The sequence below is a fragment of the Mycobacterium szulgai genome (assembly GCF_002116635.1).
Taxonomy (GTDB): domain Bacteria; phylum Actinomycetota; class Actinomycetes; order Mycobacteriales; family Mycobacteriaceae; genus Mycobacterium; species Mycobacterium szulgai.
The window spans coordinates 56239-113909 of the sequence record NZ_LQPW01000086.1; the positions used below are offsets into that span (position 1 = coordinate 56239).

General features: G+C 64.9%; 54 protein-coding genes and 2 pseudogenes (1 of these 56 running past the window's edge). 28 read left to right on the forward strand and 28 right to left on the reverse strand.

The annotated features are described in order from the left end of the window. Positions 1–96: 96 nt before the first annotated feature. Complete coding sequence (locus tag AWC27_RS13680; RefSeq protein ID WP_245847063.1) at positions 97–543, reverse strand: hypothetical protein; 447 nt, start codon at positions 541–543, stop codon at positions 97–99. Positions 544–712: 169 nt separating this feature from the next. Further along, positions 713–1120 (reverse strand): hypothetical protein, encoded by a 408-nt coding sequence (locus AWC27_RS13685; RefSeq protein WP_085670976.1) that lies wholly within the window; start codon positions 1118–1120, stop codon positions 713–715. A gap of 154 nt (positions 1121–1274) precedes the next feature. Between AWC27_RS13685 and AWC27_RS13690 the strand changes: the two genes are divergently transcribed. Next, the gene (locus tag AWC27_RS13690) at positions 1275–2261 is read left to right on the forward strand and encodes an alpha/beta fold hydrolase (RefSeq protein WP_085670977.1); all 987 of its coding nucleotides are present in this window, start codon (positions 1275–1277) and stop codon (positions 2259–2261) included. On the opposite strand, the gene efeB is transcribed toward AWC27_RS13690, so the two are convergent. The 5 genes from efeB to AWC27_RS13715 all read right to left on the reverse strand — a co-directional run bounded on the left by efeB (position 2243) and on the right by AWC27_RS13715 (position 8504). Continuing rightward, positions 2243–3523: an iron uptake transporter deferrochelatase/peroxidase subunit gene (efeB, locus tag AWC27_RS13695; RefSeq protein WP_085670978.1), complete on the reverse strand. Its 1281-nt coding sequence runs from the start codon at positions 3521–3523 to the stop codon at positions 2243–2245. The genes AWC27_RS13690 and efeB overlap by 19 nt on opposite strands. After that, on the reverse strand, positions 3523–4677 hold the full coding sequence (gene efeO, locus AWC27_RS13700; RefSeq protein ID WP_372516869.1) for an iron uptake system protein EfeO: 1155 nt from the start codon (positions 4675–4677) through the stop codon (positions 3523–3525). The genes efeB and efeO overlap by 1 nt, the downstream gene beginning before the upstream one ends. Before the next feature lie 19 nt (positions 4678–4696). After that, positions 4697–6247, reverse strand: coding sequence for an iron uptake transporter permease EfeU (efeU, locus tag AWC27_RS13705; protein ID WP_085671059.1), 1551 nt, complete (start codon positions 6245–6247; stop codon positions 4697–4699). 77 nt (positions 6248–6324) lie between these two features. Next, entirely contained in the window at positions 6325–7512 is a 1188-nt protein-coding gene (locus tag AWC27_RS13710; protein ID WP_085670979.1) for a cytochrome P450, read from the reverse strand. Continuing rightward, positions 7509–8504 (reverse strand): LLM class flavin-dependent oxidoreductase, encoded by a 996-nt coding sequence (locus AWC27_RS13715; protein ID WP_085670980.1) that lies wholly within the window; start codon positions 8502–8504, stop codon positions 7509–7511. The genes AWC27_RS13710 and AWC27_RS13715 overlap by 4 nt, the downstream gene beginning before the upstream one ends. A gap of 162 nt (positions 8505–8666) precedes the next feature. Here AWC27_RS13715 and AWC27_RS13720 point away from each other — a divergent pair, with 162 nt between their 5' ends. The 4 genes from AWC27_RS13720 to AWC27_RS13735 all read left to right on the forward strand — a co-directional run bounded on the left by AWC27_RS13720 (position 8667) and on the right by AWC27_RS13735 (position 12782). Continuing rightward, a complete protein-coding gene (locus AWC27_RS13720) occupies positions 8667–9512 on the forward strand; it encodes an SDR family oxidoreductase (protein WP_085670981.1) in 846 nt (281 codons plus the stop codon). A gap of 47 nt (positions 9513–9559) precedes the next feature. Continuing rightward, positions 9560–10654, forward strand: a complete 1095-nt coding sequence (locus AWC27_RS13725) for an NAD(P)H-dependent amine dehydrogenase family protein (protein WP_085670982.1) — start codon at positions 9560–9562, stop codon at positions 10652–10654. A gap of 18 nt (positions 10655–10672) precedes the next feature. Beyond that, positions 10673–11872: a MalY/PatB family protein gene (locus tag AWC27_RS13730; RefSeq protein WP_085670983.1), complete on the forward strand. Its 1200-nt coding sequence runs from the start codon at positions 10673–10675 to the stop codon at positions 11870–11872. A 103-nt stretch (positions 11873–11975) separates the two neighbouring features. After that, complete coding sequence (locus tag AWC27_RS13735; protein WP_085670984.1) at positions 11976–12782, forward strand: DUF3159 domain-containing protein; 807 nt, start codon at positions 11976–11978, stop codon at positions 12780–12782. Here AWC27_RS13735 and AWC27_RS13740 read toward each other — a convergent pair. From AWC27_RS13740 to AWC27_RS13755, 4 genes are all read right to left on the reverse strand, one after another. Continuing rightward, positions 12779–13873 carry a pyridoxal phosphate-dependent aminotransferase gene (locus AWC27_RS13740; RefSeq protein WP_169726783.1) on the reverse strand — a complete coding sequence of 365 codons (1095 nt, stop codon included), beginning with the start codon at positions 13871–13873 and terminating at the stop codon, positions 12779–12781. The genes AWC27_RS13735 and AWC27_RS13740 overlap by 4 nt on opposite strands. Positions 13874–13895: 22 nt before the next feature. Continuing rightward, entirely contained in the window at positions 13896–15287 is a 1392-nt protein-coding gene (locus tag AWC27_RS13745; RefSeq protein ID WP_169726784.1) for an MFS transporter, read from the reverse strand. 41 nt (positions 15288–15328) lie between these two features. Next, complete coding sequence (locus tag AWC27_RS13750) at positions 15329–16573, reverse strand: hypothetical protein (RefSeq protein WP_139836984.1); 1245 nt, start codon at positions 16571–16573, stop codon at positions 15329–15331. A gap of 188 nt (positions 16574–16761) precedes the next feature. Next, the gene (locus AWC27_RS13755; protein ID WP_085670988.1) at positions 16762–17505 is read right to left on the reverse strand and encodes a 3'(2'),5'-bisphosphate nucleotidase CysQ; all 744 of its coding nucleotides are present in this window, start codon (positions 17503–17505) and stop codon (positions 16762–16764) included. A 52-nt stretch (positions 17506–17557) separates the two neighbouring features. Here AWC27_RS13755 and AWC27_RS13760 point away from each other — a divergent pair, with 52 nt between their 5' ends. Next, positions 17558–18178, forward strand: coding sequence for a class I SAM-dependent DNA methyltransferase (locus tag AWC27_RS13760; RefSeq protein WP_245847071.1), 621 nt, complete (start codon positions 17558–17560; stop codon positions 18176–18178). Here AWC27_RS13760 and AWC27_RS13765 read toward each other — a convergent pair. From AWC27_RS13765 to AWC27_RS13775, 3 genes are all read right to left on the reverse strand, one after another. Next, on the reverse strand, positions 18153–19316 hold the full coding sequence (locus AWC27_RS13765) for an acyl-CoA dehydrogenase family protein (protein WP_085670990.1): 1164 nt from the start codon (positions 19314–19316) through the stop codon (positions 18153–18155). The genes AWC27_RS13760 and AWC27_RS13765 overlap by 26 nt on opposite strands. A gap of 96 nt (positions 19317–19412) precedes the next feature. Continuing rightward, on the reverse strand, positions 19413–20198 hold the full coding sequence (locus tag AWC27_RS13770) for an SDR family NAD(P)-dependent oxidoreductase (protein ID WP_085670991.1): 786 nt from the start codon (positions 20196–20198) through the stop codon (positions 19413–19415). Then, entirely contained in the window at positions 20188–20640 is a 453-nt protein-coding gene (locus AWC27_RS13775; RefSeq protein WP_085670992.1) for an SRPBCC family protein, read from the reverse strand. The genes AWC27_RS13770 and AWC27_RS13775 overlap by 11 nt, the downstream gene beginning before the upstream one ends. A 70-nt stretch (positions 20641–20710) precedes the next feature. On the opposite strand from AWC27_RS13775, the gene AWC27_RS13780 reads away from it, so the two are divergent. Next, positions 20711–21250: a CbrC family protein gene (locus tag AWC27_RS13780; RefSeq protein WP_245847074.1), complete on the forward strand. Its 540-nt coding sequence runs from the start codon at positions 20711–20713 to the stop codon at positions 21248–21250. A 96-nt stretch (positions 21251–21346) separates the two neighbouring features. Here AWC27_RS13780 and AWC27_RS13785 read toward each other — a convergent pair whose 3' ends face one another. Next, positions 21347–21601 carry a hypothetical protein gene (locus AWC27_RS13785; protein WP_085670994.1) on the reverse strand — a complete coding sequence of 85 codons (255 nt, stop codon included), beginning with the start codon at positions 21599–21601 and terminating at the stop codon, positions 21347–21349. Positions 21602–21780: 179 nt separating this feature from the next. Between AWC27_RS13785 and AWC27_RS13790 the strand changes: the two genes are divergently transcribed. Continuing rightward, positions 21781–22239, forward strand: a complete 459-nt coding sequence (locus AWC27_RS13790) for a hypothetical protein (protein WP_083112777.1) — start codon at positions 21781–21783, stop codon at positions 22237–22239. A 16-nt stretch (positions 22240–22255) separates the two neighbouring features. After that, positions 22256–22648 carry a DoxX family protein gene (locus AWC27_RS13795; RefSeq protein ID WP_085670995.1) on the forward strand — a complete coding sequence of 131 codons (393 nt, stop codon included), beginning with the start codon at positions 22256–22258 and terminating at the stop codon, positions 22646–22648. Here AWC27_RS13795 and AWC27_RS13800 read toward each other — a convergent pair. Continuing rightward, the gene (locus AWC27_RS13800; protein WP_211281626.1) at positions 22645–23001 is read right to left on the reverse strand and encodes a bleomycin resistance protein; all 357 of its coding nucleotides are present in this window, start codon (positions 22999–23001) and stop codon (positions 22645–22647) included. The genes AWC27_RS13795 and AWC27_RS13800 overlap by 4 nt on opposite strands. 54 nt (positions 23002–23055) lie before the next feature. On the opposite strand from AWC27_RS13800, the pseudogene AWC27_RS13805 reads away from it, so the two are divergent. The 4 genes and pseudogenes from AWC27_RS13805 (at position 23056) to AWC27_RS13820 (ending at position 27030) form a co-directional block, all read left to right on the forward strand. Then, positions 23056–23843 (forward strand): annotated as a pseudogene (locus AWC27_RS13805) (nucleotidyl cyclase domain-containing protein). 87 nt (positions 23844–23930) lie between these two features. Further along, positions 23931–25862: a methyltransferase domain-containing protein gene (locus AWC27_RS13810; RefSeq protein WP_085670997.1), complete on the forward strand. Its 1932-nt coding sequence runs from the start codon at positions 23931–23933 to the stop codon at positions 25860–25862. Next, positions 25859–26656 carry a glutamate racemase gene (locus AWC27_RS13815; protein WP_085670998.1) on the forward strand — a complete coding sequence of 266 codons (798 nt, stop codon included), beginning with the start codon at positions 25859–25861 and terminating at the stop codon, positions 26654–26656. The genes AWC27_RS13810 and AWC27_RS13815 overlap by 4 nt, the downstream gene beginning before the upstream one ends. 23 nt (positions 26657–26679) lie before the next feature. Continuing rightward, entirely contained in the window at positions 26680–27030 is a 351-nt protein-coding gene (locus AWC27_RS13820) for a nuclear transport factor 2 family protein (protein WP_085671060.1), read from the forward strand. 33 nt (positions 27031–27063) lie between these two features. On the opposite strand, the gene AWC27_RS13825 is transcribed toward AWC27_RS13820, so the two are convergent. After that, the gene (locus AWC27_RS13825; RefSeq protein ID WP_085670999.1) at positions 27064–30258 is read right to left on the reverse strand and encodes an ATP-binding protein; all 3195 of its coding nucleotides are present in this window, start codon (positions 30256–30258) and stop codon (positions 27064–27066) included. Between the two features lie 176 nt (positions 30259–30434). Between AWC27_RS13825 and AWC27_RS13830 the strand changes: the two genes are divergently transcribed. Continuing rightward, positions 30435–30872, forward strand: a complete 438-nt coding sequence (locus AWC27_RS13830; RefSeq protein WP_085671000.1) for a hypothetical protein — start codon at positions 30435–30437, stop codon at positions 30870–30872. Positions 30873–30877: 5 nt separating this feature from the next. Here the strand turns inward: AWC27_RS13830 and AWC27_RS13835 are convergent, their stop codons facing one another. Further along, complete coding sequence (locus AWC27_RS13835; protein ID WP_085671001.1) at positions 30878–31663, reverse strand: SDR family NAD(P)-dependent oxidoreductase; 786 nt, start codon at positions 31661–31663, stop codon at positions 30878–30880. A gap of 66 nt (positions 31664–31729) precedes the next feature. Continuing rightward, on the reverse strand, positions 31730–32515 hold the full coding sequence (locus tag AWC27_RS13840; protein WP_085671002.1) for an SDR family oxidoreductase: 786 nt from the start codon (positions 32513–32515) through the stop codon (positions 31730–31732). A 143-nt stretch (positions 32516–32658) separates the two neighbouring features. Between AWC27_RS13840 and AWC27_RS13845 the strand changes: the two genes are divergently transcribed. Further along, positions 32659–33261, forward strand: a complete 603-nt coding sequence (locus AWC27_RS13845) for a PAS and ANTAR domain-containing protein (protein WP_085671003.1) — start codon at positions 32659–32661, stop codon at positions 33259–33261. Between the two features lie 21 nt (positions 33262–33282). Here the strand turns inward: AWC27_RS13845 and AWC27_RS13850 are convergent, their stop codons facing one another. Continuing rightward, the gene (locus AWC27_RS13850) at positions 33283–33843 is read right to left on the reverse strand and encodes a hemerythrin domain-containing protein (RefSeq protein WP_085671004.1); all 561 of its coding nucleotides are present in this window, start codon (positions 33841–33843) and stop codon (positions 33283–33285) included. A gap of 172 nt (positions 33844–34015) precedes the next feature. On the opposite strand from AWC27_RS13850, the gene AWC27_RS13855 reads away from it, so the two are divergent. Beyond that, positions 34016–34327, forward strand: coding sequence for a hypothetical protein (locus tag AWC27_RS13855; RefSeq protein WP_085671005.1), 312 nt, complete (start codon positions 34016–34018; stop codon positions 34325–34327). On the opposite strand, the gene AWC27_RS13860 is transcribed toward AWC27_RS13855, so the two are convergent. Further along, on the reverse strand, positions 34328–34699 hold the full coding sequence (locus tag AWC27_RS13860; RefSeq protein ID WP_245847080.1) for an STAS domain-containing protein: 372 nt from the start codon (positions 34697–34699) through the stop codon (positions 34328–34330). 204 nt (positions 34700–34903) lie between these two features. Between AWC27_RS13860 and AWC27_RS13865 the strand changes: the two genes are divergently transcribed. Further along, positions 34904–35872 carry an aldo/keto reductase gene (locus AWC27_RS13865; protein WP_085671062.1) on the forward strand — a complete coding sequence of 323 codons (969 nt, stop codon included), beginning with the start codon at positions 34904–34906 and terminating at the stop codon, positions 35870–35872. A 40-nt stretch (positions 35873–35912) separates the two neighbouring features. Here the strand turns inward: AWC27_RS13865 and AWC27_RS13870 are convergent. The 3 genes and pseudogenes from AWC27_RS13870 to AWC27_RS13880 all read right to left on the reverse strand — a co-directional run. Next, positions 35913–36107: pseudogene (locus tag AWC27_RS13870) on the reverse strand (hypothetical protein); the annotation flags it as partial. Between the two features lie 71 nt (positions 36108–36178). Continuing rightward, entirely contained in the window at positions 36179–38119 is a 1941-nt protein-coding gene (htpG, locus tag AWC27_RS13875) for a molecular chaperone HtpG (protein WP_085671006.1), read from the reverse strand. Positions 38120–38226: 107 nt separating this feature from the next. Further along, positions 38227–39519, reverse strand: a complete 1293-nt coding sequence (locus AWC27_RS13880) for a glycosyltransferase (RefSeq protein ID WP_085671007.1) — start codon at positions 39517–39519, stop codon at positions 38227–38229. A gap of 145 nt (positions 39520–39664) precedes the next feature. Between AWC27_RS13880 and AWC27_RS13885 the strand changes: the two genes are divergently transcribed. The 3 genes from AWC27_RS13885 (at position 39665) to AWC27_RS32730 (ending at position 42851) form a co-directional block, all read left to right on the forward strand. Next, complete coding sequence (locus AWC27_RS13885; protein WP_169726785.1) at positions 39665–40237, forward strand: TetR/AcrR family transcriptional regulator; 573 nt, start codon at positions 39665–39667, stop codon at positions 40235–40237. A 223-nt stretch (positions 40238–40460) separates the two neighbouring features. Next, positions 40461–41276, forward strand: a complete 816-nt coding sequence (locus AWC27_RS13890) for an MEDS domain-containing protein (RefSeq protein WP_169726786.1) — start codon at positions 40461–40463, stop codon at positions 41274–41276. A gap of 189 nt (positions 41277–41465) precedes the next feature. Continuing rightward, on the forward strand, positions 41466–42851 hold the full coding sequence (locus tag AWC27_RS32730; RefSeq protein WP_085671010.1) for a PE family protein: 1386 nt from the start codon (positions 41466–41468) through the stop codon (positions 42849–42851). Between the two features lie 30 nt (positions 42852–42881). On the opposite strand, the gene AWC27_RS13900 is transcribed toward AWC27_RS32730, so the two are convergent. Beyond that, entirely contained in the window at positions 42882–43313 is a 432-nt protein-coding gene (locus tag AWC27_RS13900) for a nitroreductase family deazaflavin-dependent oxidoreductase (RefSeq protein WP_085671011.1), read from the reverse strand. A gap of 158 nt (positions 43314–43471) precedes the next feature. Here AWC27_RS13900 and AWC27_RS33175 point away from each other — a divergent pair, with 158 nt between their 5' ends. From AWC27_RS33175 to AWC27_RS13915, 3 genes are all read left to right on the forward strand, one after another. Next, entirely contained in the window at positions 43472–45352 is a 1881-nt protein-coding gene (locus AWC27_RS33175; RefSeq protein WP_085671012.1) for a serine/threonine-protein kinase, read from the forward strand. A gap of 6 nt (positions 45353–45358) precedes the next feature. Further along, positions 45359–47170 (forward strand): serine/threonine-protein kinase, encoded by a 1812-nt coding sequence (locus AWC27_RS33180; protein WP_085671013.1) that lies wholly within the window; start codon positions 45359–45361, stop codon positions 47168–47170. A 66-nt stretch (positions 47171–47236) separates the two neighbouring features. Beyond that, positions 47237–49111: a serine/threonine-protein kinase gene (locus AWC27_RS13915; RefSeq protein WP_085671014.1), complete on the forward strand. Its 1875-nt coding sequence runs from the start codon at positions 47237–47239 to the stop codon at positions 49109–49111. Between the two features lie 12 nt (positions 49112–49123). On the opposite strand, the gene AWC27_RS13920 is transcribed toward AWC27_RS13915, so the two are convergent. Together AWC27_RS13920 and AWC27_RS13925 are read right to left on the reverse strand one after the other, a co-directional pair. Then, positions 49124–50263 (reverse strand): BTAD domain-containing putative transcriptional regulator, encoded by a 1140-nt coding sequence (locus tag AWC27_RS13920; RefSeq protein ID WP_085671015.1) that lies wholly within the window; start codon positions 50261–50263, stop codon positions 49124–49126. After that, on the reverse strand, positions 50257–51624 hold the full coding sequence (locus AWC27_RS13925; protein WP_085671016.1) for a serine/threonine-protein kinase: 1368 nt from the start codon (positions 51622–51624) through the stop codon (positions 50257–50259). The genes AWC27_RS13920 and AWC27_RS13925 overlap by 7 nt, the downstream gene beginning before the upstream one ends. 138 nt (positions 51625–51762) lie before the next feature. On the opposite strand from AWC27_RS13925, the gene AWC27_RS13930 reads away from it, so the two are divergent. From AWC27_RS13930 to AWC27_RS13950, 5 genes are all read left to right on the forward strand, one after another. Next, positions 51763–52230 (forward strand): hypothetical protein, encoded by a 468-nt coding sequence (locus AWC27_RS13930; RefSeq protein ID WP_085671017.1) that lies wholly within the window; start codon positions 51763–51765, stop codon positions 52228–52230. An 11-nt stretch (positions 52231–52241) separates the two neighbouring features. Next, a complete protein-coding gene (locus tag AWC27_RS13935) occupies positions 52242–53129 on the forward strand; it encodes an NHL repeat-containing protein (RefSeq protein ID WP_085671018.1) in 888 nt (295 codons plus the stop codon). A 1-nt stretch (position 53130) separates the two neighbouring features. Next, positions 53131–53862 (forward strand): esterase, encoded by a 732-nt coding sequence (locus tag AWC27_RS13940; protein ID WP_169726787.1) that lies wholly within the window; start codon positions 53131–53133, stop codon positions 53860–53862. 28 nt (positions 53863–53890) lie between these two features. Continuing rightward, complete coding sequence (locus AWC27_RS13945) at positions 53891–55156, forward strand: hypothetical protein (protein ID WP_085671020.1); 1266 nt, start codon at positions 53891–53893, stop codon at positions 55154–55156. Positions 55157–55294: 138 nt separating this feature from the next. Continuing rightward, a complete protein-coding gene (locus AWC27_RS13950; RefSeq protein WP_085671021.1) occupies positions 55295–56917 on the forward strand; it encodes a PPE family protein in 1623 nt (540 codons plus the stop codon). Positions 56918–56921: 4 nt separating this feature from the next. Here AWC27_RS13950 and AWC27_RS13955 read toward each other — a convergent pair whose 3' ends face one another. Then, positions 56922–57671 carry the 3' portion of an acyl-CoA thioesterase domain-containing protein gene (locus AWC27_RS13955; RefSeq protein ID WP_085671022.1) on the reverse strand. Its footprint extends 72 nt past the window's final position, so only the last 750 of its 822 coding nucleotides appear in the window; its start codon lies beyond the right edge, outside the window — the gene reads right to left on this strand; the stop codon is at positions 56922–56924.

Consider the following 57671-nt stretch of genomic DNA (forward strand, 5'->3'; position numbering starts at 1 on the left):
ATTTTCGCGCGACACGGCGAGGGAATGGAGATTCGTTATCGCTTCTTTTGACTAGCGATTGCTTGTCGTTATCCGATTGCCGCACAACCGGGCAACTCAGAGCCGTTCGATTACCAGCTGGGCGAAGGCGTGATTGGTTGAAGTGGTTCCGTCGGGCTTTCGGACGTTGGGATCGTATAGCTGGAGACTTATCCCGTTGACATTTTCGCCGTTCTGGTGGCCGAAGTAGTACTGCGTCTTCTTGGTGACCTTGAGCACCCCATTGATGATGCTGGGTTGCGAATCCATTGGATCCTGTAAAGAGGCCAGCATCTCCATGTCGTTCTTCTCGATATTCCAGAGAAAGGCATAACCGGGAGCCGAATACTCCGCGGCCCGCTGCTCGGGGGTCAACTTCCAGCCGAAGGTTGTCAACGACCAGCCGTCGATTCGATAGGTACCGGGTTCCAGGGTGAAGTATCCGGTGTTCTTGTCGTATTTGACGTACTGCTGGTCATCGAGGGTGAAGTCGTTGAAAACCCGAACGTTGAGGCCGGGCTTCATTGGGACATTGTTTAATCCACGTTCCATGAAGGCACCCCAGACGCGCGGCTGGTTGGCACTGCTCCCGCCGCTGCTGGCGCAGCCCGCCAACGCCAGCCCGACGGCGATGATGAATGGCAATAGTCGATATTTCACGATTTCCTCCGGTAGCACTGTGCGACAAGCGGTTTCAGAGCAGCGGGCGCAGCTCGATCGCCGCAGACAGCTTCTGGGACATCCAATAGGTAAGGGCCATGGTTCTTTCGCCGGTCGGGAAGCCGATGCCTTCGAATATGACTTCACCGGCCAAGGCGGGCAGCCGGACGTTCTCGCGGCGGTGCCGCCAGGTCAGCTGATAGGACTCCCCGACCGTTTCGATGTGCAGGTCCAAGTCGCCGGCCAGCTTGCCGCCGGCGTCGAAGTACTGAACGTGGTAGTCGCCGGGGAAGCCGTTAGAGGTGTCTCCGACGGCCCTTCCGCTGCCCATGGCGCCGGCCGAACCGAAAGTGAGATAGCGCGCGGTGATCACGTCGGGTTCCTCGCTGCTGATCTGATACTCAGCGAGCCCTATTACTCGCGTGTTGATCACGATGAGCATGGTAAACCCACACCTAAGCTCACCGCACCAGGCAGATTGCACAAGGAGGAAAGCGGAAACAGTGCGCCCACATCCCAACCCCGAAAGAGCAGCTCCCGTTGCTGCTTGCGATAGTGAACTTCCCTCAGCGCTAAACCCCTGAAAGGCTTGGACCGTGGATATCTTTGCGGAGTGGCAGAGCGGCGGAAACGAGTTGCGCTGGCGGTCGACCACCGCCGCCAACAACGGACGAGAGGTCACGGTATTCAGCCGCCGCTGCGGCACGCCGGGTGCACCCGCGCTGGTGCTTGTCCATGGTTTTCCGACCTCGAGCATCGACTATTTCGGGTTGTCGAATGAATTGAACTCAGAGTTCGACATCTTCACTTTGGACTTCCCGGGCTACGGCTTGTCGGAGAAGCCACCGGAGCCATACGTCTACTCGCTCTACGACGACGCGCGCCTGCTGGTGCACGCAATCACCGAAGTGTGGCAGCTGACCGAATACCGGATGCTGACCCACGACCGCGGCAGCAGTGTGGGCATGATCGCGCTGGACACGTTGGCCACCGAAGGGGCCCTACCGGTCGACGTTTTCCTGACCAACGCGAACATTTATCTACCACTGTCGAATCTGACCACCTTCCAAACGATGATGCTCGACCCAGCAACGGGACGGGCGACGGCGGCAGCGACGACGCCGGACCTGCTGGCGGCCGGCCTGGGCGCAAGCACCTTCCTCCCGCGGCGCACACTTGAAGATCCCGAGATCGCTGCCTTGGCAAAGTGTTTCGCGCACAACGACGGAATCCGCGTGCTGCCGGACACCATTCAGTACCTCAACGAGCGCGCCGCGGGCGAAACCGGTTGGCTGGAAGCACTTTCCAAGCTCCCGATCAACCTGTCGCTGGTGTGGGGTTTACACGACAGCGTGTCGCCGCTACGGGTGCCCAACCACGTCTGGCAGGCGTATCTTCGCGATATGCCCCGGCTAAGCCGCTACTGGGTGGTGCCGAACGCCGATCACTATCTGCAGTGCGATGCCCCAAGGGAATTGGCCGACATCATCCGGGTTACCGCCGCGGGCGCGGACATCGAGCTGGGCACACTCGGCGACCGGCCCGAGGGCGCCATGCTGGTGGATCAGCTGAACAGCGCCTGACCGATGTAGTGGCCCTGGCTGGGCGCGGGCGGAACGGCGAAAATCGCCGATCCGATGTGACGGATGTATTCGTTGAGCAAGTCGTTGGCGCCCAGCCGGTTTTGCAGCCGGATGAAGTTCTGCGGGTTGTTCTGGTAGGAGATGAACAGCAGGCCGGCATTGAGCTGGCCGGTGGCATCCAGTCCGTCGGTGTAGTTATAGGAACGCCGGCGGATCATGATGCCGTCGTTGTTTTCCCTGGCAGCCAAGCCGATGTGCGACAGCGGGTCGATAACGGGTTTGCCGTCAGCGTCTTTCGCACCGAAGTCCGGTGTGTCGAACTCGGCCTTGCCCGATAGCGGTGCTCCTTCCTGCTTGGTGCGGCCGAAAATCTGCTGCTGGTTTCCGACTCGATCGGTATCCCAGGTTTCCAGCAGCATCCGGATCTTGCGGACGACTTGATAGGTTCCGCCGTTCATCCACGCCTGGTCGCTGTTGTCCACCCATACGAATCGGGAGTATTCCGCGTCGCTGGACACGTTGCGTGTTCCGTCCTTGAAGCCCAGCAGGTTTCGTGGCGTGTTCTGACCAGGCCCGGCAGAGGCCCGGCCGAAACCCAGCACTTGCCACAAGGGAGACACGATATTGCGGCCCAGCCGGGTGAGATTGCGGGTGGCGTGGTAGCAGACCTGGGGGTCGTCGGCGCAGGCTTGTACCGACAGATCGCCGCCATGCAGACGCGGGTCGAGGTTGTCGCCGTTGAGTGGGGGCAGATCGGAAAACATTGCCGGCTTGCGTGCGGCGAGTCCGAACCGATCACCGAACACCGAAGGGCCCAGCCCAACGGTCACTGTCAGGCTGGCCGGGCTCAGGCCGAAGGCTTCCCCGGTATCGGCGGGGGGCTGCACCTCGACCGAAGGCTGCACTGCGCCAACGGGATTGCCCTGTTGCAGCACCGCGCCCGCAGCCGACCAGCGGGCCAGCAGTGACTGCAGTTGTGTGCGCCCAGCGCCGGCAGCCAGCGAGAACGACATGAACACGCAGTAGCGCTGCGGCTGCGTGGCGATTCCGCCCTGATGCGCCTGACCGTAGAAGGGATAACTGCGGCGCAGATCGACGGTGTCGTCGTCGCCGGTGTGCTTTGTTTCCGAAGCCGCAGCGTATCCGGCCACCCCGCCGCCGGCCGCACCGACCGCCGCGCCGGCGAGCCCGGCCCACATCGCGCCGCCAAGCATGCGGCGGCGCGACACCTCGGTTTCAGCAGATTCAGGTTTGTCGGTCATCAGTTCGCCGAGACAACTTTTTGCGCCACCAGGGACAGGCTCTGGTGCAGTGGCTGGATCACCGCTGTCAGCTTCGGTGCATCGCGGGCCTGCAGCGACGGGGTGTAGGTCTGGTAGCCGCCCAGTGCCGCGGGGTCACGGTAGTCGTTGAGTGTGTTCAGTACATCGGTGAATTGCTGGTCGATCTGCTTGACGAGATTGGCGTCGATCTTCTCCAGGCCGGGGCGCAGCGAGGCGTAGGCCTGCTGGGCTCCCTCGACGTTGCCGGCGAAGTCCACCAGGTCGATGTGACTGAAGGCTTCTTCCTCGCCGGTTATTTTGGTGTTCTGTACTTCTTCGATGAGGTCGGCAGCGCCATTGGCCAAATCCTCCGGGCGGTACTGCAGGCTGGTCACCGTCGTGTTCAATTTACCTACGTTGCTTACCAATTCGGTGCTCACCACCTTGGTGCCGGCGGTGATAGCACCACCCTGCCACAGGTCGCGTTCGATCGCGTGCATGCCCTTCCAGCCTACCTTCGCGTCGACCGGAGTGGATTCCCGCATGTCGATCAGATAGTCGAGGTTGCCCAAATTGTCCCCAACCGCGAAGCCCGGCAACACGAAACCCTCGACGCTGGCTTCCGCCCGCTCGTAGAACGGGCGGGCCTTGGCGTAGGCCGACTTCGCCGCGTCGACGTTGCCCGATTGCACGGCGGCATCGAGTACCTTGACGGCGTCGTTGAGCTGACCGATTTGCTTGACGATGTAGGCCGCATAATCCTTGGTGCCTTGACTGAGCACTGTGGCGACCGTGCCGGTGAGCGGCGCCGGTGCTCGTCCCGTAACGGTCAGAGTTTGATATTCGGTACCCGCGCCAGGGCAATAGATTTGGTAGGCGCCGCCGTCAAGGGTGACGGTGAACGACACCGGATCCAGTCCGGGTGCCAGGTTTTCTTTCTCACCCAGGATTCGCTGATCTTTGAGCAACTCCAGCTCGCTGATGCCCGGTGCGCTGGCATTGGCGACGGTAAATGTCACCGGGCCGGCCGGCACGCTGGTGGTGTTGAGCACGCAGTTGTCTTTGCCGCCGTCGTTGCTCATGGTCACCTTGACGGCGTTGGTACCGGCGCCTTTGGGCGCGGTGGTATGGCTGCACGCGGTCAGGGCCAACACCGCGACAGCGACCCAGATGCTATGAGACCGGTTGACGGGATTCATCATTGGCCACGTCCCTCCTTTTCCGTCCGGCGACAACGACGCACGTCAGCGCGAAGGCGCTTAATACCAAGGGGAGCCACAGTTTCCACAGCCGCCGTTCGGCGCGCTGCTGGGCATCGGCAGTGATCTGCGCGGCGGTCGATTGGTCGTCAACACCGGCCGTCGTCCAGTCAGACGGCAGACCGCCGACACTGACGGTCTTGGGCGCGGTGAGCCCGCCGCCGCTGAGTACCGCCGTGCGATTGCTGACAGCCTGCGCGCTCAGCAGCGAATTACCCTGGGCGCGAACCGTGTACACGGTGCTGGTAGCCCACTGCGCTTGGAACGGGCCGGGTGTGCGGGCCGCGGACACCCCGACCGGCAAGCGGCCACCGGTCAGGTTCACCAACTCCGTCAGCGTGACCGTCGGCTCGCCGCCGCTGGCGACCGGCACCGTCGCCTGCCACACCCGCACCGGCACGCCCGCGACCGAATCGGCACCGGCCGCACTGAGGGGGATGTCGCTGGTCGACCCGCTTCGACTCAGAGACAGCCCGCCTGGTCCGGACGTCAGCGACACTGTCGCAGTGCGGCCGAGGCGATCCGTCACCGTGCGCGGGTGTGGACCAGGCGAGGAGCCCCCGGCCGGAACGGCGATCACCAGTGTCGCGGCGACGATGAGCAGCGCGGCCGCGGCGCCGCCGAGCGTCCGGCGCCGGATAGCGGGATCCGCGGTTAGCCGAGCCGGCCACAGAAAGACCACTAGCACCGGTACCGCGTACAGCAACCAGCCCAGCACTTCGATGAGGCGGGGATCGGTGGGTATGCCGAACAGCCCGGTGACCAACGCGCCCTGCAATGATCTGCCGGGAATCCAGGCCGAGAGGTTGAACACCTGTTGCTGGCCGATGGCGATCCAGCCGGCCTCGTGGGCGGTGCGTAGCGCACCGAGCACCAAACCGGCCGCGATCAGCACCAGAAAGACGCCGGTGATGCGGAAGAAGCGGCCGAGGTTGAGTTTCAGACCACCGAAGTACAGGCCGACACCGACCGCGATCGACAGCGCGATCCCCGTTGCGCCGCCGAGCACGGCGAACCAGCGGCTGCCGTGTGACGTTTGCGCGGCCGCGAGCAGGAACACCGCCGTTTCGAAGCCCTCCTTGAGGACAGCCAGGAAGGCCATCACAACAAGGGCCAGTGAGCCGCCCCGGCTGATCGCCTCCTGGGCCTCGCGCTCCAGCTCGCCCTTGAGCCGGGAAGCGTTGCGGTTCATCCAGATGATCATGGAGGTCACGAACACCACGGCAATAGCGCCGATGACGGTTTCCATCATTTCCTGCTGCCGCTGCGGCAGGGTCGTCGACAGCAAATCCAGCCCGACGCCGACACCGACACTGATGACCACGGCCAGCGCGACGCCGGCAAACATTGGACGAGTCGACTGTCCATTGCGTTTGAGGAACGCACCGACGATGCTCACGATGAGCGTCGCCTCCAGGCCTTCGCGGAGGCCGATCAGGAAAGTGCCGATGAATGCGCCCTGCACGGCCACTTAGCCTAGCCTAACTAAGCATCTGGATTTGCCATACCCACCTATTAGAGGCCGAAGCGGTCGACGAGGCCTCAGCCAGTGATCACCGGCAACTTCGCCCAGCCGCGCACGCTGCTGGTGTGCGCCTTGCTGGCATTGGCGTAGTCGACTTCCCAATCCGGCCAGCGCTTGATGACCTCCTCCAACGCCACCCGCGCCTGCATGCGCGCCAGCGCCGAGCCCAGACAGAAGTGCAGCCCGTGCCCGAAACTGAGATGACCCCCCACACGACGGATGTCGAACCGCTCGCCGTCGGGAAACCTGCGTTCGTCCCGGTTGGCTGATCCGTTGAGCAACAACATGATCGAGCCTTGGGAGATCATGGTGCCACGGCATTCGACGTCGCGGGCCACGTAGCGCGCCTGTACCGGCGAGGGCGCTTGGTAGCGCAACACCTCCTCGATCGCGTTGGGAATCAGCGAGGGAGAGGCGACGATCTCACGACGCTGGTCGGGGTGCTCGGCAAGAAGTTGGCCGATGAAACCGATCAGGCGGGTGGTCGTCTCGTTGCCCGCGCCGGCGATCATGGTGGTGTACATCAGCACCTCGCTGCGCGTCAGCCGCCGCATCGCACCGTCTTCCTCGATCTCGGCGTTGAGCAGCTGGGTCATCAAGTCATCGGAGGGATGGTCGGTGCGCCAGTCGATGTAGTCGGAGAACACCTCATAGCTTTTCTCGAACAAATCTTCGGTCACGGCCGTGAAAGTGCCTTGCTTCAGGCTGATGGCCCGGCCCCCGCGATCACGGATGGCTTGCTGCCCCTCCTCCGGGATGCCCAGCAGATACCCGATGGTCCGCATCGGGATCATCGCACCAAGATTCTCGATGAAGTCGAACCGGCCGGTACCCACCAACGGATCCAGCGCACGCACACAGAAGTCGCGCGTCAGCGGCTCGATCGCTTCCATCCGCCGCGGCGTGAAAACCCTTGACAACAAACGGCGATGCAGGTCGTGCAGCGGCGGGTCCTCGAAGAGAATGACCCCGGGCGGGATATCGACACCGCTCATGATGATGTCCATCGTGGTGCCGCGGCCGGATCGGTAAGTCTCCCAATTCGTCAGCTCCGGCGCGACATCCTCATACCGGCTCAACGCGTAGAAGTTGTACTTCGCGTTGTAATACAACGGAGCTTCGTCCCGCATCCGCTTCCAGATCGGGTAAGGATCATCGTCGATATCGAAATCGAATGGGTCGTAATAGATCTCAGCTACGGTCATGCGGGCTCCGCGGTGGCTGAGCGCGCGGCTTCGGGCAGCACCATCTCGCCGACCCGCTTGAGATAAGGCCATGCGACTTCGGGCGACAACCCGCCGCAAAGTGGCGACAGGTTGAGAATCTTGCCGGATCGTACTCGCGAAACCGCTTCTGGCACAGAGTAAATGACGTGCGACGCGGCCGCCTCGCGCAGCTCGTCGACGGTTTCAGCGTGTGTGAAGCCCGCCGAGACCTCGTTGCCGGGGTTCCAGGCCGCATAACTGCGGGCATCGTGCAGCAGATGCTCACCGAGTTCCGCCCAGGCCGCGTCCACGTCGTCGGCGACGAAGCTGACCGACGGCGTCTTGCGGTCGGGGAAAAAGGTCCCCCCCGGCGAGTGGCCATGCTTTCGGCAGGCCGCTTCGTAAGCCTCCTGCATGCCCTCGACGTTGGCGTTGGCCAACATGCCCAGGCCGTAGCGGCCGGCCCGCCGGGCCGCCGCCACACTGCCGCCACCCCACATCAACCCGGGCCCACCGGCGGTCCGCGGGGCCGGCGTCACCTTGATCCGCCGGCCCTCATGCGCGACCTCCTCGCCAGTGAGCAATTGCCGCAGCAGCCCAAGCTTCTCGTCAGCAAGCCGGCCGCGACCGGCCATCTCCACACCGAAGTGCTCGTATTCCTCAGGCCGGTACCCCAAAGCCAGGATGTACGAGGCCCTTCCACCGCTGATGATGTCGAGAACCGCCATGTCTTCGGCCAGTCGCACCGGGTCGTAGAAGGGCAGGATCAGGATCAGGCTCAACGCCATACGCTTGGTACGCGCCGCGATCGCGGAGGTCAGCAGCAGCGGGGAGGGCAGGTATCCGTCCTCAGACCCGTGGTGCTCACACGTCACTGCCGCCAGGCCGCCGTGGTCCTCCGCCCATGCGCACATCTCCGGCGCCGCGGCATACAAGGCCGTTGGATCGGCTCCCCATGCGGGTGCGCGCATGTCGAAGCGCAGTGTGAACACAGCGACTCCTATGTGACCTAATATTTGTGCCACGTACGCTACGTGGGACCCGGGAGGGCGGTCAACCACCTCGGCCACGACTAACGCCGACCAGCATTGAAACTAACATCTGGTCCCGATACTGTAACGTCGATCGGTGAACCACCTGGGAAAAGGGGAAAGATGACGACGGCAGCCGAGCTATTGGGTTACGAAGGAAAACGGGTCTTGGTGGTCGGGGGCGCGACTGGAATGGGCGCCGCCGTGGCGCAGATCGCCAAGGACCTCGGCGCACACGTCACGGTGATGGACTACGCGCCGGTCGACTACGAGACCGACCGCGTGATCCAGCTGGACCTCAGTGACCAGGATTCGATTGACCGGGCTGTCGACGCGCTCGACGGACCGGTCGACTCACTGTTCTCAGCGGCCGGTGTCGCCGACGGTCCAAAGTTGATGCAGGTCAACTTCATCGGGCATCGCCACCTGATCGAGCGGTTGTTCGCCAAGGACCTGCTGCCGCGCGGCTCGTCGATCTGCTTCATTTCCTCGGTGGCCGGGATGGGCTGGGAAAACGACCTCGAGCTGGTGCAGGACTTCCTGGCCACGCCGGACTACAAGTCGGCGCACGACTGGTGCCGGGAACGCGAGCCGCAAGGAATCATCCACTACGGGTTCAGCAAGAAGGCCATCAACGGCTACGTCGCGTGGCAGGGCTACCACTTCCAGAAGAAGGGTGTGCGGATCAACGCGGTCTGCCCCGGTCCTACCGACACTCCTCTGGCCCGTGCCAACGCCGATCTGTGGCTGACCTTCGCCCAGGACTACCGCGACGACACCGGAAGCAAAACGCTGACACCCGAGGACATCGGCAAGGCGATGATCATGCTCAACAGCGCCGCCGCGGCATCGATCAACGGGATCACGCTCAACGTCGACCAAGGACACGCCATGGCGTCGATCACCGGATCGTTCGCCCCCGGCAAGCCGATCATGGATCTGATCACCGGCCGGGTCCAATTGGCTTAAGCGTCTTGGCTTTCGGATCAATCACGCCGTAGCAAGAAGGGCCCGCGATGGCACACCGGGTAGTGGTTTGGGCGACGGGTGGGATCGGCTCGATCGCCATCCGGACCATTCAGCGCCGTCCCGAGTTCGATCTGGTCGGCGTGTGGGTGCACTCCGAGGAGAAGGTCGGCAAAGACGCCGGTGAACTCGCCAACGGTGAGCCGATCGGTCTGGCCGCCACCAATGACGCCGATGCGCTGATCGGCCTGAAACCCGACTGCGTGATCTATGCGGCCAGCGGCCCAGAACGCGACGCGCTGGCCATCCCCGACTACGTCAGACTGCTCGAGGCCGGCATCAACGTCGTCACCACCAGCACCACCCGACTGGTCAATCCGCACGCGTACGAACCGGCCGAGTGGCGCGACCAATTGGCCACCGCGGCCAAGCAGGGTCGGGTGTCGTTGTACGCGTCGGGCATCGAGCCGGGATTCGCCGCCGATTACCTACCGCTGGTGCTCACCACCCAGTCGTCAGCGATCGAGAAGATCCACGCATACGAGATCGCACTATACGACGACTACGGGGTTGCCGACATCATGAGCGACGCACTGGGTTTCGGCCGCCCTATGGAATACCAGCCATGGATCGGCTTTCCCGGTGCGATTGCCGGCGAATGGCAGGGCCAGATTCGGCTGATCGCCGATGCGCTCGGCGTCGAGGTGCAGGAAGTACGCGAAACCTTCGACCGCGCAACCACAAACCGGACGCTGGAAGTCGCGATGGGCACCGTCGAGGCGGGCACCTGCGGCGCGCTGCGGATGCGGGCGATCGGTGTGGTCGGCGGCCGCGAAGCCATCGTCATCGAACACGTCACCCGGCTCGCTCACGGCGTCGCACCGGACTGGCCGACCGGAATCGGCGACCTGTCCTATCGCATCGTGATCACGGGAGAGCCCGACATCGACTGCACGCTGACACCCACGCTGCGCGATCCCGGCAAAGCCGGGATCGGCGCAATGACGTCGGGCGCCGGCGCGATGGTGGCCACCGCGATGCGCGTGGTGAACGCCGTGCCGTACGTCGTCGCGGCCGAACCCGGCCTGCTGAGTTCGGTGGACCTCCCGTTGACCATCCCCAGGCACGCGTTCGTCACCGGGTGAATCCGTAGTCTCACACGGGTGACTTTCAATCCCCTCGAGGAGCTCACCCTCGAGCAACTGCGCACCCGCACCAGCATGAAGTGGCGTACCCACCCAGCCGATGTGCTGCCCTTGTGGGTCGCCGAAATGGACACCAAACTCGCGCCGACGGTGGCCGAGGTCATCCACAAGACCGTCGACGCCGGCGATACCGGATATCCCTACGGCACCGCCTATGCGACGGCGGCCGCCGAATTCGCTTCGCGGCGTTGGCAATGGGACGACCTGGCGATCAGCCGCACCCGCGTGGTGCTGGACGTCATGACCGGCGTCGTCGAGATGCTTCGCCTGGTCACCGACCGCGGTGATCCGGTCATCGTCAACCCGCCGGTGTACGCGCCGTTCTGTGCGTTCGTCGCGCATGACGGCCGCCGCGTGCTCGAAGCCCCGCTGGGCGCCGACGGCCGCCTCGACCTGGACGCCCTGGAGGAGGCGTTCGCGCGGGCCACAGCCACTGCCGACAAGGTTGCGTATCTGCTGTGCAATCCGCACAACCCGACTGGCGCGGTACACACCGCCGAAGAACTGGGTGGGGTTGCCGAACTCGCCCGCCGATTCGGGGTCCGGGTGGTTTCCGACGAGATCCACGCGCCGCTGGTGCTCTCGGGGTCGCGCTTCACTCCCTATCTGAGTGTGCCCGGCGCGGAGAACGCATTGGCTCTGCTATCGGCCACCAAGGCGTGGAATCTCGGCGGGCTGAAAGGGGCCCTGGCCATTGCGGGCCCTGAGGCGGCCGCCGATCTGCGCCGGATGCCCGAAGAGGTCGATCACGGTCCGAACCATCTGGGCGTCATTGCGCACGCCGAAGCGTTCAGCACCGGCGGCGACTGGCTCGATGCGCTGCTGGCCGGCCTGGACGCCAACCGCACATTGCTGGGCGAGTTGGTCGACAAGCACCTCCCCGGCGTGCGACTGATGTGGCCGCAAGGCACCTATCTAGCGTGGATGGATTGCCGTGAACTCGGGTTCGACGAAGAGCCCACAGCTGGACTCGCGGTGGTCGCCGACCTGTCCGGGCCCGCGCTCTGGTTCCTCGACCATGCCCGCGTGGCAGTCAGTTCCGGCCACGTTTTCGGCACCGGCGGCGCCGGCCATATCCGGCTGAACTTCGCAACATCGCAGGTCATCCTGACCGAAGCGGTCTCAAAGATGGGTCGGGCGCTGGCCGAACGGGAGTGAGGTCGCCTAGCGCTTATTGACCGTCCACTGTTGACATGTCATTAACGACATGCCAACATCGTCATGTCACTCACGGACCATCGAGAAGAGCCAGGAGCTTCACATGACCCACACCGACCAGCGTCGCGGCCCGGCCCGCGTCATCGACGGGTTCCTCAAGTCGCCGTTCGCCGGAATCGCGCCGTGGGCACTGCTGTCGATCCTGTCCGGGCCGGGGCGGTTCGAGGTAGCGGTGATCGCCGCGTTGGGCCTTTCGATGCTCACCCTGCTCCTCGGCCTCAGCCGCGGGATCAAGGTGCACGCGCTCGAGGTCTTCGGCGCCATGTTTTTCGCCGGCCTGGCTATCGTCGGCCTGTTCGCCACCACCAGCGAGATCCGCTTTCTCGAACTGTGGGCCGGCGAACTGACCAACATTTCGCTGGCAGCATTCGCCTGGGTCACCCTGCTGATCCGCAAACCGTTCACCTTGGCCTACGCCAAAGACACCACGCCGGCCGAGTACTGGGACAGCCCGCTGTTCAAGAAGATCAATGACGTCATCACCGCCGCCTGGGCAGGCGCCTTCACGTTCTCCGCGGCTGCCGGCTTCGTTGGCGCCTTCGTGCTGCACGACGCCGGCAACTTCTGGACCGGCTGGATCCTGCAATTGGCGGCGATCTTCTGCGCCGTCTCGTTCACCGACTTCTACCCCGACTACGCCACCGCCAAGTTCGACCTGGCCAACGGCGAGCCCGCGCATGTGCCCCCGGTCCTGCGGATTCTCGAATGGCTGCCCACCTTCGTCATCGTCACCGGCATCGCGGGTATGGTCACCAACTCCATCGACTACGTCGTCGGTATCCCGCTGATCGTGATCGGCAGCGCGACCGCAACACTGCTGGTCAAGCTCTCCGCCCCGGCCGGGGGCTAGAGCCGGGCCTCTCCCCACCGCTTGATCCGCTCGATACCTTCGACGATCTGATCGGGTGGCTCCGTGAATGACAGGCGCAGCGCGTTTTCGTGGCCGAAGACCGAACCCGGTACCACCGCCACGTGTTCATCCGCGAGCAGGGCCTGGGCGATGGCGTCTCCCGTCCAACGGTCCCCGGCATGATCTGCGACCAGCTCGCACCAGACGAACAGCCCGCCGTCCGGTGCGTTCCAACGCAACCACGGGATCGATTCGGCGAGGGCCGCACACAGCACATCGCGTTGCTTCCTGAGTTGCGCTGTGCGGTCGGTCAATTCAGTCCGTGGAATGGACAGCGCACGAGCCACCAGCGATTGCCCGGGTGTGTTCACGTTCCCGGCGATGTTCGACGCGATGCTGGCACACCGGCTGATCAGGCTCGAGTGGGCGGTGATCCACCCGATGCGATGGCCCATGAGTGCGAACGTCTTGGACGCGCTGGAGATGTGCAGGACACGCGCGGAACCCTCGGCGGGCAAGCGCAGCACCGACGGGGCTGGCCCGTCGTGCTTGTAATACTGGAACTGATATATCTCGTCGGCGATGATCCAGCGGTTTGTTTCTTCCGCCCAAGTGGCCAGCAATGTCAGGTCATCCTGCGACAGCGTGGAACCGGTGGGATTCGACGGACTTGAGTAGATGATCACTCGGGTCTCATCGCTCACCTGATCGATCCACGTCCGGACATCCGGCGTCTCAAACGAATACCGCAGCAACTCCACGCTGAGACCGGTGAGCCCGGCGACGTCCACGTAGCTTGGCCAGTAGGGATTTTGGATCGCGATGCACTCCCCAGCATCGCATAGGGCCAACAGTGCGATCATGATCGCCTGCTTGGCGCCATTGGTGACAAGATGCTGGTCCGGATTCGTTAGCCGACCGAATTCCGTTACGTACCAACCACACAGCGCTTCACGCAGTGCGAGCTCGCCACGGCTGCTGCCATAACCCGATGCCTTCGCCACATCGAATGCCGCAAGAGCGTCGAAGGTCAGGTTCGGCGGTGGCACCGTCGGAGCGCCGGCACCAAACGAGATGACGTGGGTCCCCAACCGCCGAAGCTCGGCGACCTTGTCATTGAGAGCTAGCGTTGGTGACGGGTTCCCGGCTGACCGACGGGAGAATGGCCTGGTGATGATGACCCCCTAGCGGAGTTCTACCGGAATGCGAAGGGAGGCCATTCAATCCGGTGAAGGTTACGGCTGCGGCGGCCACCAGGAGCGCGGCCCACGGTAGCGCGTCTGACAGGTGTGCCGCCTGGGACAAGGAGTAGGCGGCTCCGCACACCGCAATGCCCGTCGCCTGGCCCGCTTGGCGCGCCACGGAGGCAAACGCCCCACTGACGGCGGCATAGTCGGCGGATAATTCGGACATGGTTAAAACGTTGGTCGGGGTGTTAGCCATTCCCATGCCTGCACCGAGGAAGGCCGCGACGAAGCTGACCGCCACGGTGCCGGCGGCAGTGGTGACGAGCAACCCCACCGCCAAACCGGATGCGAGCGTGAGCAATCCGGCGACGGTGATGGCCTGATATGGTCCGAGATTCCTCATTATCAGCGGTGAAATTCGCGCCCCTCCCGCGTATCCAAACGCGAGCGGAACCAGACTTGCGCCGGCGACCAGCGCCGGAAGGTGTCGGCTGCCCTCCAGGAAAGCCGTCGCTAGCAGGAAGATCGCTCCGCCAACGCAGAAATAGTTGCCGACCGCCACCTGCATCGCGGTGCGGAACGTCAGCGATTGCCAAGCCTGGTCAGGGATCGGAAAGAGGCCCACACGCTGGCGCCGCCTGAGCAGGTATGCGACGACGGCAGTCACCACCACCAGCAGGCCGAACGGGATCAGCAACTCCCGCTCACCGATGGCGATGAGCAGGCCGACCAGAGCGAACATTGCGACGCCGAGCAAGACGATGCCCTGCCAGTCGTGTCGCGGCGGAGTGTGGGCGGGAGTCGAGGGAAGCAAGACACGCGACAGCACGGCGAAGCCCGCGGCCAGCACCGCGGTGACCACCGGTATCAACCGCCAACCGACGGTCCCGGAAATGAATCCTGCGGCCAGTGGGCCGGTGGCCATGCCCAGGCCGACGACGACTCCCCACGCACCGGTGAAGCGCTGCAGTTCCTTGTGCGACCGGGCAAGTACGCGCATCATGCCGAGTCCGACCGGCACCAGAATCGACGCGCCGATAGCCGCCAGCACACGCGCTGCGATCAGCGCAATTGCGTTGGGAGCCAACGCGGTAACCACGGATCCGACGATGTAGACAATGAGCCCGGAAACCAGCAGACTGCGCTTGTTGAACCGGTCACCGAGTGCGCCGGCGACAATCACCAGAGCCGCGAGCGTCAGGCTGTATCCGCTGAGAATCCATTGGCCCTGCGCGAAAGTGGCAGGCAATGTGTCGCGTATTTGAGTCAGCGCGACCTGGTATGCGGTGCCGTCGACATTGACAATGAACGTCGACAACGTGCACACACCCACCGCGAGACCTCGTCGGCCAGGTCTCATCATGTGGCGACGGTGGCTGCCGGCGGTAGCTCGACGATTTTCGCCAGCTCAGCAAAACCCATTTGGCGGCGTACTGCTGCCGGGTCGGTGAGCACACCAGATCCGCAACCATCAATGGTTGCCCGGACTTGGTGCGCCAAGCCAAGGTTGTCTGTCAACGTGATCTCCCCATCGGGCGTGACGATGTAGGGGGTGTCCTCCATCCCGGACCGGAGAATGTCGACATTGCTATCGGGCTGAGCCGCATAGCTGGCGAGGCGTTCCAGCGGTCCGGCAAGCCTCCCTTTGTGCCGACCGAACTCGAGCTCTTTGATGTGTGCGCGAGCGTGCTCCGGCAGCACCGCGGCGCCGACGGAAAGCGTCACCCTGCGAGATTGCCTTCCGCATAGGTCGTACTCCAGCGACTTGGCCAGCGAGACAGCGTGGCAGAACTCCTGGTAACTACCTGGAAACGGAAACCGGGGCGAAAACCCGAACAGCAGCGTGATATTGAGCTGCCCTTCGGAACCGAGCCGAATCAGTGGATGCTCCACGGCGAAACGAGTCATGGCGTAGCTGCGGTCCAGCTGAACCCATTCGATTTCGTGCAACAGGTGGAGCCTTCGTCGGGCATCGACGGCCTTACGGTAGACCTTTAATTGCGTATGTGGCGACGTGGTTCCGTAGTGGCTGCCGCCCTTCGTCGAATGAACCTCAAGCGCGGCCTCGCTGTTGCTCTTCGTTGCAACATAGTGACGCACGGCGCGCGCGAACTCCGGGCGCGATGCCGCATCGATGCCGATGTCGGTGCCCTGGCGCTCGAGATCGAGTATCACTTGAAGCTCCGCGGCCGCTTGTTTGGTGACGAAGTGAGCGCCGCCGAGATGTAGCGGCAAGGCGGCCTGACTGATTCTTTCCCACTCACCGTGACGGCGGATCGCTTCCTTTACCTCGACCCCGTTGCGGCTGGCCCCGAAGCTAATGAGCATGCCGGGCATGCGATCCTGGATTTCGTAGCTCAGCGCGGAGTAAAGCGCGTTGGACGTGCTCTGCTCCTGCGTCTGTGGGTTGCGCGCGTGGTAGTGATAGTACCGGACACCGATGTCGAATAGTGCGGTCGCCTCGGCGACGAGCTGCCCGGTGTCGGATTTGATCGTTTGTCCACGTGACACGAGGTCGATGAACGTATCGCCCGTCATCGCGTGATTTCTGGGAGTGAACTTAGCGCCGGTGACCGCAGATCCGAGGACAAGGCCGCGCTGCATACCCGTGCTCCTTCGTTATATGTGTGAACCGTTCCCCATTAATGCGTGAACGCTCCCCCCCGCACGGGTAGCCATAACAGCATTGCGTCGGGGTAGCTACATGTCTGTCACCCGAGTGGTCACCCAGGGGATGAATCCCCTTGTCCCCCAGTCACGGGACGCTATGTCCCCCTGCTAGGGGACGAGCACTATTGCGCGCTCTCGGTCGCCGTGACCGCGAGCACAGCATCGGCCAGCTCGGGCCGGCATACCACCAGGTCAGGCAGCTTTGGATCGGGCTGGTTGTAGGCCAGCACGGAACCGTCGATGCGCGAGGTGTGCAGTCCGGCGGCTCGGGCAACCGCGACCGGCGCGGCCGAGTCCCATTCGAATTGGCCGCCGGCGTGCACGTAGACATCCGACAAACCCTGAACAATCGATGCCACCTTGGCTCCGGCGGAACCCATCTCGACCAAGATGCCGCCCAGCGCGTCGCGGACCGCCAGCGCGATCGCAGGCGGGCGGGTACGCGAGACGACGATGCGTGGCTTGTCCGGGGCCGCGGGCGGTGGATCGACATGAGGAGTCGCCAGGGTGACTCCCTGGGCCGGCAGCGCGACGGCACCGGCGCTGAGCTCGCCGGACACCCAGAGTGCGACATGTACCGCCCAGTCGTTGCGGCCGAGCTCGGAGAATTCCCGGGTGCCGTCGAGCGGGTCGACGATCCAGACGCGATCCGAGCGCAACCGGACGGGGTCGTCGGCGCCCTCTTCGGACAGCACCGCGTCGTCCGGGCGCTCGTTGCCCAGCGCTTCCATCAGAAAATCATGGGATCGCTTGTCTCCGGCTGCCTTTCGCTCGCTCGCGTCGGCCTCGGCGAATTCGCTTCGGACGCCGAGCAGCAACCGGCCCGCCTCGGCGGCCAGGTGTGCGGCCAGTGCGTGGTCATTCATGGGCAGCCTTCACGCTAATGGAACCTACCGCACGCACGATACATTCAAACCCGTGAGATCCGATGCCGACCGGGTGATAGACATCTACGAACGCAACGCCGATGCGTGGTCCCGGGACCGGGGCGACGATGTACCTGAAAAGGATTGGCTGAAAAGGTTTTTGGCGCTGCTCCCCGGCCGGCCGACCGTGCTCGACGTGGGCTGTGGATCCGGCGCGCCGATTGCCCGGCACCTCGCCGAACACGGCTGCCAGCTCACCGGGGTGGATGCCTCGAGTGCGATGATCACAATCAGCGCAAAGCGGCTACCCGAACACCAATGGCATGTCGGCGACATGCGAACCCTGGCTTTGGGCCAGAGATTCGACGGAATTATCGCCTGGGACAGCTTCTTTCACCTCCCCCAAGCCGGCCAGCGCGCGATGTTTCCCATCTTTTCCGCCCATGCCGCACCAGGTGCGGCATTGATGTTCACCAGCGGCCCGTCGGCCGGCGAACAGATCGGCAGCTATCGGGGCGAGCCGCTGTTCCACGCCAGCCTGGATGCGGATGAATACCGGGAGCTTCTGCACGACAACGGATTCGGCGTCATCGCCCATGTTGCCGAAGACGCCAGCTGTGGCTACCACACCATCTGGCTCGCACAGCTCAAAGCCCGAACTGATCCTCGATGATGCCGAGCCAGATCTGCGCCGAATCGATGGCCACCTTCTCACTGATGAACGCGTGCTGCGTCCCGGTGTAGATGTCACGGAAAGCGCGTTCCAGCCGACTGCCCTCACGGATGGAGCTGGTGCCGGCAACCAGATGCGCCCATTCCGCGCAATTGCGGGCGGCATCGGTGGCGTAGACGGCGGCCGCGCGCATGTCTGCCCGCAGAGTCGGGGTCAATTCCGACCCGGCGGCAACGGCGGCTTCAGCGGTGGTGAACGCGTCGAGCACCAACAGACGGGCGGCCCGCCACGCCGACATGTGATGAGCGAGTCCCTTCTGGAAGGTCGGGCGGCTGGCCAGCGCCGCCATGTCGCTCATCCGGTATTTCGTCGCGGCCAGCTCGGTCACGTCGTCGAGCATGCTCTTGGCAACACCGAGCGCCCATGAGGCGTGTCCGGCAGCCGTCACGGGCATCAGTCCCATCCGCGTCGCCGGCGAACTCCCCCGGCGCGGCTCGCGCTCGAACAGTCCGAAGGTCCGGCACTCGGGCACGAACACGTCCTGCGCGCTGTAGTCGTAGGACCCAGTTCCCTTGAGCCCCTGCACATACCAGCCGTCGTTGAAGCTGATCTGTTCACGCGGAATCACGGCCACCCGCATGTCCGGGATACCCTCACTGACCCAGCGCATTTCGCCGTCGTCCATCGGGAAAAACCCGGCCGCAACGTACTGCGAATGACCGGTGCCCGAACCGAAACTCCACGATCCGCTCAGCCGGTAGCCGCCGTCGGCGGCGATGCCTTGTCCGTTGGGAAAGAACTGGCCGCCCATGGTGACGTGGTTGTCGTGTGCGGTGAAGACTTCGGCGAAACCCTCGTCGGAAAGATATGTCGCGGCCGCGAACGACGACGGCAGGTTGGCTATTCCGATCCACCCGAATGAGCCGTCCTGCCAAGCCATTTCGATCCATGTCTCGATCATCTCGGCGAACGACGGTTCCACGCCGCCGGCCGCCTTCGGATTGAAAGCGGTCATCAGCCCGGTGGCCCACATTTCGTCGACGATCGCTCCGGTCAGGGTGCGGATCCGCTCGGATTCGGCGGCCTCGGCGCGCACCAGCTCGCGCATGCCCCGGGCCAAATCGGCTGTCGACGTCATCCGCGCTTCCTCTCGCCAGTGTTCGCCGAGCCTGCAGTTTCGCAGGTGCCTACTCGCATTTTTGCTGCAGATTTGCAGGCTCGGTGAACGCGACCCTCATTTGGGGAGTCCGAACAACTCGACAACGCCGTGGTCGCGCCCGGCCGTGTAGCCGCCGTCGACGGCGATGGCCTGACCGGTCACGAAAGACGCGTCGGGAGAGACCAGAAACGCTGCCATGGCCGCTACTTCCTCCGGCCGGCCCAACCGCTGCAGGGCATGCTCCTTGGTAATCGAGGCACACGGACCTTCCATTCCCGGGATACCGAAGACGCTTTGGGCCATCGGCGTGTCGATGAAACCGGGACAGATCGCGTTGGCGCGGATACCGCTGGGGCCGTAGTCGAGCGCGATGTTCTTGGTCAGCAGAACGACACCACCCTTAGCGGCGTTGTACGAACTCCCGCCCGCGGTGCCTTCCAGGCCCTCGATGCTGGCCAGCGTCACGATCGAACCGCGCTCGCCGTCGACGCGGGGTTGTTCGATCATCTTGATCAGCGCGGCCTTGGCCACCAGGAACGTTGCGGTGAGGTTGACGCCGATGACCCGGTCCCATTCGGTGCGGTCGAGCAAATGGACCGGCCCGCCGCCGGCGACACCGGCGGAATGGACCACCCCGTCGAGCCGCCCGGGTACCGCGGCCATCACCCCGGCCACCGCGCCTTCGTCGGTGACGTCTGCGGCGACGAACTGGAACCGGGGCCCCAGATCCGGCGGCGAGGCCAAATCGACACCGACGACGGTGCCGCCCTCGGCGAGCAGGCGTTGCGCGGTGGCCAGGCCGATGCCCGAGGCCGCACCCGTCACCACGAACGTGCGGGATGCGGCACGGTCAGCGCCCACCGGCAGTCGTCCTTTCCAGTGCCTTGGCGCAACCGTCGAGGATTGCTAGAAAGCTCCAGCGCAGCAGCGGACGGGTCACCGCCTCCAACAGCTTGCCGCCGGCGCGTGCCGGGTGGGTGTATTCGGTCTGCCATTCGACGCGCGTGCCGTCGCCTGACGGGATGAACGTCAGTGTGCCGCCCTGGTGATTGAACGGCGGGAAGGATTCGACGATCAGATAGGAGTAGCTGCGTGGTCGGTCGTAGGCGGTGATGCGTTCGCGGAAGCGGGGTCCGACACACGTCACCTCGCGCACCGCGCCAGCACCCGGCGGCGAGGAATCTTTCGCGTAAGCGGCCTTGAGAACCAGTGGAGCAGCGGTCAGGTTGACCGGATCGACCAGCCAATCGAAGACCTCTTCGACAGGTGCCGCAATCGTTCGCTCCAAGTGAATCTCGACCATGACGACATGCTAGACCGCCCCTCACCGGCACAGCTGGCGAGCGCAGACGGGTCTAGGCAAGATCGTCGGGGTGCAACTGCCCGAATTCCGTTATCACCCCGACCCGCTCGCCACCGGCTCGATAGTGGCAACCGAGGTGAACTGCGTAAGCTGCGAACAACTTCGGCCGTATGTCTACGTCGGTCCCGTCTATGCGACCGAGGATCTCGACGACGTTGTCTGTCCCTGGTGCATCGCGGACGGCACCGCAGCAAGACGGTTCGACGCCGAGTTCACCGACGTCGCATGGACGGTACCCGGCGACGTCCCCGAAGCGGCGACGGACGAAGTGCTGCACCGGACTCCCGGGTTCACGGGTTGGCAGCAAGAGCAATGGCTGCATCACTGCGGCGACGCTGCCGCCTTCCTCGGCCCGGCCGGTAGTACAGAGGTGGCCAACCTGCCAGACGCGTTAGGGGCGCTGCGCCGCGAAGGGCGCAGCCACGGCTGGCCTTCCGAACAGATCGAGGAGTACATCGCGGCCCTGGCGACGGGGGACGCACAGCCGACGGCCTACCTGTTCCGGTGCCTAGTCTGCGAGGTCCACCTGGCCTACTCGGACTTCACCTGAGACTGCCCGGGTTCGGCGTCGACCGTTTCGACGGTGAGTCCCCCGTCGGGCCAGCCGCCGTTGACAAAACTCGACGCTCACCCGCGGACGCAGCCGTCAGCGCTGACTGCCGAATAGTCGTATTCCACCAGCAGAACCCTCCGCTTGGCCCCGCGCACCGACCGAAGCGTCCGGCTCGACCCGAAATTCATTGCCCCGCTTGATGAACGGAATCTCGCCGGGTTCGCCGATCTCCATCTTGGGCGCGCCCAGCGGCTTGGCCATGCACCAGATGCTGACGCCGATCGCGGCCGCGAGCGCGAATAGCTCAACGCGACCGAAGGATTCACGAGCTGAATGTGCGATTGCCATGTCCAGGAAGATAAGCCACGACGCCCACCGCAACGCGCGCCGCCAGCCGGCAACTCGCCTCGGTGGCGGACCCTCGTCGCCGTCGAGATCAAGTGCGTCCTCATCCGGTTCCGTCCGGGAGTAGTAGCGATTGCGGTATTTCCTGGTCGTTAAGCGCCTCAGGTGGAACCATCTGAAGGATGGCAATGGAGATGGCGATGATGGGCCTCGTCGGAACGGTCGTGGGTGCGTCGGCCATGGGCGTCGCGGGCATTGCGAAGTCGGTCGCCGAGACGTACTTCCCCACTCTGGCGGCCGGACGCGACCACAAACATCAGATGAACAGCACCCTGCAAGCGCAGCGCTACGAGGCGGTGCGAGCGTGGCGTGCCGGTCTCTGCGGCGCCAGCTGCGCCTACCGGGAGTGGGCGGCCGGACCTCGCGATGGCGATCCGCCGAACGTAGCCGGCGACGAGTGGTATGAAGGTCTGCGCCCGCATCTGCCGACCACCGGCGAGGGGGCGAAATTCCGCAATGCCCACGAAGTCCATTGCGACAACCCGACTCTCATCATGCTGTCGCTGGAGATCGGCAGAATAGAAAAGGAATGGACGGACGAGGCCAAGGGCGCGCGCCAGCGGCGGCGACAGCGGCGGTGACGGGATACTCACGGCCATGACCATCGCACCCCCAGCACAGCGTGAGCCCGCCCAAACCACTGCCTACCGACTCGCGGCCTTGTTGATCGGGGTGGGCACCACCCACTTCGTCGCGCCCAAGCCGTTCGACGACATCATCCCCGCCGAGCTGCCCGGAAGCCCCCGGTTCTATACGTATGCCTCGGGAGTCGCCGAGTTGGTGGTCGCGATGCTGCTGGTGTCGCGCCGCACCCGCCGGTTGGGCGCCGGGTCGGCAGCGGCGCTGTTCATCGGGGTCTATCCGGGGAACCTGAACATGGTCCGGCTGTGGTGGGGCAAACCCTGGCCGATGCGGGTGATCGCCCTGGCCCGGCTGCCGTTACAGATTCCGATGATCACCGCCGCGCTGCGGGTCTACCGCAACAGCTAAAGCGGCGAGCCGATGCGGTGCAGGGTGCCGTCAGGATCGACGTAGGCGAATTCGCGCAAGCCGTACGGCGTGTCGTGCGGTGGGTGCAAACAACCGCCGAGCTTCTCCAGCGCCTTCCACTCGTCATAGAGAGCGTCGGCGTCACTGACGTAGAGGTAGACGCTGGATGCGGTAGTGAGTGGGTCGTGTTCGGCCCACTCGGTGAGGTGCATCTGGACGGGTCCCCGGTCGACAAAGCCGTAACGCTCCGGGCCCTCATAGCCGCGGGCCTCGAAGCCGAGCCGGCGGTAGCGCTGCAGGGCGGCGTCGAGATTTCGGACGGGAAGGATCGGCGCTATCGAGGTGAAGTCGATTTCTGACACGACAGGAGTCTGTCAGGCGGGCGTTTGCTGTGGCATTCTGCGTGGGTGGACGCTGATCCGACGGGTCCGCAATCGGGGATCGTGACGTTCCTGTTTACCGACGTCGAGGGCTCGACACGTCGATGGGAAACCGACGCCGACGGGATGCGGGCCGCCCTGGCGTGCACGATCAGGTGTTGCGCCAAGCGATCGAATCGCGTCGGGGCTGGTTGTTCAAACACACCGGAGACGGCGTTTGTGCCGCGTTCGTCTCGCCGCGCTGTGCCGTGGATGTCGCCGAGGGCTTGACAGAAGCCGCCGAGGCGACCCGCAACCCCGCGATGCTCTGCTATGCGCTGCTCGCCGTCGGCTACGCATTTCGCGATACCGACCCTGCGCGTGCTCTAGCAGCGATGCGCCGCGGACTGGCAATCGCCCAAGAAACCGGAAACCGCAACGTGGAGTCGCATCTGGCGGCCGTTCTGTGTCGCGTCGAGGCGAAGTACGGTGAACCGCTGGCCGCGCTCGGTTACTTCGGGTTAGCCATCCACAATCACCATGAGTCGGGCAACACCACCATGATCAGCACGCCGCTGGCTATCCTGGCGGCATTCTTCGACCGGCTGGAACGCTTTGAAGCGGCGGCCACCATTGCCGGTTTCGCGTTCGGTCCCGTCACCGCAACGTCCTTCCCCGAGCTGACCAGCGCGATCGCGCACCTGCGCGATGTGCTGGGCAACGACACCTACGTATCGCTGTCCAATGCAGGGGCCAATTTGACCGCCACCGCCATGGCAAACTACGCGTTCGACCAAATCGACCGATTCCGAACGGAACTCGAACAAGCCAGGTAACTCTCGGAGCGTTCGAATTTCGTCTCGGCCGGGTCACGCAAGGATCACGCAAGAAACACGCAAGCCGTCGGCGACAACCTTGCGTTCATGAACATCACACGCCGCCCGTCGCGGGACGGGCTCACAGACGTCGCCTCGCTTTTCGACGCCTTGGCTGCCGTTGCCGTCCGCGGCGAGGTCCCCGGGGCCGAGTTGCTCGCGCGCGTCGCGGCGGCCCGGCCGATGCTTAACGCACTGGCACTCGAACCCAATGACGGCGAGCCGTATTCGCGGTCAGTCCTGCGCGTCGACGACAACGTCGAGATCATGCTGGCACGCTGGCGTCCGGGATACAGCTGCGCGCCGCATGACCACGGCGGCTCAGGCGGCTTCGTGGTCGCGGTAGAGGGCACCTTCACAGAGCGGCGGTTCGATTGGCACGGCGCAGATCTGGTCGTCACCGAGACGGCCAGCAGGTCAATGGACACAGCGATTCAAATCACCAGTGACGTGATTCATGACATGACGGCTGAAGCGGGCGGGCTGAGCCTGCACCTCTACAGCCCGCCACCGGCCGGCATGCGGGTGTTCGACTTGCAAAAGGCCGAGGCGATGGAGCTGGTCGGCGATTACGGCGCCTGGATCCCGCAGGACGAACACACGCGGATCCCCTTCGCCGACATCGCACCCAAAACACAACGACGGCCCGTGATTTGGGTGGCCCACACCACCCAGTACCGCGGCGGATCGGCCGAGTTCGCGGTGGCCGCCGCAACCATGAGCCGCGAGCTGGCCGCAGCGCATCCCGGCGCCGAGGTCACCGTGTCCGGGCTGCATCACAAGGCCGACTTCACCGCCGAATTGGCTTGGCTGGCCGAGTCGGGTCAGGAACTCCTTGAGCTGCACCTGATCAGCCATGCCGGGATGTACGGGCCCATGTTCGGCTCGACGCAATGGCCTGAGCAGTTTTCGCCGCACGAATGGCAGGCCATGAGGATTCCGTTCGCCGCGAATGGGCGGGCGTACTTCCACGCCTGCCGGACCGCGCGCTGGTTCGCGCCCTTCTTCGCCGACGTCTTCGGGGTTCCCACGTTCGGCAACCAGAACTACACCACCGTCTCGGCCCGCAAAGACCACTTCGCGTGGGCGGGCCGTCGGTCCCTGGCCCGCCCAAAGCTCTACCTGATCGCCACTCCCGGCAAGAAATCCCACGGATGGCGGGGCTCGGTCCGCAAATACAGCGGCTGTGCCGCGGAGCCAATGGTGGAAAGCCTTCCCGCCGAACTTGACCAGGCACATCCGGACCGGTCCTACGATCGGGTCGCCGAACTGTACGACCGCGCCTACGCCGACATCCACGTTCGCCATGCCGAGTGGCGCTGGATAGCCGACCGATGCGCCCGCGCCCGCGCCGAACTCGGCCGACCATTGCGTGTACTCGAAATCGGTTGCGGTAATGGCGCTTTGCTGCGCGCCCTGGACGAACAGGGCGATATCGACTTCGCCGTCGGCGCGGACAGCTCGGCTGGGATGCTCGCACGGGCAGCCGAACGTAGCCACGACCGCGCCCGGCTGCGATTCATCAAGGTCAACGGCCCGGCGCTGGATATTCCCGACGCCCACGTCGATGTGGTGATTTCGTTCCTGTCCTTCCGCTACCTGGACTGGGACCCGGTCATGGCCGAGATCCGCCGGGTCCTGGCGCCGGGCGGACGGCTCTGGGTGGTCGACATGGTCGAGCGACCGGCGCGGATACGTGAGTTGCCGGTGCTCGCCCGGTCGGCGATCGCACACCTGCGAACACGGCTGGTGCGACGACAGTTCGCCAAGGATTTGACCGCATTGACGACACATCCCGACTGGCTGAATATGCTGAAGCACAATCCGATCCGTGCCGAGCACGAGTACCGCTGGTACTTCGGCAGTCGCTTCCCCGCCGCCGAACTGGAGACCTTGACGGCGACCGCGTCAGCGCGGGTGCTCGCATTCGATTCGGGTCCGCTGCCCAAGGGGCAGACCCCCGTCCTCTCCTTCCCATGAATCCCTGTCTGGGCATCGTCGACTGGGGCATCGGGGGCATCGGCCTGCTGAACGCTCTGGATCGGTTGGCACCTGGCCTGCCGGTGCTGTACTGGTCGGACGCCGGGGCCACTCCCTATGGCCGGATGAGCGTCGATGAGCTGACCGATCGCCTGCTGACGGTGGTCACGGCGCTCGCCGAGCGTGGAGCGACAGAGGTGGCGCTGGCATGCAATGCCGCCAGCACCGTGGTGGGACGGCTCGGCGCGGCGGGGGCGCCAGTGGAGGGAATCATCGGCCACGGAGTCGCCTCCGTGCCCGACGACATCACCGGTCCCATTGGTGTGGTGGGCGGACAGCGCACGATTGCCGCGGGTCACTATCGGCGGGCGCTGGCCAGGCCAGGGCGAGTGGTGTTATCCCGGGTGGCACAGCCATTGTCGGCACACATCGAGGCAGGCCGTACCGGGTCACCGCAGTTCCGCGCCGATCTGGCCAAAATTGTTGCGCCGCTGCAGCGAGTGGAAGCCTTGGTGCTGGCCTGCACTCACTACCCGGCCGCCAATCCCTGGTTCGCGGCGGCGCTGCCGCACGCCGTGCTGATCGACCCATCCGAACGGATGGCTACCGCGATCGCCGAGCGCCATCCACACGCCCGATCCGCCGCGGGCCCGTCCGCGCGGGTCTTTCTCACCACCGGCGATCCGAAGGCCATGCGACTGGGTGCGGCCCGGGCCTGGAGCGCTGCATTGACGGCCACGGCCGTCCGGACCGGCGCCGGCCCAGGCCGTCGGTACCGGCGGTCAGCTGCGTAGTCATGTCTGGCTATCCTGACTCGATGTCCGACCCAACGAGATCCAAGGTGGACACGGTCCTAGCGATGTTCGACAGTTTTGTACGCCAGGACCGCGACTTGGCGGAGCGGCTGATCGCCGCTGACTTCGTCTTCACCAGCCCCCAAGACGATCACATCGACCGCACGGAATTCTTTGAGCGCTGCTTCCCTACCGCGAATCGTTTTGTGCGACAAGATATTTTGCACGTGGTGCCTACGGATGGCAACGATGTTTTCGTCATGTACGAGTACGAGCTAAGAACCGGTGAACGCCACCGCAACGTTGAACTGCTCACAGTCCATGGCGATCAGATCACCGAGGCACAGGTGTTCTTCGGCGGGCGCTATCCCTGAACGCCTCCGGCCTGGGCGCGCGCCGGGCTGTGATTACTCCCGCGGCGCTGCTCTAGCTGCAAGTGGTTCGAAGCCGACCTCAATGGCTCTGGCACGAAACCGCGCCATGAACTCGTCGTGGCCGGCCGTGTCGCCCTGCGCCCGCGCGACCAATCCACGCAGCCGCAACAGGGGCAATTCGTGGAGCAGGAAGCCTTCGTCGGTCGGCACCGCCGCGAGTCGGTCGATGGAGGCCAGCGCTTCCTGTAGGTCGGCGTCCGTGCCGTGTGCGACCAATGCTTCCACCAAGGCCGTGACCGCCAGCCAGCGCCAGATCATCTCGCCCGACGAATAGCTTCGGTCGACGACGCTGCGCGCCAGCTCGATGGCGCCGTCAAGATCTCCGTTTCTGGCTTTCTCTCTTGCCAATTCGGGCTCGATGATTTGCAAGGCCATTCCGACAAAGCGCTGTCTGGCCACGGAATCGCGAGCTTGGGTCAAAAGCGCTATGCCTTTTTCCCGGTGACCGTCACCGTGGTGCAGTTGCGCGAAACCATGCGCAAGTCGGGCGAATCCCAGCACGAATTCGTCGCCGGTCTGCTCTGCGATCCACAGTGCGTCGGCGGTGGTTTGCAGTGCGGTGGCATCAGAAGCCATGGCACCGAACGGGATGGCCAGCACGTACTTCCACATGATCGTCATGACGTGGACCGTGTGATCGATCGGAGCGGCCAGTGTGATGGCAGCGTCCGCGTCGGCCTGCCACCCCGCCATTCCCAGGCACATCTTGCAGAAGCCCGTGATTCCCATCGCTATAGCGAGCGGTGAACCGAAAACAAGGTTGCCTTTCCTGGGATCCCCGTCGGCCAATTCGATGGCACGCCGCGCCCACCGCATCCCGTCTCGCAGCGCGCCACCCTCCATTTTGGCGTAGGTGCCCGCGTAGAAAAGGCCGACTGTAAGGGTCGGATCTCCGATTGAATCGACGAGTTCACTGAATTCGCCCGCCAGTTCGGCCGCTTCGCGGGTGCGGCCACTTGTCGCGAGCGCCATGACGACGCCGGACATGCCCATGGCCAGCGACACCCGATCCTCGGCCAACGCGCACAACTCGCGCAGTTCCGCAAAGTCGGTATCGCTGGGACAATGACCGGCCAGAAACGCAGTCGCGCACAACAGCGTTCGAGCCTGGAGCTGCATCCGGGTGCGGGCCGCATGATCGTCTGGCAGGCGGTCTGCGACCTGACCGGCACGTTGCCAGCTTGTTCGCGCCGACACCAGGTCACGGTGATGCGACCACGCTCCGGCGCGCATGTGCCAACCAAAGGCCACGTCCAAATCTCCTGCTGCTTCGCGATGCTCGGCGATCAGGGCGGCGTTCTGGTCAGCTGACTCGGGATTACGCTGCTCGATCACGGTGGCCAGCCGCCGGTGCTTTTCCGCCCGCTCTGTTTTCAACTGCGACTGGTAAGCGACGGTTCGGACCATTGGATGCCGGAACGCATATTCGGGGCGCGGGGTGAACCGGACCTGATCGATCAGCTCGAGACGCAACAGGTCTTCAAGTGCTGCGGCCAAGCCGTCGGTGCCGCCGACAACGGCGTCGAGCACGTCGGAAGTGAAGCGGGCGCCGATGATCGCTCCGGCATACAACGTTTGCTTGACGCCGATTTCCAGGCGGTCGATGCGTGCTGCGATAGTGGCCTGCAGTGTGCTCGGCAGCGTGATGGTGGCGGTTGCCTCCCGGCAGGCGTAGCGGCCCGGCTCACCGTGCAGTACGCCCCGCCCCGCGAGGTCCCGAGTGATCTCTTCGGCGAAAAACGGGTTTCCCAAGGCTTGTTCGGTGATCTGTGAGGTCAGGCCGGCCACCGAGGCGTGGTCGCCCAATAACTCACCGACGAGAGCGCTGGTGTGCGCGGTGCTTAACGGTGCCAGAGCAATGGTGTGGCCGCCGGGTGAGCGTGACAGTGCACCCTGGTATTCCGGCCGATAAGTAATCAGGACCAAAGACGGAGTTTGGGGAACCACTGTCACGAATTCGGCGAGCATGGCTTCGCTGGCCTCGTCGATCCAGTGCGCGTCCTCGATCACATAGACCGCTGGGCGGGTGCGCGCCAGGGCTGCAGCGTTCAGCAGTGCCGCCAGCCGACGACGCCGGGCGTCCGGAGTGATACTGGGCAAAGCAGCTGCGGTGTCACCGATTCCGAGCAGATCGTCGAGCAGCAGCAGATCATCTGGATTCGCACCGGGAATGCGTACCCGCACCGCCATTCGAGCCGCATCGTGCGCGACATCGCTGATACCGAAGACGGTTCGCAGCAGCCGGACCACGACATGAAAAGGGACATCACAGGTATGGGATTCGCAGTAGGTGCTGAATACCTCGACGCCGCGACCGGTTGCCAACCGCACGGCCTCCGCGACTGTGCGACTCTTGCCGATACCGGGCGGCCCGACCACCCCCGCCACACAGCCGGCGCCACCGATCGACTGCTCGAGAATGCCGCCCAGGCTGGTGAGCTCCCAACTGCGACCCACCAGTGTCGACTCCCTGCGCTGAGTACGCCCGCCACCCAATGCCAGCAGCCGTCGCGCCGGGACCGGACCAGTTGCGCCCTTGATCTGCACCAGCTCGGAATCGCCGAGGTCGGCGGCATGCTCGACGAGCAGCGCGGTGGATTCGCTGATCATCACTCCACCCGGTGGTGCCGCGGATTCCATGCGCTGCGCCATTCCGACCTGCTCGCCGATCGCGGTGTAACCCGATGGGCCCGAACCGATTTCACCTGCGATCACCTGACCCGAATTGAGTCCGATCCGCAGTCGCAATTCGACGTCGTCGTGGCGCTCGACCTCCTCAGCAAAGTGATGGATTTTATTTTGGATGCCCAATGCAGCCAGACAGGCGCGCAACGCATGGTCTTCGAGCGCGACCGGCGCCCCGAACACCGCCATGATCCCATCACCGGTGAACTTGTCGACCGTGCCGCCGTAGCGCTGGACTTCGCTTGCTGAACGGTCGAATATCTCCGTCATGAGCTCGCGTAACCGCTCCGGGCCCAGCTTCGCTGCTAGTTGCATGGAGCCCACCACGTCCGCGAACAACACGGTCACCTGTTTGTATTCGGCCGGCGCGGGCGTGCTGCTTGTCGGCGACCCACAGCCATCGCAGAACCGGGCACCCTCGCGCAGCGACAGACCGCATGCCCTACAAGTCGAAGCCGTTAGAGATCTGGGATCGCTTGTCAAGGCATCTCCTCGACCGAGCGCAGGTGGCCCTCGAAGTCCCGCGTCGCCGTGCGCACGTGGTAGCGCTCGGCAGAAGTGCCATCGAGAGGCGTCACTGCTTCAAGACCGCTCCGATCCACTTTCGTATCGTGGCATTGGTCGAGGCAGTTCGGAAGAAACATGAGGAAAGGACGCTAATGTCGAAGGCCCTTCGGTTGCTGGGCACCATCGCGGTCGGATCGGTCAGCATTACCGCGTGTGCGACCACCCATGCCAGCCCGACCACTTCGCCCACCAGCACCGCACCGTGCGTCGGACTGTCCAGTTGTCCGCCTCCGCCGCCGGACGCCGAGGGCAATCCGGCGTGCTATTACGCCGACGGCTGGCAAGCCACCTCATCGGGCAAGGGCATCGAAGTGTGGTATTTCCACGAACCGCAGAATATGTCGCGGGCCGAAAGTGTCACCGCAGTAGTTCGCAAGAAAGACGGCACCACCGAATCCCAGGACGCCAATATCGAAGCGGGCCAGCAGGTACATCGCTTCGAGTTTGCGGCCATCGCTAAATCGGCGGTGTCGGAGGTGTTCTTTGATAGCAGCGGTGCCCGCTGCTTCGTGATCGGTCCGGGTACCTGACCCGTCTAACCGATCAGATCCTGCATCAGCTGGTGCCCGCCGAGCACTATCGCGGCCCGGTCCGGTCCGCTTCCGCGCCGAACCGCGGCCGCGTTGTCGCCCGCGATGAACACCGGGCCGTTCGCCAGGTTCGCCAGTCCCTCGTCGGCCACCGCCGCGGGATCGGAGACGGATATCCCCGGCACGTCGAAGTTGAGTCCGGCGCGCTCCATGGCCGGCGTGCGGATCACGCCTAGTACAAGCTCCAGGACGTCCACGCCGTGATCGCGCAGCTCGAGCCACAGGCTCTCGGCGAACAGCCGGCTGAATGCCTTGACGCCGGTGTATGCGGCTTGACGCATCGAACCGTACGTGGCGGCAATCGAGCCGACCAGCAGGATGCCGCCCCGGCCGCGAGCACGCATCGGCCGGCCGAAGTGGTGTACGAGTTCTAGCATGCGGGTCACATTGAGGTCGATCACCTGACCGACATCGGCGAGCTCGGCATCGAGGTACTGGGCACGGCAGGTGTTGGCGCCGGCGTTGTAGATCAGCAGGCCGACCTCCAGGTCGCCGGTTTCGGCGCTGATGCGCGAAACCGATTCGGGCGCAACGAGGTTGACCTCAATTGTGCGAACCTGAGCGCCGAGCCGGCGACATTGCTCAGCCGTGTCGTGCAACGGCCCCGGTTTGCGCGCGATCAAAACCAGGTTGATGCCGTCGCGCGCCAGGCGCTTGGCGAATTCGGCACCGACTCCCTCCGAACCGCCGGCGATCACGGCCCACGGCCCGTACCTAGTGGTGTCGATCATGACGATCCATCCGACGGTCGCCGAACGTGTGCTGAGCGCGAAAATTCGGCGAGATCTTGACAGTGGTTACACGCTGGGCGCAGCGCCGGCGGCGTCGAAGACTCGCGCGGCCGACGGCGCGCCTCGGGCGATCACCACCGGCATCGAAGTCGCCGCGTGGGTGCTCAAGATCGTGTGCACCACCTCGACGAGGTCCTCGACGGGCATCAGCTTGCCGGGCATGCAGCCGCGTGACACCCACAGCGGGTAGGCCTTCATAGCCAGCTCGCGGTCCCAGCCGACGTTCATCCCGGTGGCGGCATCACCTTCGCCGCCCGCGCACTCCCCCACAATCAGGCAGGTGAAGCCGATATCGGGGTGCTCGGTTCGCCAGGCTTCGACAAGCCGCTCCAGCGCCGCCTTGCTGACACCATATGCACCCAGCCCCGGCCACGGCGGCCCGAAGCTGCCGGCGTCGGAAGACAGGTAAACCACCTTGCCCCCGGCACTCAGGTGCGGCAGTGCGGCCGCCGTCACCAGAGAGGCCCCGATGACGTTGGTATCGAAGACGCGTCGCCAGGTCTCCGCGTCGGTGTCGGCCAGGGCAACCAGTGGACTTATCGCGGGCGCGTAGACGACGTTGTCGATGCCGCCCAGAGCATCGGCAGCGGCATTGATGGCTGAGCGGCACGACGCCTCGTCTGTGACGTCACACGCGATGGCGACGGCTCCGGGTCCCGCTTCCTGCGCTGCCGCCTCGGTGCGTTCCTGCCGGCGGGCCAGCATGGCGACCTGAGCGCCGCGCCGCGCCAGGCCGATACCGATACAGCGGCCCAGCCCGCTTGATGCGCCGACGACTACCGTTTTCGACATATCCGCCCTCCAGCCGAACGCAAAGTGTGCCCGGGGTCGAGGCTACGCGGCGCGTTTTACCGCCGTGGCGGCTGCTTGTCCGGTTTGCGAATTAATGGGCCTGGCGGAAGCCCTCGCGGCGAGGTCCGGATACGTTGAGAAACGTGCGCGACAAATCGCAACGTCGACAGCAGTGGTCCCTGGTAGGCGGCTTTCGCTACGTGGCCCGCGATGACCATTGGGAATGGTCAGACGAGGTCGCTCATATGCACGGCTACGAACCGGGCACCGTCACGCCGACCACCGCATTGGTTTTGTCACACAAGCATCCCGACGACAGACCGACAGTGGCCGAATTGATCGAGCAGGTCCGCCGGTACGGGGTGCCGTTCAGCGGCCGGCACCGGATTATCGACACCGGCGGCGACGAGCACGTCGTGATCGTGGTGGGTGACTTGTTCTACGACGATGACGGCCTGCCCGCCGGCACCTCCGGCTTTTACGTCGACATCACCAAACAGCTCAATACCGATGTCCAGCAACGGCTTTCCGAGGCGATGACGGCGGTCGCGGCGCGGCGCGCGGTGATCGACCAGGCTCTCGGCATGGTGATGCTGCGATTTCACGTCGACGCCGGTGACGCCTTCCAACTGCTGACCAAGCTCTCGCAAGACTTGAACATCAAGCTGCGCACCATCGCCGAATGTCTGGCCTCCGATATCCCCGACCGTGAGCGCCTGCTCGACATGGTCAGCCGCGACCAGTGAGCAGATCAGCCAAGTAGCTGCTCAGCCCTTGCCGAGGATGGCGTCTCGCGCCCGGTCCATCATCGCCGCGAACGGACCCGCAACCAGGTTCGCCATCTGGGATTCGACTCCGGCGTGTGGCCGGGTGGGCGCGATCACTTCGGCGAGTTTGGCGGCTCGGCCCATCTTTTGGAGTTCATCGCTGCTCAATTGCTCTACCAGCTTGGTGAATTCGTCTTTTTCTTCGTGTTCGGCGTGATCGAGAACCGCGTCGCGAAGTTCCTGCAGTTGGGAGGTGAATTCGGCGCTGTCCACATCGAGCCGTTCCAAATCCTTGAGAACCGTTTTGGCCTCATGCTCTTCCTCGAGCCGCTTTTCGACTACCGCTTTGCCGTCAGCGATCTTTCGCTTGACGCGCGGGTGCACGATCTCCTCTTCCACCGTTTCGTGGACGGCGAGCAGACGTCGAAGTTCCACGAAGGCTTCTTCTCGTTGCTTGCCGGATGCTGACAGCGTCTCTTCGAACAGCGATTTGATCTGCTCGTGTTGGCTGACCAGGAAGTCGACCACATCGTCGGGCGACTGGATGGCGTTGGAAGCCATAGTTGTCCTCCCCATTGACCTTGATTGTTTTTCTTCAAGCGCGCCGGGCTGGTTAATTGCGCGCTGATGGGCGGCTACCCGACCAGTGCGGGTGCCAAACGCGGTGTGCGGCGTTTAGCGCTTCGGCGCGCAGGGTAGGAGTAGGGCTCAAACGTCTATCGCGAGGAGCGACGTGGATCACCTCAAAAGCGACCCGGTCGACCACCACCGCACGACCCGTCAGCATGCCGGCGAATCCCTGATCAACGGCATGAACGCGGGCGGGGTCGCGGGCGTGGCGGTGGGTGTCATCGCACTCATCGTGGGTTTGTTTGCGCTCGCGACTGGCGAGATTGTCGTCGGCGTGGTCGCTCTGATTGTCGCTGTGGCGGCCGGCGGCGCTGGTCTGCTTTGGCTCAGATATGCCCATCGCCGGGTCCGCAAAGCGGAATTACGTTGGCATGAAACCCATTCCGACGAGGCGCCGCCACCGCCTAGCAGCTGATCACGCGGACCTTGTCCGGTGCCGCGGTAGGTGCGGCCGATCGGGTCCAGACAGCACCTGACGGCGGGTGTGAATGTCGTCTTCGATGAGTTGCAGGGCTTCGGGAACCGAATCGACGATGGCCAAGCCGTGATCGGAGATGACGCGCGTCAACCGGCTCAACGCGGGACCGTCCACCACTACGCAATTGAGGCCGAACAAGATTCGAAAGCAAGCAATACCAAGGAAATCGACACAACTCAGGTCGACGATCAGCGGTGTGTCCAGCTGGGAGAAACGCCGAATCGCTTGGGACACTTGGCCGGCATTCGACGAGTCGACCTCGCCGGTGACGCGTAGCAGGATGGCCAGGCTGCGCGCGTGAACTCGCACGCGGGCCCCGGTACAGTCGATCGCACGCCACGGCCGGGCATGTTCTGCGTGGCCGGCTGAGGATTTTTCGTGAGGGTACGTCATGTGATTGCGCCCATCAAAAGTGGTGGTGCTAATGCCAGCTGTGGACTCAACCTGCAGAAAGTGTAGTCCCGCCCACGCTCGCCGGATACCGGAATCGACCACATCAGTACGGTGGTGAACATGAAATTTGTCGAGGTCGACGGAGTTGGAAAAGTCAGCCGCATCGGACTGGGCACCTGGCAGTTCGGTTCCCGCGAGTGGGGCTACGGGGACCGCTACGCTTCGGGTGCCGCGCGAGACATCGTGCAGCGCGCCCTCGCCCTGGGGGTCACGCTGTTCGACACCGCTGAGGTGTACGGCCTGGGCAAAAGCGAGCGGATTCTCGGCGAGGCGCTTGGTGACCGGCGCTCCGAGGTGGCCGTGGCCAGCAAGGTCTTCCCGGTCGCCCCATTTCCGGCGGTGATCAAGCAGCGCGAACGCGCCAGCGCTCGGCGGCTGCAGCTCGACCGCATCCCCCTCTACCAGATCCACCAGTCCAACCCGGTGGTCCCCGATTCGGTGATCATGCCGGGAATGCGCGACCTGCTCGAAAGCGGCGATATCGGCGCGGCCGGCGTCTCGAACTACTCCCTGTCCCGGTGGCAGCTCGCCGATGCCGCACTGGGCCGTCCCGTGGTCAGCAACCAGGTGCATTTCTCACTGGCCCACCCGCAGGCGCTCGACCGTCTGGTTCCGTTCGCTGAGAGCGAGAATCGCATCATCATCGCCTACAGCCCGTTGGCGCAGGGACTGCTGGGCGGTAAATACGACGTCGACAACCGGCCCGGTGGCGTTCGTGCGCTCAATTCGTTGTTCGGTACCGAGAACCTGCGACGCATCGAACCGCTGTTACAGACATTGCGCTCGGTTGCTGCCGAGGTCGACGCGAAACCGGCGCAGGTTGCGCTGGCCTGGCTGATCAGCCTGCCGGGCGTGGTCGCCATTCCCGGGGCGTCCAGCGTCGAGCAGCTCGAGTTCAACGTCGCCGCCGCCGACATCGAGCTCAGTGCCGAATCCCGCGATGCGCTCACCGCCGCGGCGCGCGCGTTTCGGCCGGTATCGACCGGGCGCTTCCTCACCGACATGGTCCGCGAGAAACTGCGCCGCTGACGCGGCCTTGCGCCGGATGCTTCACCGCGTATCGATGGCTACTCCCCGGCGCGGTGAAGCCTCCGGTGTCGTCGAAGAAAGCCCACTCCCCCTCGTCGTTGACCTCCATGCGCCAACCCAACTCGGAATTGGCGCCGACCGACCGGATAAACCAGGCGTACGCGGCCTCCGCATTGTCGAAATTTTTCGTCGCGACAATTTTGCCCTGCGGAGTGATAACTCGAAACTCAGGCATTTCGTCTGATTAGCCAGTCCGCTGGGCTTTCAACCGCGCTTTAGCCGCAGGTGGCGCCTATTTGACGAGCACTAAACCGTGCGTGCCAACCGCTCGGCAAGCAGCTCGGCGAACCGCGCCGGGTCCTCGAGCACCCCGCCTTCGGCGAGAAGCGCTGTCCCGTAGAGCAATTCGGCTGTCTCCGCGACGGCAGGGTCCTCGCTGCGGTCTTGGTGGGCTTGGCGCAAACCGGTGACGAGCCGATGGTTTGGGTTGAGTTCGAGGATCCGCTTGCCGACAGGGACATCCTGGCCGGAAGCCCGGTAGATGCGCGCGAGCGCCGGCGTCATCCCGAAGGCGTCGGTGATCAGGCACGCGGGAGAGTCGGTGAGCCGGGTGGACAACCGCACTTCCTTGACGTGCTCGCTGAGCGTCTCCTTCAGCCAGGCCAGCAGGTCGGCGAACTCTTTCTGCTGCTCCTCGCGCTCGGCCTCGGACTGGTCTTCCTCGGAGTCCAGATCCACCTCGCCCTTGGCCACCGACTGCAGCGGCTTGCCGTCGAATTCGGTCACCGTTCCCACCCAGACCTCGTCGACCGGGTCGGTCAGCAGCAGCACCTCGTAGCCCTTGGCCTTGAACGCCTCCAGGTGCGGCGACTTCACCAGTTGCTGGCGGGTCTCGCCGGTGGCGTAGAAGATCTGCGTCTGGCCCTCCTTCATCCGCTCGACGTACTCGGCCAAGGTGGTGGGTTCTTCTTCGCTGTGGGTGGAGGCGAACGACGAGACCCGAAGCAATGCCTCCTGGTTGTCGATGTCGGACAGCAGGCCCTCCTTGAGGACCTTGCCGAACTGGGTCCAGAATGTGCGGTAATCCTCGGGCCGGTCGGTCTGTATCTCTTTGATCACCGACAGGACCTTCTTGGTGAGGCGACGGCGGATCGCATTGATCTGCCGGTCCTGCTGCAGGATTTCGCGGGAAACGTTGAGCGAGAGGTCCTGTGCGTCGACGACGCCCTTGATGAAGCGCAGGTACTCGGGCATCAGCTGATCGCAATCGCCCATGATGAATACGCGTTTGACATACAGCTGGACGCCGATCTTGGCGTCACGGTTGAACAAGTCGAACGGGGCGTGGGACGGGATGAACAGCAACGCCTGGTATTCGAAGGTGCCCTCGGCCTTCATCGAGATGACCTCGAGCGGGTCGTCCCAGGCGTGCGCGATGTGCTTGTAGAACTCCTTGTACTCCTCTTCGGAGACCTCGTCCTTCGGCCTGGCCCACAGCGCCTTCATCGAGTTGAGGGTCTCGGTCTCGATGGTGACCGTTTCTTCGCCCGGCTCTTCGCCTTCCTCAGGGGCCGGCGGCGGGGTGCGCCGCTCCACATCCATCCGGATGGGCCAGGCAATGAAGTCGGAGTACTGCTTGACCAGGTTTTTGATCTTCCACTCTGAGGTGTAGTCGTGCAGTTCGTCTTCTACGTCTTCGGGCTTGAGGTGCAGGGTTACCGACGTGCCCTGCGGCGCGTTTTCGACTGACTCAATGGTGTAGGTGCCCTCGCCGCTGGATTCCCAGCGGGTGGCCTCGCTCTCACCGGCCTTATGGGTAAGCAGTTCGACCTTGTCGGCCACCATGAAGGCCGAGTAGAAGCCGATACCGAACTGACCGATCAATTCCTCGGAGGCGCCGTCGCCCTTGGCTTCGCGCAGCTGCTGGCGCAGCTCGGCGGTACCCGACTTGGCCAGGGTGCCGATCAGGTCGACGACCTCGTCGCGCGTCATGCCGATGCCGTTGTCGCGAATGGTGAGAGTTCTTGCTTCTTTGTCGACGTCGATCTGGACGTGCAGATCGGAGGTGTCGACATTGAGCTCTTTGTTGCGCAGGGCTTCCAGCCGCAGCTTGTCCAGGGCATCGGATGCGTTGGAAATCAACTCCCGCAGAAAAGAATCCTTATTCGAGTAGACCGAATGGACCATCAAATCCAACAGCTGACGGGCCTCGGCCTGGAACTCCAACTGCTCGACATGCGTGTTCATAACGCAAGAATTTAGCGAGGCGGGATTCGGCCGTTGCGGCAGGGATGGTCTTCGGGCAACCACGCGGTGTTATCGGCACGCCACCCAGGAATCGACCACCAAGATCCTCACGCGTCTTGCCGGGCGCAATCAGCGCTACCGGCCAGCTCGTCCACTATTTCCGCCAGACAAGCAAAGCCGGGCGCCGCCGCCACTTCCGCGGCAATGCGTCGGCTCGCTTCGCGGTAACGGGGTTGACTCAGCACGGCAAGGATGTCTCTGCGCAGGGCGCTGGACGTGGGTCGCTCGGTTCGCAGCCGACGTCCCACGCCCGACCATGCCACCCGGGCGCCCACCTCGGGTTTGTCCTCTTTGCCACCGGTGGCGACGATCGGAACGCCATAGCGCAATGCGTACTGCACCCCGCCGTATCCACCGTTGGTGACGTACACGTCGGTGCGAGGCAGCAGCTCGCCGTACGGCAGATACATCGCCGCTCGGGCATTTTCGGGCAATGGTGGCAGGGTATCGAGTGGACGGCCACCGGTACTGACCACGATGAGAACATTCTCATTGGCGAGGGCTTGCAAGGTGGGGGCGATGACTTGCCGGTAGTCGACATTGGCGACAGTGCCCTGGGTGACATGCACGACGGGCCGGGTGCCGTCGAGGTCAGACCACCAGTCCGGTAGCTCGGCCTGCGAGTCGGTGATGAGCGGCCCGGCGAAGTGCAGCGTGGCCGGCGCATCGGAGCGGGGATACTCGAAACCCCGCACTGTGAACTGCACGATCGCTTCGGCGCGAGTGGGCCAGTCGAAGAGCGAACATGGCAGTTGCTTGCCATGCGCCTGGCGATGCATCTGATCGCCAATAGCGTTGGGTTTCTTCAGCATCCGCCGGCTGACTGCGGCAAGTGCGGCGTTGCGTGGTCTGTTGGCCCATCGCGCGGGCAATAGTCCCATGCCGAACGGCGCGGTGTCGACGCTGGAGATAGGCAGTGGCACAACGCCGCACACGACGACCGGCGGACGCGCGCGCCGCTCGTGTCCGAGAAGTATCGCGCCGCCCATCGAAGCCGGTTCGAGCAGCAACACATCGGCCGGCCGGGCCGCGTGGGCCGCCATCATGGTCTCGTACTGGGATTTAGCCGGGCCAACGAAGATGTGCTCGATGTCGAACGCGGCCGCCTTGGTTCCCTTCAACTTGGCTCGCTCGGGAAATTGCCGAAGCAGCGCCTCGTCGTAATCCGCGTCGGCCGGCAGCGGTAGGTGCGATGCGCCCGTCGCGGCGACCCTATCGGCGAAGCGAGCGCCAGTGATGAACCGGACGTGGTCGCCGCGCTCGACAAGACCTCGCGCGATGGTCAATAGCGGCGTGACGTGGCCATGGGCGGGGATGCTGGCCATGAGGATCGATGCCATGTCGCGCCCCTAGGGTCACATTACATACTGTCCTGTAGTATTCATTATTATGCCACGGCAGTCAATATCGGAACAGCCTTCTCGTCGTGCCCGCACCTACCGCTCAGAACTGCGGCAACTGCAGGCAGAGCAAACACGGTCCCGAGTGATCACCGCCGCGGCTGAGCTATTTGCCGAATACGGCTACGCGCGAACCACTTTCGCAAAGATCGCCGGTAAAGCCGGTGTCTCTCCGGAGACAGTGCAGGGAAATGGCCCCAAGGCCGCCCTACTGATCGCTGCGGCCGAGTACGCCGCGTTCGGCGTGACTGGCGAGCAGGACATTCTCCATCTCGAGGCTGGCCGTCGCATCCTCGCAGCCCAGGACCGCGACGAGGCGCTCGACGTTCTCGTCCGCGCCCAGACCGAGGTGCACGAACGGACCGCACGGCTGGCACCGGCGCTTATCGGCGGCGCCTCCGCCGATCCCGAACTGGACGGCTATCTGACTAAGCTGACCGCCAGCATCAACCAACAGATCCGGCGAGTATTTGAGGTTTTCCGCGAGCGCGATTGGCTGCGTGACGATGTCTCGTTCGACGAGCTGGTCGAAACGGCCGCGGTGATTTGCAGCGTCGAAAGCTTCCTGCGAATTACCCATCGCGACGGCTGGAGCGTCGCGCGTTATCGCAGGTGGGTTCGGCGCGTACTGGCCGAAAGCATTTTCAGACATACCTGAGCTTTAGTGCCCGCGAAGGTGTCTTAGTTCTCTATGCTCAGCTCATGACAGGCAGTATTGCCGCGTCGAACGTGCGTCCGGATAGCCAGGTCCGGCAGGGCACTGCCGGTCGTTCCCGATAGCAACGAAGGCCACTCCGATGGAACCTGATTCTCGCGGGCCGCAAAAACGGGCCGGCCCGACCAGATCCTCGGGGATTCTGCAGAGCGCTCACGCGCCCGGTTTGAACGATCACGCTTGCTGGGCGTACTCGTCTCGCGCCGAACGCGATGCCGCTGCCGTGGAGTGGCTGGTAACTGGCGCCCGGATCGGACAACGCCCGTTCATCGTGACGGCTGATGCCGACGGTGGTGCAGCACTCTTGGCTGCCGTCGCCGCCGCCGACACCTTTGTTGCCGAAGAGGTCACATACTTCAGCATCGAGCAGCTCTACGACTTGTCGGTGCCCATCGACCCGCAAGCGCAACTGACGAAATACTCCGCCGAGGTCGCTCGGGCACAGGCCGACGGCCGCAACGGCGTTCGAGTGTTCTGCGACATCACCCGGCTGATCGCCGATCCGGCTCGCCGCGCCGGCCACGCGCACTGGGAGCACTTCGCCGACACCTGGATGGCCGAGGGCAACCCGTTGGCGGCGTTGTGTGCCTACGACATCGGCGTGGTGGGCGACCAGCCCGAGGCGGTGATGGTTCTGCACCCGCTGCGGCACGGCCCCGGCATCTGCTCGACCCCGTTCGGATTGTTCTGCGAATCGTCGAAGACGGTGCTCGACGGCGAAGTCGACGCCTTCGGCACAGCCGCCCTCGCCGGGGCACTGGCGGCGCTGCCCGAAGGTCCGGTCACCCTCGACTTGAGCGGCCTCAGCTACCTGTGCGCGCGGGGCGCGGCCACCCTGGCCGCTGCCGCGAAGCCGGCGACGCCAGACCAGCGACGGCTTCGACTCGTGGGCGCCCGCCCGATCGTGCAACGAATATGGCAGGTTCTCGGCTTGGACGAGCGGATGCTCTCGAGGCAGGAGGCCCACGCCTCCTTGGCTTGAGATGGCTAACGCTCGCCAATGTCGTTACGACACAACAGGATTGAGCGGGAGATCGTACGATCGATGATCGTTACGCCGCTGCCCTAGTGGTGAGCGGTACCGAAATTTCTTTCCGTTGAAATCGCCGAATCCCTCCGATAGATCGCGGTACCGTACCAGCATTGTCCTGACGCGTCGGGAGGTTGAGCTGTGTCGTTCTTGATCACGACGCCAGATCTGGTTGCGGGTGCGGCAGCAGATCTAGCGAATATCGGTTCGGCGCTCAGTACGGCCAATGCGGCCGCGGCCATCCCGACAACAGGCGCGCTGGCCGCCGGAGCAGACGAGATATCGGCAGGCATCGCGGCGCTGTTCGGCGGGCACGCCCGGGCGTATCAGGCCGTCAGTGCACAGGCAGAAGCGCTTCACGACCAGTTCGTGCAGGCCCTGAGCGCGGCGGGCAGTTCGTATGCCAATGCCGAACTCGCGAATGCGCAGGCGAACTTACTGAACGCCATCAACGCACCGACGCAGGCACTGCTGCACCGCCCGCTCATCGGGGATGGCTCCAACGGCGCGCCCGGCAGTGGGGACAACGGCGGCGCTGGCGGGTTGCTGTACGGCAATGGCGGTTCCGGCGGGTCAGGCGGTCCTGGCAAGGCCGGCGGCAACGGCGGGTCGGCCGGGCTGATCGGTAGCGGTGGAGCCGGCGGGCAGGGCGGTCCCGGTATGTCCGGCGGAGCCGGTGGCCGCGGCGGTTGGTTGTGCGGCAACGGCGGCGCCGGCGGCGCCGGCGGCGACGCTACGGCAATCGCTGCCGCCGGCGGTGCCGGCGGGGCCGGCGGGGCCGCCGGGCTGTTCGGCAACGGCGGAGCCGGTGGCCACGGAGGCACCGGCGGACAAGGCGGGGCCGCGGTACCCCCCACCGTCGGAGGCACCGGCGGCGCGGGCGGCGCCGGCGGAGCCAGCGGTGTGTTCGGCAATGGTGGAGCCGGTGGAGCCGGCGGGCAGGGCGGGGGCGCCGCCGCTGTGCCCGGAAGCACCGCCGGCAACGGCGGCCTAGGTGGCGCCGGAGGGTCCGCTGAGCTGTTTGGTGCTGGTGGTGCTGGCGGCGAAGGCGGGCACGGCGGATCGGGCGGTCTTTCGAGTGCCGACACCGGCGGTAACGGCGGCAACGGTGGTGCTGGCGGGATCGGCGGACTGTGGGGTTCCGGTGGGGCCGGCGGTTTGGGCGGGCAGGCAGGTGCCGGCCTGATTGGCAGCGGCGCAAGCGGCAGCGGCGGCGCCGGTGGCGCGGCGAGACTGCTCGGCAATGGCGGGGCCGGCGGAAACGGCGGGGACAGCATCGGCATCGGTGGTCATGCCGGCGCGGGCGGAGCGGGCGGCGCCGGCGGGCAGGTGATCGGCAACGGCGGTGATGGCGGTAACGGGGGCGCTGCGAACGGTCCGGGTACCGGCGCTGTCGGCGGTAACGGCGGCAACGCCGTCTTCATCGGTAATGGCGGTAACGGCGGCAACGGCACGGGTGGCGAGCAGGGCGGCGCCGCAGGCAAGGGCGGCATCTTCGGCCACAACGGCAAGAGCGGGGCGTCCTAGGGGCGTCGTAGCGACGAACCAAGCCGGGTGTCAGGTGGCCATCAACTCGAAGACGGGGATGACCCGGTCGGTGCGCTCCTGGTACTCGCCGAACCCCGGGGCACGCTCGACGACGATCCGGTAAACCGAATCTCTTTCGTCGCGCGGCAATTCGCGAGCCGTGGCCGGCCGTGGATCCTGGGTGCCGATCTCGACGGTCACCCCGGGATGGGCGCGGATATTGTGCACCCACGCGGGGTTGCTCTCCCGGCCGGCCGCCGAGCCGACGATGTAGATCTTGCCGTCGACGTCGAAGTAGGCGACCGGGTTGACCCGCTTGGCGCCGCTCTTGGCGCCGGTCGACGTCAACAGCAGCAACGGAAAGCCCTCGAACTGTCCGCCCACTTTGCCACCGTTGCTGCGGAACTCCTCGATGTTGCGCTCGTTGAATTCGCGCTCTTCGCGCATCACCTCGTCACCCATCGGCCCATCTTGGCATGAAATCCAGCCGGCGAACGGAATTAGCCGAGCGGCGTTGCGCCACAACCGGGTTAGCTTGGCGATGCGCGCGCCGGCAGACTGCCGGCGGTGTGGTCGGCCAATTCCGTTTGACGCGACCGTAAACGGATTACTATCTGCCCATGCCACTTGAGGTTGGCCAGGTGTTCGCCGGATACACCATCCGGCGCGTGCTGGGCGCCGGCGGGATGGGCGCGGTGTACTTGGCTTCGCACCCTCGGTTACCGCGGGAAGACGCACTGAAGGTACTGGCTGCGGATTTGACCGACGATCCGGAGTTTCGGGCGCGGTTTCTGCGCGAGGCCGATCTGGCCGCCAGCCTGTCTCATCCGCACATCGTGCGGATCCAGGACCGCGGTGAGCACGATGGGCAGTTCTGGATTTCGATGGATTTCGTGGCCGGCACCGACACGGCTCGGCTACTGGCCGAACAGTTTCCGGGCGGGATGCCGCTGGAACAGGTGACGCCGATCATCACCGCTGTTGCCTCGGCGCTCGACTTCGCCCACCATCGCGGGTTGTTGCACCGCGACGTCAAACCGGCCAATATTTTGCTGGCCGAATCCGATGGTCAACCGCGGCGGATATTTCTGGCCGACTTCGGCATCGCGCGGCGCATCGACGACCTGACCGGGCTCACCGCGACCAACATCACGCTGGGCACCGCCTCCTACGCCGCGCCCGAACAGTTGAAGGGCGAGCCGCTGGACGGTCGTGCCGATCAGTATGCATTGGCGTGCACAGCCTTTCACTTGCTTACCGGTTCGCCACCCTATGTCGATACAAATCCCATCGTGGTCATCAGCCAGCATGTCACCGCCCCGCCCCCCTCGATCGGCGCCCGCCGCCCCGAATTGGCCGGGCTGGATCCGGTGTTCGCCACCGCGATGGCCAAGAAACCATCCGACCGGTTTGCCAGCTGCCAGGACTTCGCCGCCCACCTGAGCCAGTACCTCAGCGTCGCCGCCTACGACCAGGACACCCAACCCGCGCTCAGTACGACGGCACCCACTGTGCCGCGGCCCGTTGCGCGCAAGCGGCCGGGTGTTTTGATCGGTGCCCTGGCGGGCGTCGGGCTGCTGCTCATCGCCACAGGGATTATTGCCGCCATCAAGCTCACCCAGCACCCCAAGCCGGCCAGGGCCACGGCGTCGGCCGCACCAGCTCCTGCCGCCGCGGGCCCAGCACCCAACACCGGACCTTTCACCGGGGTATACCGGGCCAACTTCCACGCGGCGACCAGTCTCGACGACATGCCGGCTCCGGGCATGACGCCGTCGACCGACACCTACGCCGTTCGCTCGGTGTGCGGCTCCAACGGTTGTGTGGCAACGGCGTCGCACCTCGATGGTGAAACCACCTTCGCACCGAGCCTGATCTTCGACCAGATCGACGGACACTGGGTGTCGGTGGCCATCGGCTCCGACAAGTGCCAGAACGCGCCTGCCGAAATGTGGGAGGTGTTCACGCTGGACCCGGGCCCAGGGGCCAGTTTCACCGGCGTCTTCAGCACGACGACCAGCAACGATTGCTTAGGCAAGCACACCGTCACCTTCACCCGCACCGGAGACGTCGACATCAACACCCTTCCCGACCCGGCCGCCCTGCCGCCCCGGGTGACCTCGCCCGCCCAAGCGCTGCGCGGGCAGTACCACGAGAAGCGCACCTATAAGATCCGCAGCGCACCGCAGGAAAACGACTATGCCGTCACCACCAACTGTCTGCGCACCGGCGAGCGGTGCATGAGTTTCTTCCACGCACCGTCGGGCGCTGTGCAACCGCTGGTATTCGCCGACGGCAATTGGACCCTGGACACCGACACCGACATGCAATGCCCGGGCCACGGGACGCAGATGCATGTGAAAAAGACCGCACAGTATCCGCTGCCCCAACCACCACAGGATCCGATCACCCTGCTCTCCGGGCAGGGTAGGCAGCAACAGACCGGCAGCTGCGAGGTGAACGTGGCCTTCGACGAAACATTTACGCGCACAGGCGATTAGCCAACCATGTCGCTCGAAGTCGGCCAGGTGTTCGCCGGATACACCATTCTGCGCATGCTGGGCTCCGGCGGAATGGGCGCGGTGTATCTGGCCAGGCACCCACGGTTGCCGCGCGAGGATGCGCTCAAGGTATTGCCTGCCGATTTGACCGCAGATCCCGAGTATCGGGCGCGATTCGAGCGTGAGGCCGAACTGGCAGCGGCTCTGTCGCATCCGCACATCGTGCGGATCTTCGACCGCGGCGAATACGACGGCCAGTTCTGGATCTCGATGGACTATGTGGACGGCACCGACGCAGCGGTGTTGCTGAGCAAATTCCATCCGGGCGGGATACCGGCTGATGAGGCATTGGCGATCGTCACCGCGGTGGCCTCGGCACTGGATTACGCACACCATCTCGGGCTGCTGCACCGCGACGTCAAACCGGCCAACGTCCTGCTGACCGAACCCGACGGACAACCACGACGGGTGTTCTTGGCCGACTTCGGCATCGCGCGACGCATCGCCGAGGTGGCACGGCTGACCTCGACCAACATGGCGGTCGGGACCGCTGCCTACGCCGCACCCGAGCAGTTGATGGGTGCGGCTCTCGACGGACGTGCCGATCAATATGCGTTGGCCTGCACCGCATTTCACCTGCTTTGCGGCGCACGGCCCTACGACAGCGCCAACCTCGCTGTGGTGATCAGCCAGCAAATCACCGCCGAGCCACCGTCGATCGGTGCGCGCCGCCCCGACTTGGCCGCCCTGGATCCGGTGTTCGCCACCGCGATGGCCAAGAAACCATCCGACCGGTTTGACAGCTGCCAGGAGTTCGCGCACCAGCTCAGCCAGTGCCTCAGCGGCGCCGCCCCCTACACCTTCGCCACCCGGCCCGCGCCCGCCGTGCAGGTGCGGCGTTCCCGTGTTCGCATCGGGGTGCTGGCGGCGGCCGTGGTGCTGCTGCTTGCCGCCGCTGCGGTTTTCGGCGGCCTGCAGCTCACTGCGCAACACCATCCTGGTGTCGCAGCCGGTCCTTTGTCCGGCGTCTACCGCGCCGACTTCGGGCCGATCACCGGCCTCGACGACGTTGCCGACACCGCAGCTGCACCGGAGCTGGTGAGCAGCTACGGACTTCGTTCGGTGTGCGGAACCACCGGCTGCGTGGCGACCGCGACACGGTTGAGCGGCGCGCCGGTAGGCGCAACCACGATGGTCTTCGACCAGATCGATGGTCGTTGGGTGGCCGTCGCGCTCGGCTCGGACCTGTGCCGAAGCATGCCCAGCGAATTCTGGCAGGTGTTCACCCTGCAGCCGGGTCCCGGCGGCAGTCTCACCGGGGAATACTCGACGACGGCAGGCAATGGCTGCGCCGAGAAGCGAACCGTGACCTTCACCCGCACCGACGACCCCGACGACAACCGCCTGCCCGACCCGGCCGGCCAACCCAAGCGGGTGTCCTCACCGGCCGAAGCTCTGCACGGCCGCTACCGGCTGGCCCGAACCTTCACCAGCGGGATGGCGCCGCAACGCACCGAGGCCGCCGTCAGGACCGACTGCCTGCGCACCGGCCAGCGGTGCATCAGTTACTTCCACGGCCCATCGGCAGAATTCCCGCTGGTATTCGACGGCACGAACTGGACGTCGGACATCGAGCAGGACACCCAGTGCCCGGGGACGCGAGCCACTACACACGTGAAAACCACCGAGCAGTATTCGCTGCCCGCACCGCCGCAGAATCCGATCACCCTGCTGAGCGGGCAGGGACACCAAGTACAAAGCGAGCCGTGCGCACTCGACAGTGACTTCGGCGAAACATTCACGCGCACCGGCGATTAGCCGCAACGACCCAAAGTATTCGGCTAAGACCCGCCTATCCCCGGCGCGGCAGCTTACGATTTGCCAATGGTGCTCGAGGTTGGGCAGGTGTTCGCCGGATACACGATCCTACGAGTGCTGGGTGCGGGCGGAATGGGCACGGTGTATCTGGCGTCTCATCCGCGGTTGCCGCGCCAGGACGCACTGAAGGTGCTGCCGGCCGACGTCACCGGCGATCCGGAGTTCCGGGCACGATTTCTGCGGGAGGCCGACCTGGCGGCCAGCCTGTCTCATCCGCACATCGTGGGGATTCACGACCGCGGCGAACACGATGGCCAGTTCTGGATTTCGATGGACTATGTGGCCGGCACCGACGCGGACCAACTGGTGAGCGAGCAGTTCCCCAGCGGCATGCCCGTCGATCAAGTGGTCACCATCATTACCGCGGTCGCCTCGGCCCTGGACTACGCCCACCATCGTGGGCTATTGCACCGCGACATCAAGCCGGCCAACATCTTGTTGACCCAGCCGGACGGGCAGCCGGCCCGGGTTTTTCTGGCCGACTTCGGCCTCGCGCGCCGCATCGACGACGCGTCGGGACTGACCGCAACCAACTTCACCGTCGGCACAGCCGCCTACGCCGCGCCCGAGCAGCTGACGGGCGACCCGATGGACGGACGCGCCGACCAATATGCCTTGGCCTGCACGGCTTTTCATCTATTGACCGGCGTCGCGCCGTATGGCAAATCCAATCTGGGGCTGGTGATCAGTCAACACATCACGGCCCCACCACCCTCGCTCGCCGCCCACCGGCCCGAGCTGGCCGGGCTGGATCCGGTGTTCGCCACCGCGATGGCCAAGCGGCCGGCCGATCGGTTCGGCAGCTGCCAGGAGTTCGCCCAGCAGCTGGCCGAGCGCCTCACCGTCGTCAGCTACCCGCACGATGCCACCGCGCTGGACGCGACGATGCCGGCCGCACTACCTCAGCTCGGCGAACCGCCGGGGCGGCGTCGCCGGGTGCTGATCGGCGCGCTGGCGGCGATAGTGTTGCTGGTCGTCGCCGTCGGGGTCGTCGCGGCCGTGAAGCTCACCGGACAGCGGCAATCCGGTACCACCGCGGCCCCGCCGACGGCCACGGCAGGCAGCCCGGAACGCGAAGCCGGTCCGTTCACCGGCATGTTCCGGGCCAACTTCGGCGCCGGGACCAATCTCGACAATGCCCCCACGCCGGGTGCGACACCGACGACGGCCATCTACGCCGTCCGCTCGTCGTGCACACCCGCCGGATGCGTGGCCACCGCGTCGCGGGTGAGCGGCGAACTGCGCCTCGCTTCGACGATGGTGTTCGACAAGGTGGATGGCCGCTGGGTGGCGGTGGCCCTCGGCTCCGACAGATGTCGCGGCACCGCCTCTGAATTCTGGCAGGTGTTCTCCCTGCAGCCAGGCCCCGAGGGCACTCTGACCGGCGAATACCGCGCTGCGGCCCGCAACGCCTGCAATCAGAAACGCAGCGTGACGTTCACCCGAACCGGCGATGTCGACATCAACAGCCTGCCCGACCCAGACAAGCAACCGAGGCGGATGGTATCGCCGGCCGAGGCGCTGCACGGCAGCTACCACGTCACTCGAACCTTCTCCAGGGCGATCGCGAAACAAGAGATGGACTACGCGGTCATCACGGATTGCCTGCGCAGCGCCGATCGGTGCATGAGCTACTTTCACTCGCCGTCAAACGACACGCCATTGGTATTCGATGGCGCCAGTTGGGTTCTGGACGTCGCACACGATGAGAGCGTCGCGGGCTGCACCGCATTGATGGTGAAAACCACCGGCGACTACCCGTTGCCGCAACCCCCCGAAAATCCCATCGCGCAGCTCACCGGGCACGGTACCCATCAACAGACCGGCACATGCGCCGTTAATGTGGAGTTCGACGAAATCTATTCGCGCATACGCGATTAGCGCTGACGAACGTCAGCCCGCACCGATTTCAAAGGTGAATTCATGATCGCAGATGCGGATGGAGTCACCGTCGGCGAGCGTGGCGCTGGGCGCAATCCGCTGGCCGGCTACATCGACTCCGTTGGCCGAATGGAGGTCGGTGACGACGAAGCTGGTCCCGGTGTCGACGATCACCGCGTGGTAGCGGCTCACTGTGTCGTCGTCCAGGACGATGTCGTTGTCGGCGAGGCGACCAATCCGGGTGGCCGGCCCGCGCAGCGGATGACAAAGCCCGGCCGCGTCGCGTAACTGTGCGACGGGCGCTTCCGGGGTGACTTTCGGGCGCCGCTGCAGGGTTTCCGCCGCTCGTTTGGCCGTGGCGCGGGCGGCCTGCTTGATGTCCAGCGGCTCTTGGCGAAGCATCCGCTGATGCAGGGTTTGCAGCGTGGGGCCCGGGTCGATGCCCAGATCGTCGGCGAGCGTGGCCTTGAGCCGGCCGTAGGTTTCCAGCGCATCGTATTGGCGCTCGGTCAGGTAGTAGGCGGCGATCAGCTGCGCCCACAGCGGCTCCCGGTAGGGGTGCTCGGCCACCAAGGCTTCGAGCTCGGAAGTTATAAAATGCGCTCGGCCGCAAGCTATTTCGGCTTCAGCACGGGCGGTGAGCGCAACCAGCTTGTCCTCGGCCAGTGCGGCCGCGAACGCTTCGACGAATTCGAAGTCGCGCAGGTCTTCTAGTACCGGACCCCGCCACTCGGCCAGCGCGGCCGACAAGTGGCTACTTGCGTCGTCGAACCGGCCCGCGGCGGCGGCCTGGATTCCGGCCTTCTGCTCGCTGGCGAAGCGGCCGATGTCGCACTCCTCGTCGGCCACGTTCAGCCGATATCCCGGATGGGCGCTGACAAGGACGGCGGCGCCGCTGCCCATTAGTCGACGCAGCCGGGATATGTGGGCATGCAGGCTGCCTCGGGCCTCCGGTGGCGGCTGCTGCTGCCACGCCGCATCGATCAACGCGTCGATCGAGACGGTGCGATTGCGATTGATCAACAGCATGGCCAGCACCGCCCGCTGCTTGGCCGCGCCCAATGGCGCGTCGGTGCCGTCGACGCTGAGCTGTAGCGGTCCCAATACCCCGAATCGAAGCGTGTGCTGGCTGCCACGGTCCGGCGTCACCATAGGTAGACCCGCGCGCTGTTGCCGCCGATGCAGGTGATCCAGCTGTCCCCCGGGAATTGCCGGCAGTGCATGAGAAAGTTCGAGCCGTTGCACAGTGCTCCGGGCACCGTCATGCAATCCACGGCGCCCGGCGCCGAAACCGCCCGCGGCAATGGACTGGCGTTGCCGTATTCGGCCCAATACGACGTCAGCACGCTGTCGGCGAAAAGACATGAGGTTTCCGGCGTCCCGCGTCCGGCGTGGGTGGCGAATCCCGTAGCCGTCGGCAACGAGAAGCCCTGATCACAGGTCTGATGCAGGCTGCTCAGGTCGGCTCCGGTGATCAGTGGCGGCCGGGCGAGCGGGCTTGCCGGCTGCCCGGTGCGCCCGCGGACGAGCAGGAAGACCACCACACCGATGCCGGTGAGTACCAACGCCGTCGCGACCGCGATCAGCGTCGGCAGCAGCCGGCCGCGCTTGCGCTGTGGTGCATCGGCGGGTTTCGCAGCGGCCGACAGCGCTCGGGTGTCGTCTCCGGGCGAACCGAGCGGCGAAGTGATCTCGCCGCCCAGTGCGCGACTGGCCGCCCGGCCGAGAGCTCCCGCCGTCGCGTACCGCTCGTCGGGGTTCTTGGCCATGCCTCGGGCGACCACTGCGTCGAGCGCGGCGGGAATACGCGAGTTGGTTGCGCTCGGCCGCGGGGGCGGCAAGGCGATGTGCGCGGCCACCAAATGCTCGAGGTTGGCGGCGGAAAACGGAGCGTCACCGGTCAGCAACTCGTACAAGACGCATGCCAGCGAGTACACGTCCACCGCCGGTGTGGCCACCGAGTCGTTAAACCGTTCGGGCGCCATGTAATTCAAGGTGCCTATCTGGGTACCCACCGTCGTCAGCCGGCTGTCGCCTTTGGCCTCGGCGATGCCGAAGTCGACCAGATACACGAAGTCGGCAGGGGTGACGATGATGTTCTGCGGCTTGACGTCGCGATGGATCAGCCCTTCGGCATGTGCCGCATCCAGCGCGGCGCTCACCTGACCGATGATGTTCACCGCCCGTTCCGGTGTCAGCGGACCTTCGGCGACCAGATCGAGCAGCGTCTGTCCCTGCACCAGACGCATGTCGATGTAGAGGCTGCCATCGATCTCGCCCCAATCGTGAATCGGGATGACGTGGGGTTCTTGCAGGATCGCCGCGGCCTGGGACTCGCGCTGGAATCGGGTGCGGAACGTGTCGTCCCGGGACAACTCGTCGGCAAGGATCTTCAGCGCGACGCTTCGTCGTTTCCCCGTGTCATAGGCCTCGTACACCGCTCCGCCGCCGCCTTTGCCGAGCAGGCGGGTGATGTTGTACTTGCCGAACGTCGTCCCGACGCGCGCGTCCACCGCCGCAGTATCTCCCCCGCGGCACAGCAACGCACGCAAGACCCACACAAGAATCGCACAAGGCACACATCGGACGCTCTACGTGACCGGTCGCTGGGGCCCGGCTATCACGAACCTTCGACTAGGAAGTGACCCGACATGACAGCGACAAAGACCATAGCGAGTTGGCTGGCAGCCGCCGCGGCAGCGATCGCTATCGCCGCACCCGCGCACGCCGACCCCGCGGTGAATCTGCAGGTGACCGATGATGTGCGGGCCGACCTGATGCAGGCCGGGGCGACGCTCACCGGACGGCCAGCCGCGGAGTACAGCGGCTTGGCGCCGGGGCGGACTTACTACGCGTACGTACCGAGCCAGACCAATCCCACTTATTGGGCCGCCGGCGCGCTGTACGGGCCGAAGACCGAGGCGGCCGCGATCAACCTGCAGGATCAAAACAGCTACATGTTCTTCCGCAAAGGCGGGGACCCGGACGCAACCTGGGTTCCGATCGCAGCCGGGTTCGGCCCGATACCGGCGGGCGCGGCGCCCTGCCCGATTCCGCAGGAGGTTCGCGACCTCTGGCAGTGGCCAGCCGGCAAGTGCTATCCCCCGCCCAGGTCCTGAGGAATCCAGCGATGAAACGCCTCTTCCTTGTCTTCGCCGTTGCCGCCACGCTGGTGACGGCGGGATGCTCGGGTACCTCCACCACCTCAGCCCCACAGCACCCGACTGCCCCGGCGCCGAGCACCGCGCATCCGGTGAGCTACGGCCGTCAGGTCGTGCTGCCGTTCGGCGAATTCATCAATCACCTCGCCGGGGTGACGGTGGACAGCGCCGGCAACGTGTATGCCCTCGATCTGCACTACGGCCAGGTGTGGGAAATGGCAGTGGGGGCAAGTAAACCCACGTTGCTGCCATTCACCGACCTCGGCCAAGCCGTTGATGCAACGGTGGACGCAGCCGGCAACTTCTACATCACCGACTACTTCAAGAACCGTGTGCTGAAAGTGCCGGCCGGAGCCAGCAGCCCGACCGTGCTGCCGTTCACCGATCTCAACGTGATTGCAGGCGTAGCGGTGGACGGCGCGGGCAACGTCTACGTCGCCGACTCCGGCAACCATCGCGTCTTGCGACTGGCGCCGGGTTCAGCCAGCCCAACGGCATTGCCATTCAACGATATTCGAGCCGATGGTGTGGCCGCGGATGCGGCCGGCAACGTCTACATCACCGACTCGGTGGGCAAGCGTGTGCTGAAGCTCGCTCCCGGCGCCAGTGAGCCGACCGTGCTGCCGTTCACCGACCTCGAACAACCGACCAGCGTCGCGGTGGACACCGCCGGCGGCGTCTACGCCGTCGACTTCGGCACCAACCGCGTGTTGAAATTGGCTGCGGGCGCTAGCGCCCCAACCGTGCTGCCGTTCAGCGACCTCAACGAGCCGTTCAGCCTGGCGGTCGACAACAAGGGCAATGTGTACGTCAACGACGGCATGCACTTTCGCGTCCTCAAGCTGCCGGTGCAGTGACATGAAGCGGATAGCGCTGATGGTCGTCATTGCCACCGTCGCAATCGCCGGCGTGGCAGCCTGTGGCACGTCAAAGGTCACCCACCGGACGCCTGCGGTGACCACTACAACGCCTGCGGCACAACAACAGTCGGCATGCACCCACCTCAATGGCACGGTCGGCCCGGACCAAACCTGCCACGTCCGCAGCGTCACCCCCACCTACAAGATCGACATCAGCTTCCCCCTCGACTACCCCGACCTGCAGCCGGTGATCGGCTTCCTGGACCGCGGCCGCGCCGGATTCATCGACTGGGTGAGCAAGATCGGGCCCCAGCACAAGCGTGGGCGGCCGTATCAATACGTCGTTACCGCAAAGACATTCCGCTCCGGAACGCCGGACTCGGGAACTCAAAGCCTAGTGCTGCAGATCGACAACGACACCGGCCTGGCCAACGAAGGCCACCCCAACACCACGTTCGCGGGGTTCAACTTCGACCTCGGCAAGCGCTCGCCGATCACATTCGAGATGCTGTTCCGGCCGGGGACCCAACCGCTCGAGGTGCTCAATCCGATCGTCGAGCGCCAATTGCATGCGGCGCCTGGCGATCTCACCGAGCAGACGTATCAGAACTTTGCGCTCACCGACGACGCGGTCATCTTCTTCTTCGCTCAAAACCAGGTGGTGTCCGACAACAACGGCCCGCACCGGGTTGCCGTGCTCCGCACCGAGCTCGCGTCACTGCTCGCCTGAATCCGTGCTTGACGGGAAAGGAATCGACATGAAGCACATAGACATTCGAGGCCTGCGCTATCAGGTGATCGTCGCCGCGATGGCGGCGCTACTGACAGCAGCCTGTGCCTCATCCGGTCCGACTGCCGCGCACGGCAAGTCGGATATCCCCACCGTCGCACCGGTGACGCAGCTGTCGGCTCGTGGCGTGGAATCCTCCATCGAGACCATCCCGTGGCCGCAGGTCGGTCCGGGTTGGATGCTCGCCGTGTGGAGCCCGGTCACCGGTCATCGGCCCGGCGAGACACCAGCGCCCAACCAGCCGGCGCCCAACCAGCCAAATCCGAACGAAGTCACCAAAACCCTGTATCTGGTCAACCCGGCCGGTGGCCGCTATCCGATCACTACTTTCCCGCCCGGCACCAGCCCCAGGTTGATCGACTGGTCCAGCGACCGCGGTCATGCGTTGTTCGACCTGCCCAAACCCGGATCGGTGTCGGCCAACACGGTCATCTCGGTCGACCTGCGGACCGGCAAACAAAGTTCGTTTGCTCGCGACCAGGGAAGCCCCATCGGTTACGCGCGTGCGGACGGTACCGGCGTGCTTATCGGCGAAAGCCACTACCGCGACCACCCAGGCTGGCTCGCGCGCGTGGACATGGCCGGCAACCAGGAACTGGCTTACGCCGTGGCCGAGGACTACTCGGGAGGCGCGCTTGCGACATCCGATGGCACGCAACTGGTCCTCGGCTCAGCAAGCGGCCTTGCGGTGATGAGCGGTGACGGGGTGCCCGGCAGACGACTGCCGGTTCCGGGAAAGCTGAGTGCGTGCTCGCCGGTCCGGTGGTGGACTCCGACGGTGGTGTTGGCCCGGTGCGGGGACGCCGTCCGCTATACCTCTGCCGGGCAGCTCTGGCGAGTACCCGTCGACGGCACGGCGCCGACGGCGCTCACCGCGGTCAACTCCGGCCAAGGCGACGACCCCGGCTTTGCCGGCGACGCCGGTGACACCGATGCTTGGCAGTTGCCGAGCGGCACGTTCCTACAGTCCATCGGCGCGTGCGGCACCCTGTTCCTGTCCCGGCTGACACCCGACGGGCACACCACGCGAGTGAAAATTCCGGGTGTGTCTGACAGTGTGCGCGTAGACGGCGTCAGCGGCGACAAATTGGTGCTTACCGCCAAGGCCGGCTGCGGTCCCGGCACATCACTACTCGCATACGACCCGGCGGCCAGCACATTCACCGTGTTGCTCGGGCCGGTTGTCAATGGCGGCAGTGTTACCGAAGCGCTCGTCTATCCTGGCCGCGAGTGATCCCGGCCGGGCATAATCCTTGCATTTGAGGCAATCAATGCTTCGAATAATTCTGCTAGACGCAGGTATGCGGCCTTCCTAGCGTAGTTGTCCAGAAACGCGACTTGGGGTCGCAACTGGACGGGCGGGAGGCCAGCCATGGTGAATTTTTCGGTGCTGCCGCCGGAGGTCAATTCTTTGCTGATGTTCACCGGCGCTGGCTCGGCGCCGATGCTGGACGCTGCGGCGGCATGGGGTGGCTTGGCCACCGAATTGGAGACGGCGGCGTCGTCGTTTTCTTCGGTTACCTCAACGTTGGCGAGTCAGTCGTGGCAAGGCGCCGCGTCGGCGGCGATGGCGGCCGCGGCAGCCCCCTACGCGGGGCTGTTGAGCGCCGCCGCCACCCACGCTCAAACAGCAGCCACCCAATCCCAAGCGGTGGCCGGTGCGTTCGAGGCCGCACGCACAGCGATCGTCCATCCACTGGCGGTAACGGCCAACCGCGACGCGTTCGTGCAGTTGGTTCGGTCGAATTTCTTGGGGCTCAACGCGCCGGCGATCATGGCCGCCGAGAGCCAGTACGAACAGATGTGGGCTGTGGACGTGGCAGCGATGACGGGCTATCACGCCGGCGCGTCGGCGGCGGCGACGCAGTTGGTCTCGTTGCCGGCCGGCCTGCAGCAGTTACTGCAGGGCCTGCCCAACCTGGGTGTCGGCAACAAGGGCACCGGCAACGCGGGCAGTGGTAACACCGGCAACACCAACGTCGGATCCGGAAACACGGGCGACGCTAACGTCGGTGGCGGGAACTACGGCAACGCCAACATGGGCTCTGGGAACACCGGCAACGGAAACGTGGGCTCGGGCAACATCGGCAGTGGCAACGTCGGCTTCGGGAACTCCAGCGTGGGCAGCGGCGCCAACGTTGGCGCCGGAAACTACGGCAATCACAACTTCGGCTTCGGCAACACCGGCGACGGTAACCGCGGCGGTGGAAATACAGGCAACGACAATATCGGCGGCGGAAACACCGGCAGCGGAAACTGGGGCTTCGGCAATACCGGCAACAACAACATCGGAATCGGGCTGACCGGTAACAATCAGGTCGGCATCAACCTGGCCGGCCTGCTGAACTCGGGCACGGGCAACATCGGCTTTGGCAACTCTGGTACGGGCAACATCGGCTTCTTCAACTCCGGCGACGGTAACGTCGGCATCTTCAACACGGGCAGCAACAACGTTCTGCCGGGCCACCTCAACGGTTTTGGCTTCGGCAACTCGGGCGTCGGCAACGCCGGCTTCGGAAATTCGGGAATCTCGAACACCGGCTTCGGCAATGCGGGCAGCCAGAACACGGGCATGGGTAACACGGGCAGCGAAAGCACCGGCTTCTGGAACTCGGGCGACGCCAACACTGGCTCTTGGAATTCCGGCGACGCCAACACGGGCAACGGGAACTCTGGCGATATCAACACCGGCTTCTGGAATTCAGGCAACGTGAACACCGGCTTTGGCGCCACCACCGACACCGGCCTGACCAACTCGGGCTTCAACAACACCGGCTCGTCTGATTCGGGCTTCAACAACACCGGCATCTTCACGTCGGGCTTCCTGAACTCGTCCACCGGCGGCGATTTCGTTAACGGCTTCACCTCAGGTATTGGAAACGTTGGCATCCCGGGTTCGCCAAATGGCCCCGGCTTCAGCGGCTTCAACTCGGGCCTGTTCAATGCGGGCACCGGTGTGTCGGGCCTCTTTAACCTCGGTCCATCCAGAGGGTAATCCGTTACGGCGCGGCAGGTACCCGAAAACCGGAATGCGCGATTGCCACTGACAATGCGCTGCCAACCGGGCCGTGATGATCGACCAGGACTGCCGATCCGTTGGCCACCCCGTCGTGGCTGTAATGGGTGAGCGAGGCCAAACCGATGTGCGGCCCCTCTGGCAGCCGGCTGAGCGTGAGCGTGTAGTCGACATTGATGAACTGCAAGGCGCTGGTGCCCCAATTGGCGATCGCGGCGGTGACGTCGCCCGCCATCGCCACGCGTGTGAAAGGACTGAGCGGTTCGCCGTCGACCAACGGGTGGGTTTCGTGCAACCAGGTGTATTTCGGTCCAGATGTGTTGGTCCACTCCGGATCTGGGTTCTGGATTCCGATTCCCCAGCCGTAGGTGCGCAGGAAAAGCGACGGGTACGTGCCGTCGTGGTCGCTGGGCAGTGGGGGCATCTGGACGGATGGGGACCACACGTGTCCGTCGGGCTGATGCCCGCGGCGCAGAAACAACGCACTGCCCCGCGCCACAGGTCGGCCGCCCTGGGTGAGCACGACCTCCAGCAGCCGTAATCGCCGTTGCTCGTGTTGAACCCGGGTGTGTACCTCGACCGGTTCCAGTGCCGTTGGCCGCGGCAGGTCGACGGTCAGTCGCGCTGGTTGAAGTTGCGGGTCGTCGACCGCGAGTTCGGCCGACCGGCCCAGCAGGCCGCCGACCACATGTCCGCTGATCGACGGCCCCCACCCGCCACGCGCGAATTCGTT

Coding starts and splice junctions, on each gene's coding strand:
- AWC27_RS13680 (WP_245847063.1), bottom strand. CDS start 543: ATGAAGCCCGGCCTCAACGTTCGGGTTTTCAACGACTTCACCCTCGAT.
- AWC27_RS13685 (WP_085670976.1), bottom strand. CDS start 1,120: ATGCTCATCGTGATCAACACGCGAGTAATAGGGCTCGCTGAGTATCAG.
- efeB (WP_085670978.1), bottom strand. CDS start 3,523: ATGACCGACAAACCTGAATCTGCTGAAACCGAGGTGTCGCGCCGCCGC.
- AWC27_RS13710 (WP_085670979.1), bottom strand. CDS start 7,512: ATGACCGTAGCTGAGATCTATTACGACCCATTCGATTTCGATATCGAC.
- AWC27_RS13720 (WP_085670981.1), top strand. CDS start 8,667: ATGACGACGGCAGCCGAGCTATTGGGTTACGAAGGAAAACGGGTCTTG.
- AWC27_RS13725 (WP_085670982.1), top strand. CDS start 9,560: ATGGCACACCGGGTAGTGGTTTGGGCGACGGGTGGGATCGGCTCGATC.
- AWC27_RS13735 (WP_085670984.1), top strand. CDS start 11,976: ATGACCCACACCGACCAGCGTCGCGGCCCGGCCCGCGTCATCGACGGG.
- AWC27_RS13750 (WP_139836984.1), bottom strand. CDS start 16,573: ATGCAGCGCGGCCTTGTCCTCGGATCTGCGGTCACCGGCGCTAAGTTC.
- AWC27_RS13755 (WP_085670988.1), bottom strand. CDS start 17,505: ATGAATGACCACGCACTGGCCGCACACCTGGCCGCCGAGGCGGGCCGG.
- AWC27_RS13765 (WP_085670990.1), bottom strand. CDS start 19,316: ATGACGTCGACAGCCGATTTGGCCCGGGGCATGCGCGAGCTGGTGCGC.
- AWC27_RS13775 (WP_085670992.1), bottom strand. CDS start 20,640: ATGGTCGAGATTCACTTGGAGCGAACGATTGCGGCACCTGTCGAAGAG.
- AWC27_RS13785 (WP_085670994.1), bottom strand. CDS start 21,601: ATGGCAATCGCACATTCAGCTCGTGAATCCTTCGGTCGCGTTGAGCTA.
- AWC27_RS13790 (WP_083112777.1), top strand. CDS start 21,781: ATGGCAATGGAGATGGCGATGATGGGCCTCGTCGGAACGGTCGTGGGT.
- AWC27_RS13795 (WP_085670995.1), top strand. CDS start 22,256: ATGACCATCGCACCCCCAGCACAGCGTGAGCCCGCCCAAACCACTGCC.
- AWC27_RS13810 (WP_085670997.1), top strand. CDS start 23,931: ATGAACATCACACGCCGCCCGTCGCGGGACGGGCTCACAGACGTCGCC.
- AWC27_RS13815 (WP_085670998.1), top strand. CDS start 25,859: ATGAATCCCTGTCTGGGCATCGTCGACTGGGGCATCGGGGGCATCGGC.
- AWC27_RS13820 (WP_085671060.1), top strand. CDS start 26,680: ATGTCCGACCCAACGAGATCCAAGGTGGACACGGTCCTAGCGATGTTC.
- AWC27_RS13830 (WP_085671000.1), top strand. CDS start 30,435: ATGTCGAAGGCCCTTCGGTTGCTGGGCACCATCGCGGTCGGATCGGTC.
- AWC27_RS13835 (WP_085671001.1), bottom strand. CDS start 31,663: ATGATCGACACCACTAGGTACGGGCCGTGGGCCGTGATCGCCGGCGGT.
- AWC27_RS13840 (WP_085671002.1), bottom strand. CDS start 32,515: ATGTCGAAAACGGTAGTCGTCGGCGCATCAAGCGGGCTGGGCCGCTGT.
- AWC27_RS13850 (WP_085671004.1), bottom strand. CDS start 33,843: ATGGCTTCCAACGCCATCCAGTCGCCCGACGATGTGGTCGACTTCCTG.
- AWC27_RS13865 (WP_085671062.1), top strand. CDS start 34,904: ATGAAATTTGTCGAGGTCGACGGAGTTGGAAAAGTCAGCCGCATCGGA.
- htpG (WP_085671006.1), bottom strand. CDS start 38,119: ATGAACACGCATGTCGAGCAGTTGGAGTTCCAGGCCGAGGCCCGTCAG.
- AWC27_RS13880 (WP_085671007.1), bottom strand. CDS start 39,519: ATGGCATCGATCCTCATGGCCAGCATCCCCGCCCATGGCCACGTCACG.
- AWC27_RS13900 (WP_085671011.1), bottom strand. CDS start 43,313: ATGGGTGACGAGGTGATGCGCGAAGAGCGCGAATTCAACGAGCGCAAC.
- AWC27_RS33175 (WP_085671012.1), top strand. CDS start 43,472: ATGCCACTTGAGGTTGGCCAGGTGTTCGCCGGATACACCATCCGGCGC.
- AWC27_RS33180 (WP_085671013.1), top strand. CDS start 45,359: ATGTCGCTCGAAGTCGGCCAGGTGTTCGCCGGATACACCATTCTGCGC.
- AWC27_RS13915 (WP_085671014.1), top strand. CDS start 47,237: ATGGTGCTCGAGGTTGGGCAGGTGTTCGCCGGATACACGATCCTACGA.
- AWC27_RS13920 (WP_085671015.1), bottom strand. CDS start 50,263: ATGGTGACGCCGGACCGTGGCAGCCAGCACACGCTTCGATTCGGGGTA.
- AWC27_RS13930 (WP_085671017.1), top strand. CDS start 51,763: ATGACAGCGACAAAGACCATAGCGAGTTGGCTGGCAGCCGCCGCGGCA.
- AWC27_RS13935 (WP_085671018.1), top strand. CDS start 52,242: ATGAAACGCCTCTTCCTTGTCTTCGCCGTTGCCGCCACGCTGGTGACG.
- AWC27_RS13940 (WP_169726787.1), top strand. CDS start 53,131: ATGAAGCGGATAGCGCTGATGGTCGTCATTGCCACCGTCGCAATCGCC.
- AWC27_RS13945 (WP_085671020.1), top strand. CDS start 53,891: ATGAAGCACATAGACATTCGAGGCCTGCGCTATCAGGTGATCGTCGCC.
- AWC27_RS13950 (WP_085671021.1), top strand. CDS start 55,295: ATGGTGAATTTTTCGGTGCTGCCGCCGGAGGTCAATTCTTTGCTGATG.